General features: G+C 73.8%; 50 protein-coding genes and 1 pseudogene (1 of these 51 running past the window's edge). 31 read left to right on the top strand and 20 right to left on the bottom strand.

Features of this window, described 5'->3' with window-relative positions:
- The 3 genes from AC1VWI_RS38270 to AC1VWI_RS38260 form a co-directional block, all read left to right on the top strand.
- Positions 1 to 329, top strand: the 3' portion of a protein-coding gene (locus tag AC1VWI_RS38270; RefSeq protein ID WP_499515623.1) for a DUF427 domain-containing protein. The gene continues 28 nt to the left of window position 1, outside the view; 329 of the gene's 357 nt are visible here — the last part of the coding sequence; its start codon lies beyond the left edge, outside the window; the stop codon is at positions 327 to 329.
- 145 nt (positions 330 to 474) lie between these two features.
- A complete protein-coding gene (locus AC1VWI_RS38265; RefSeq protein WP_499515622.1) occupies positions 475 to 2,133 on the top strand; it encodes an NAD(P)/FAD-dependent oxidoreductase in 1,659 nt (552 codons plus the stop codon).
- On the top strand, positions 2,130 to 3,587 hold the full coding sequence (locus AC1VWI_RS38260; RefSeq protein ID WP_499515621.1) for an ATP-binding protein: 1,458 nt from the start codon (positions 2,130 to 2,132) through the stop codon (positions 3,585 to 3,587). The genes AC1VWI_RS38265 and AC1VWI_RS38260 overlap by 4 nt, the downstream gene beginning before the upstream one ends.
- 25 nt (positions 3,588 to 3,612) lie before the next feature.
- Here the strand turns inward: AC1VWI_RS38260 and AC1VWI_RS38255 are convergent, their stop codons facing one another.
- Positions 3,613 to 3,942 carry a YkvA family protein gene (locus AC1VWI_RS38255; protein ID WP_499515620.1) on the bottom strand — a complete coding sequence of 110 codons (330 nt, stop codon included), beginning with the start codon at positions 3,940 to 3,942 and terminating at the stop codon, positions 3,613 to 3,615.
- 82 nt (positions 3,943 to 4,024) lie between these two features.
- On the opposite strand from AC1VWI_RS38255, the gene AC1VWI_RS38250 reads away from it, so the two are divergent.
- Positions 4,025 to 5,524, top strand: coding sequence for a hypothetical protein (locus tag AC1VWI_RS38250; protein WP_499515619.1), 1,500 nt, complete (start codon positions 4,025 to 4,027; stop codon positions 5,522 to 5,524).
- On the opposite strand, the gene AC1VWI_RS38245 is transcribed toward AC1VWI_RS38250, so the two are convergent.
- Positions 5,472 to 5,924: a hypothetical protein gene (locus AC1VWI_RS38245; RefSeq protein WP_499515618.1), complete on the bottom strand. Its 453-nt coding sequence runs from the start codon at positions 5,922 to 5,924 to the stop codon at positions 5,472 to 5,474. The two genes, AC1VWI_RS38250 and AC1VWI_RS38245, sit on opposite strands and share 53 nt — an antisense overlap.
- Before the next feature lie 425 nt (positions 5,925 to 6,349).
- On the opposite strand from AC1VWI_RS38245, the gene AC1VWI_RS38240 reads away from it, so the two are divergent.
- Positions 6,350 to 8,527: a pectate lyase-like domain-containing protein gene (locus AC1VWI_RS38240; RefSeq protein ID WP_499515617.1), complete on the top strand. Its 2,178-nt coding sequence runs from the start codon at positions 6,350 to 6,352 to the stop codon at positions 8,525 to 8,527.
- A gap of 57 nt (positions 8,528 to 8,584) precedes the next feature.
- Here the strand turns inward: AC1VWI_RS38240 and AC1VWI_RS38235 are convergent, their stop codons facing one another.
- Together AC1VWI_RS38235 and AC1VWI_RS38230 are read right to left on the bottom strand one after the other, a co-directional pair.
- Positions 8,585 to 9,781: a low temperature requirement protein A gene (locus tag AC1VWI_RS38235; RefSeq protein ID WP_499515616.1), complete on the bottom strand. Its 1,197-nt coding sequence runs from the start codon at positions 9,779 to 9,781 to the stop codon at positions 8,585 to 8,587.
- A 78-nt stretch (positions 9,782 to 9,859) separates the two neighbouring features.
- A complete protein-coding gene (locus tag AC1VWI_RS38230; RefSeq protein WP_499515615.1) occupies positions 9,860 to 10,726 on the bottom strand; it encodes a SigB/SigF/SigG family RNA polymerase sigma factor in 867 nt (288 codons plus the stop codon).
- A gap of 222 nt (positions 10,727 to 10,948) precedes the next feature.
- On the opposite strand from AC1VWI_RS38230, the gene AC1VWI_RS38225 reads away from it, so the two are divergent.
- The 3 genes from AC1VWI_RS38225 (at position 10,949) to AC1VWI_RS38215 (ending at position 12,750) form a co-directional block, all read left to right on the top strand.
- On the top strand, positions 10,949 to 11,317 hold the full coding sequence (locus tag AC1VWI_RS38225; protein WP_499515614.1) for an ATP-binding protein: 369 nt from the start codon (positions 10,949 to 10,951) through the stop codon (positions 11,315 to 11,317).
- 132 nt (positions 11,318 to 11,449) lie between these two features.
- Positions 11,450 to 12,094 carry a hypothetical protein gene (locus AC1VWI_RS38220; RefSeq protein ID WP_499515613.1) on the top strand — a complete coding sequence of 215 codons (645 nt, stop codon included), beginning with the start codon at positions 11,450 to 11,452 and terminating at the stop codon, positions 12,092 to 12,094.
- Positions 12,091 to 12,750 carry a hypothetical protein gene (locus tag AC1VWI_RS38215; RefSeq protein WP_499515612.1) on the top strand — a complete coding sequence of 220 codons (660 nt, stop codon included), beginning with the start codon at positions 12,091 to 12,093 and terminating at the stop codon, positions 12,748 to 12,750. Before AC1VWI_RS38220 ends, AC1VWI_RS38215 begins: the two co-directional genes overlap by 4 nt.
- A gap of 94 nt (positions 12,751 to 12,844) precedes the next feature.
- Here the strand turns inward: AC1VWI_RS38215 and AC1VWI_RS38210 are convergent, their stop codons facing one another.
- Positions 12,845 to 13,348 (bottom strand): DUF6328 family protein, encoded by a 504-nt coding sequence (locus AC1VWI_RS38210; RefSeq protein ID WP_499515611.1) that lies wholly within the window; start codon positions 13,346 to 13,348, stop codon positions 12,845 to 12,847.
- Between the two features lie 88 nt (positions 13,349 to 13,436).
- Complete coding sequence (locus AC1VWI_RS38205) at positions 13,437 to 13,700, bottom strand: GlsB/YeaQ/YmgE family stress response membrane protein (protein ID WP_499517014.1); 264 nt, start codon at positions 13,698 to 13,700, stop codon at positions 13,437 to 13,439.
- Positions 13,701 to 13,869: 169 nt separating this feature from the next.
- Between AC1VWI_RS38205 and AC1VWI_RS38200 the strand changes: the two genes are divergently transcribed.
- Positions 13,870 to 14,697, top strand: a complete 828-nt coding sequence (locus AC1VWI_RS38200; RefSeq protein ID WP_499515610.1) for a DUF1206 domain-containing protein — start codon at positions 13,870 to 13,872, stop codon at positions 14,695 to 14,697.
- A gap of 31 nt (positions 14,698 to 14,728) precedes the next feature.
- Here the strand turns inward: AC1VWI_RS38200 and AC1VWI_RS38195 are convergent, their stop codons facing one another.
- From AC1VWI_RS38195 to AC1VWI_RS38185, 3 genes are all read right to left on the bottom strand, one after another.
- The gene (locus AC1VWI_RS38195; protein ID WP_499517013.1) at positions 14,729 to 15,166 is read right to left on the bottom strand and encodes a response regulator; all 438 of its coding nucleotides are present in this window, start codon (positions 15,164 to 15,166) and stop codon (positions 14,729 to 14,731) included.
- Positions 15,167 to 15,296: 130 nt separating this feature from the next.
- Positions 15,297 to 16,514 (bottom strand): PP2C family protein-serine/threonine phosphatase, encoded by a 1,218-nt coding sequence (locus AC1VWI_RS38190; protein ID WP_499515609.1) that lies wholly within the window; start codon positions 16,512 to 16,514, stop codon positions 15,297 to 15,299.
- Positions 16,515 to 16,722: 208 nt separating this feature from the next.
- Complete coding sequence (locus AC1VWI_RS38185; protein ID WP_499515608.1) at positions 16,723 to 17,217, bottom strand: MarR family winged helix-turn-helix transcriptional regulator; 495 nt, start codon at positions 17,215 to 17,217, stop codon at positions 16,723 to 16,725.
- 136 nt (positions 17,218 to 17,353) lie between these two features.
- Here AC1VWI_RS38185 and AC1VWI_RS38180 point away from each other — a divergent pair, with 136 nt between their 5' ends.
- From AC1VWI_RS38180 to AC1VWI_RS38170, 3 genes are all read left to right on the top strand, one after another.
- A complete protein-coding gene (locus AC1VWI_RS38180; RefSeq protein ID WP_499515607.1) occupies positions 17,354 to 18,511 on the top strand; it encodes a PP2C family protein-serine/threonine phosphatase in 1,158 nt (385 codons plus the stop codon).
- Between the two features lie 230 nt (positions 18,512 to 18,741).
- The gene (locus AC1VWI_RS38175) at positions 18,742 to 20,331 is read left to right on the top strand and encodes a PP2C family protein-serine/threonine phosphatase (RefSeq protein WP_499515606.1); all 1,590 of its coding nucleotides are present in this window, start codon (positions 18,742 to 18,744) and stop codon (positions 20,329 to 20,331) included.
- A 311-nt stretch (positions 20,332 to 20,642) separates the two neighbouring features.
- A complete protein-coding gene (locus tag AC1VWI_RS38170; protein ID WP_499515605.1) occupies positions 20,643 to 21,419 on the top strand; it encodes a MerR family transcriptional regulator in 777 nt (258 codons plus the stop codon).
- A gap of 80 nt (positions 21,420 to 21,499) precedes the next feature.
- Here the strand turns inward: AC1VWI_RS38170 and AC1VWI_RS38165 are convergent, their stop codons facing one another.
- The 4 genes from AC1VWI_RS38165 to AC1VWI_RS38150 form a co-directional block, all read right to left on the bottom strand.
- Positions 21,500 to 23,683: a 3-hydroxyacyl-CoA dehydrogenase NAD-binding domain-containing protein gene (locus AC1VWI_RS38165; protein ID WP_499515604.1), complete on the bottom strand. Its 2,184-nt coding sequence runs from the start codon at positions 23,681 to 23,683 to the stop codon at positions 21,500 to 21,502.
- A 37-nt stretch (positions 23,684 to 23,720) separates the two neighbouring features.
- On the bottom strand, positions 23,721 to 24,935 hold the full coding sequence (locus AC1VWI_RS38160; protein ID WP_499515603.1) for an acetyl-CoA C-acetyltransferase: 1,215 nt from the start codon (positions 24,933 to 24,935) through the stop codon (positions 23,721 to 23,723).
- Positions 24,936 to 25,018: 83 nt separating this feature from the next.
- Positions 25,019 to 26,161: an acyl-CoA dehydrogenase family protein gene (locus tag AC1VWI_RS38155; protein WP_499515602.1), complete on the bottom strand. Its 1,143-nt coding sequence runs from the start codon at positions 26,159 to 26,161 to the stop codon at positions 25,019 to 25,021.
- A gap of 30 nt (positions 26,162 to 26,191) precedes the next feature.
- Positions 26,192 to 27,391, bottom strand: a complete 1,200-nt coding sequence (locus AC1VWI_RS38150; protein ID WP_499515601.1) for a CaiB/BaiF CoA transferase family protein — start codon at positions 27,389 to 27,391, stop codon at positions 26,192 to 26,194.
- Between the two features lie 140 nt (positions 27,392 to 27,531).
- Between AC1VWI_RS38150 and AC1VWI_RS38145 the strand changes: the two genes are divergently transcribed.
- The 5 genes from AC1VWI_RS38145 (at position 27,532) to tgmB (ending at position 32,199) form a co-directional block, all read left to right on the top strand.
- A complete protein-coding gene (locus AC1VWI_RS38145) occupies positions 27,532 to 28,437 on the top strand; it encodes an amidohydrolase family protein (protein WP_499515600.1) in 906 nt (301 codons plus the stop codon).
- Positions 28,434 to 28,988 carry a GNAT family N-acetyltransferase gene (locus tag AC1VWI_RS38140; protein WP_499515599.1) on the top strand — a complete coding sequence of 185 codons (555 nt, stop codon included), beginning with the start codon at positions 28,434 to 28,436 and terminating at the stop codon, positions 28,986 to 28,988. Before AC1VWI_RS38145 ends, AC1VWI_RS38140 begins: the two co-directional genes overlap by 4 nt.
- Positions 28,989 to 29,305: 317 nt before the next feature.
- Positions 29,306 to 30,793, top strand: coding sequence for a cryptochrome/photolyase family protein (locus tag AC1VWI_RS38135; RefSeq protein WP_499515598.1), 1,488 nt, complete (start codon positions 29,306 to 29,308; stop codon positions 30,791 to 30,793).
- A 243-nt stretch (positions 30,794 to 31,036) separates the two neighbouring features.
- Positions 31,037 to 31,228, top strand: coding sequence for a putative ATP-grasp-modified RiPP (tgmA, locus tag AC1VWI_RS38130; RefSeq protein WP_018562451.1), 192 nt, complete (start codon positions 31,037 to 31,039; stop codon positions 31,226 to 31,228).
- Positions 31,229 to 31,242: 14 nt separating this feature from the next.
- Positions 31,243 to 32,199 carry an ATP-grasp ribosomal peptide maturase gene (gene tgmB, locus AC1VWI_RS38125; protein WP_499515597.1) on the top strand — a complete coding sequence of 319 codons (957 nt, stop codon included), beginning with the start codon at positions 31,243 to 31,245 and terminating at the stop codon, positions 32,197 to 32,199.
- Here the strand turns inward: tgmB and AC1VWI_RS38120 are convergent.
- A complete protein-coding gene (locus AC1VWI_RS38120; RefSeq protein WP_499515596.1) occupies positions 32,166 to 33,386 on the bottom strand; it encodes a saccharopine dehydrogenase family protein in 1,221 nt (406 codons plus the stop codon). The genes tgmB and AC1VWI_RS38120 overlap by 34 nt on opposite strands.
- A 118-nt stretch (positions 33,387 to 33,504) precedes the next feature.
- On the opposite strand from AC1VWI_RS38120, the gene AC1VWI_RS38115 reads away from it, so the two are divergent.
- From AC1VWI_RS38115 to AC1VWI_RS38090, 6 genes and pseudogenes are all read left to right on the top strand, one after another.
- Positions 33,505 to 34,215 carry a TetR/AcrR family transcriptional regulator gene (locus AC1VWI_RS38115; protein ID WP_499515595.1) on the top strand — a complete coding sequence of 237 codons (711 nt, stop codon included), beginning with the start codon at positions 33,505 to 33,507 and terminating at the stop codon, positions 34,213 to 34,215.
- Positions 34,216 to 34,652: 437 nt separating this feature from the next.
- The gene (locus tag AC1VWI_RS38110; protein ID WP_499515594.1) at positions 34,653 to 35,318 is read left to right on the top strand and encodes a DUF3152 domain-containing protein; all 666 of its coding nucleotides are present in this window, start codon (positions 34,653 to 34,655) and stop codon (positions 35,316 to 35,318) included.
- A pseudogene (locus tag AC1VWI_RS38105) lies at positions 35,201 to 35,563 on the top strand (spore photoproduct lyase family protein); the annotation flags it as partial. The gene AC1VWI_RS38110 and the pseudogene AC1VWI_RS38105, both read left to right, overlap by 118 nt.
- A 146-nt stretch (positions 35,564 to 35,709) precedes the next feature.
- Complete coding sequence (locus AC1VWI_RS38100; protein WP_499515593.1) at positions 35,710 to 36,333, top strand: TetR/AcrR family transcriptional regulator; 624 nt, start codon at positions 35,710 to 35,712, stop codon at positions 36,331 to 36,333.
- 49 nt (positions 36,334 to 36,382) lie between these two features.
- Entirely contained in the window at positions 36,383 to 38,629 is a 2,247-nt protein-coding gene (locus tag AC1VWI_RS38095) for an MMPL family transporter (RefSeq protein ID WP_499515592.1), read from the top strand.
- Positions 38,630 to 38,752: 123 nt separating this feature from the next.
- Entirely contained in the window at positions 38,753 to 39,514 is a 762-nt protein-coding gene (locus AC1VWI_RS38090) for a uracil-DNA glycosylase (protein ID WP_499515591.1), read from the top strand.
- A gap of 3 nt (positions 39,515 to 39,517) precedes the next feature.
- On the opposite strand, the gene AC1VWI_RS38085 is transcribed toward AC1VWI_RS38090, so the two are convergent.
- Positions 39,518 to 40,396, bottom strand: coding sequence for a DcsG N-terminal domain-containing protein (locus AC1VWI_RS38085; RefSeq protein ID WP_499515590.1), 879 nt, complete (start codon positions 40,394 to 40,396; stop codon positions 39,518 to 39,520).
- Between the two features lie 114 nt (positions 40,397 to 40,510).
- Between AC1VWI_RS38085 and AC1VWI_RS38080 the strand changes: the two genes are divergently transcribed.
- Positions 40,511 to 40,954: a YchJ family protein gene (locus AC1VWI_RS38080; RefSeq protein ID WP_499515589.1), complete on the top strand. Its 444-nt coding sequence runs from the start codon at positions 40,511 to 40,513 to the stop codon at positions 40,952 to 40,954.
- 1,471 nt (positions 40,955 to 42,425) lie between these two features.
- Here the strand turns inward: AC1VWI_RS38080 and AC1VWI_RS38075 are convergent.
- Positions 42,426 to 43,148 carry a response regulator gene (locus tag AC1VWI_RS38075; RefSeq protein ID WP_499515588.1) on the bottom strand — a complete coding sequence of 241 codons (723 nt, stop codon included), beginning with the start codon at positions 43,146 to 43,148 and terminating at the stop codon, positions 42,426 to 42,428.
- On the bottom strand, positions 43,145 to 44,047 hold the full coding sequence (locus AC1VWI_RS38070) for a sensor histidine kinase (protein WP_499515587.1): 903 nt from the start codon (positions 44,045 to 44,047) through the stop codon (positions 43,145 to 43,147). The genes AC1VWI_RS38075 and AC1VWI_RS38070 overlap by 4 nt, the downstream gene beginning before the upstream one ends.
- A gap of 139 nt (positions 44,048 to 44,186) precedes the next feature.
- Here AC1VWI_RS38070 and AC1VWI_RS38065 point away from each other — a divergent pair, with 139 nt between their 5' ends.
- From AC1VWI_RS38065 to AC1VWI_RS38055, 3 genes are all read left to right on the top strand, one after another.
- Positions 44,187 to 44,894 (top strand): ABC transporter ATP-binding protein, encoded by a 708-nt coding sequence (locus AC1VWI_RS38065; RefSeq protein WP_499515586.1) that lies wholly within the window; start codon positions 44,187 to 44,189, stop codon positions 44,892 to 44,894.
- Complete coding sequence (locus tag AC1VWI_RS38060) at positions 44,891 to 47,203, top strand: ABC transporter permease (protein WP_499515585.1); 2,313 nt, start codon at positions 44,891 to 44,893, stop codon at positions 47,201 to 47,203. Before AC1VWI_RS38065 ends, AC1VWI_RS38060 begins: the two co-directional genes overlap by 4 nt.
- A 287-nt stretch (positions 47,204 to 47,490) precedes the next feature.
- Positions 47,491 to 49,857, top strand: a complete 2,367-nt coding sequence (locus AC1VWI_RS38055) for an ATP-binding protein (protein WP_499515584.1) — start codon at positions 47,491 to 47,493, stop codon at positions 49,855 to 49,857.
- Between the two features lie 17 nt (positions 49,858 to 49,874).
- Here AC1VWI_RS38055 and AC1VWI_RS38050 read toward each other — a convergent pair whose 3' ends face one another.
- Positions 49,875 to 50,252 (bottom strand): RNA-binding S4 domain-containing protein, encoded by a 378-nt coding sequence (locus tag AC1VWI_RS38050; RefSeq protein WP_499515583.1) that lies wholly within the window; start codon positions 50,250 to 50,252, stop codon positions 49,875 to 49,877.
- Positions 50,253 to 50,419: 167 nt separating this feature from the next.
- Here AC1VWI_RS38050 and AC1VWI_RS38045 point away from each other — a divergent pair, with 167 nt between their 5' ends.
- Both AC1VWI_RS38045 and AC1VWI_RS38040 read left to right on the top strand, forming a co-directional pair.
- The gene (locus tag AC1VWI_RS38045; RefSeq protein WP_499515582.1) at positions 50,420 to 51,739 is read left to right on the top strand and encodes a M28 family metallopeptidase; all 1,320 of its coding nucleotides are present in this window, start codon (positions 50,420 to 50,422) and stop codon (positions 51,737 to 51,739) included.
- 203 nt (positions 51,740 to 51,942) lie between these two features.
- Entirely contained in the window at positions 51,943 to 52,329 is a 387-nt protein-coding gene (locus AC1VWI_RS38040) for a hypothetical protein (protein ID WP_499515581.1), read from the top strand.
- A gap of 97 nt (positions 52,330 to 52,426) precedes the next feature.
- Here the strand turns inward: AC1VWI_RS38040 and yczR are convergent, their stop codons facing one another.
- Complete coding sequence (gene yczR / locus AC1VWI_RS38035; protein WP_499515580.1) at positions 52,427 to 53,917, bottom strand: MocR-like transcription factor YczR; 1,491 nt, start codon at positions 53,915 to 53,917, stop codon at positions 52,427 to 52,429.
- Positions 53,918 to 54,015: 98 nt separating this feature from the next.
- On the opposite strand from yczR, the gene yczE reads away from it, so the two are divergent.
- Together yczE and AC1VWI_RS38025 are read left to right on the top strand one after the other, a co-directional pair.
- Positions 54,016 to 54,696: a membrane protein YczE gene (yczE, locus tag AC1VWI_RS38030; protein ID WP_499515579.1), complete on the top strand. Its 681-nt coding sequence runs from the start codon at positions 54,016 to 54,018 to the stop codon at positions 54,694 to 54,696.
- On the top strand, positions 54,693 to 55,481 hold the full coding sequence (locus tag AC1VWI_RS38025) for a glycerophosphodiester phosphodiesterase family protein (RefSeq protein WP_499515578.1): 789 nt from the start codon (positions 54,693 to 54,695) through the stop codon (positions 55,479 to 55,481). The genes yczE and AC1VWI_RS38025 overlap by 4 nt, the downstream gene beginning before the upstream one ends.
- Positions 55,482 to 55,511: 30 nt before the next feature.
- Here the strand turns inward: AC1VWI_RS38025 and AC1VWI_RS38020 are convergent, their stop codons facing one another.
- Complete coding sequence (locus tag AC1VWI_RS38020) at positions 55,512 to 56,153, bottom strand: class F sortase (RefSeq protein WP_499517012.1); 642 nt, start codon at positions 56,151 to 56,153, stop codon at positions 55,512 to 55,514.
- Between the last annotated feature and the right edge of the window lie 886 nt (positions 56,154 to 57,039).

Genomic DNA, 57,039 nt, shown 5'->3' with positions numbered 1-57,039 from the left:
ACCGCGTGGACGCGGTACCCGGCACCCAGCACGTGACCGTCACGATCGACGGCAAGGTCGTGGCCGAGACCCGGCGGCCGGTACTGGTCCACGAGACCGGTCTGCCGGTGCGCTACTACATCCCGCCGCAGGACGTGGACCTCGCGCTCTTCCGCGCGAGCGACACCAACACCACCTGCCCCTACAAGGGCGTCGCCTCCTACTGGTCGTACGCCGACCACAACGACGTCGCCTGGGTCTACGAGGAGCCGCTCGCGTCGGTGCCCGAGATCACGGGCCACGTCTCCTTCTACGACACCGTGGCCGCCGTCGCCGTCGAGGACGCCTGACCGGGCGGACGGTGCGCGGGGGCGCACCGTCCGTCACGACGTCCCGGAGCGCGCCCGCGGCCTGTGCCGGGTCCCCTGCCGCAGGTTCAAGCACGACTGTTCGGTTTACTGCGCACGACGGCCGCCGGGGAGCAATGATGGTCACATGGCGAATCCGACGATCCTGACCGTCGACGACGATCCGGCAGTGTCCCGCGCCGTGGCCCGGGACATCCGCCGCAGGTACGGGGACCGCTACCGGGTGGTGCGAGCCACCTCCGGGGACGAGGCCCTGAGCGCGCTGCGGGAGATCAAACTGCGAGGGGAACAACTCGCGGTGATGCTCGCCGACTACCGCATGCCCAAGATGAACGGGGTGGAGTTCCTCGAGGCGGCGATGGACCTCTTCCCGCTCGCCCGCCGTGTGCTGCTCACGGCGTACGCCGACACCAGCGCGGCCATCGACGCCATCAACATCGTGGACCTCGACCACTACCTGCTGAAGCCGTGGAGCCCGCCGGAGGACAACCTCTACCCGGTGATCGACACCCTGCTCGACGCGTGGATCACCACCCCGGACCCGACGGCGTCCGAGACCCGCGTGGTCGGCCACCGCTGGTCGGCGCCCTCGTTCAAGGTGCGTGACTTCCTCACCCGCAACCTGGTGCCCTACCGCTGGCTGCCCGCGGAGGAGCCCGAGGCCGAGCAGTTGCTGACCGCGGCCGGGCTGACGCCGGCCGACGTACCGCTGGTGGTCACCGCGGACGGGACGACGCTGGTGCGGCCCACGGAGGCCGAACTCGCCGCGCACGTGGGGCTGAGCACCGTCCCGGCCTCCGACTTCTACGACCTGGTGGTGGTCGGCGGCGGCCCCGCGGGGCTGGGTGCGGCGGTGTACGGCGCGTCCGAGGGTCTGCGCACGGTGCTGGTGGAGCGCCGGGCGACCGGCGGCCAGGCGGGGCAGAGCAGCCGCATCGAGAACTACCTCGGCTTCCCGGACGGCGTCTCCGGCGCCCAGCTGACCGACCGGGCCCGCCGGCAGGCGACGAAGTTCGGGGCGGAGATCCTCAGCACCCGGGAGGTGGTCGCCCTGGAGGCGGTGGGCACCGGAAGGGTGCTGTCCTTCGGCGACGGCTCGTCCATCGCGGCGCACACGGTGGTGCTGGCGACCGGGGTGTCCTACCGGCGGCTCGAAGCGCCGGGGCTGGCGGAGTTCACCGGTGCCGGGGTCTTCTACGGCTCGGCGATGACCGAGGCCATGAACTGCGCGGGCCAGGAGGTCTACATCGTCGGCGGGGCCAACTCGGCCGGGCAGGCGGCCGTCTACTTCTCCCGCAACGCGTGCCGGGTCCATCTGCTGATCCGCGGCGCGGACCTGCAGCGTTCGATGTCGCAGTACCTGATCGACCAGATCGCGGCCATCGACAACATCAAGGTCAGCCCCTGCACCGAGGTCGTCGGCGGCAAGGGCGGCGACCATCTGGAGCAACTGATGCTCCGCGACGCGAAGACGGGCACGGTGACCACCGTGGACGCCTCGTTCCTGTTCGTCTTCATCGGCGCCGAACCCCGTACCGACTGGCTGGAGGGTGTCGTGGAGCGGGACCGGCGCGGCTTCGTGGTCACCGGCCCGGACCTGATCGGCGGCGGCAAGCGGCCGGCGGGCTGGCCGCTCCCCCGTGACCCGTACCACCTGGAGGCCAGCGTGCCCGGTGTCTTCGCCGCCGGCGACGTGCGGGCGGAGTCGGTCAAGCGGGTGGCCTCCGCGGTCGGCGAGGGCGCGATGGCCGTATCCCTGGTGCACCGGTATCTGGAGGCGCAGTGACCACGACGGACCGGCTCGGGCCGGAGCAGCTGCGGACCCTGTTCCTGTTCGAGTCGCTCGGCGAGAAGGAACTGGACTGGCTGGCCGAACAGGGCCGGGTGGAGCGGGTCCCGGCGAACAACCCCGTCTACGCCGAGGGCGATCCGGCGACCTGCTTCTACGTGCTGCTCAGCGGCACGGTGTCGCTGGGCCGCCTGGTCCACGGCGACGTGGTGGAGGTCAACCGCACCGACCTGCGGGGCGTGTACGCCGGGGCGACGCAGGCGTACCTCGGGGACCGGGTGGAGCAGACGTACCCCAACTCGCTGAAGGCGGTCACCGACTGCGAGTTCTTCGTGATCCCGGCCGAGGAGTTCGCCGGGGCGATGCGCACGTGGTTCCCGATGGCGGTGCACCTGCTGGAGGGGGCGTTCTTCGGCTACCGCAAGCAGAACACCATCGTCGGGGAGCGCGAGCGGCTGCTGGCGCTGGGCTCGCTGTCCGCCGGGCTCACCCATGAGCTGAACAATCCGGCCGCCGCCGCGGTGCGCGCCACCTCGGCGCTGCGCGACCGGGTGGCCGGCATGCGGCACAAGCTCGCGATGATCGCGGACGGCCGGCTCGACACCCGGCAGCTGCACCAGCTGGTCGAGCTGCAGGACGCCGCGATCAAGCGCATGGCGTCGGCGCCCGAGCGGTCGGCGCTGGAGGCGGCCGACGCCGAGGACGAGCTGACGGACTGGCTCGAGGACCACGGCGTCAACGGCTCCTGGGAGCTGTCCTCGACGCTGGTCGCGGGCGGTGTGGACGCCGAGTGGCTGGACTCCGTGGTCGACGCGGTCGGCGAGGACCGGCTGGAGGCGGCGATCCGCTGGCTCACGTACACCCTCGACACCGAACTGCTCATGGGCGAGATCGACGACGCCGTCACCCGGATCTCCGGACTGGTCGGGGCCGCGAAGCAGTACTCGCAGCTCGACCGGGCCCCGCAGCAGACGGTGGACGTCCACGCGCTGCTCGACGCGACGCTCACGATGCTCCACGCGAAGATCCCCGGCGGGGTGCGGGTCGTGAAGGAGTACGACCGCAGCCTGCCGCAGATCCAGGCGTACGGAGCCGAGCTCAACCAGGTGTGGACCAACCTCATCGTCAACGCCCTGGACGCCATGGCCGGTTCGGGCACCCTGACGCTGCGCAGCTCGTGGGACGGCCCGGACCGCCTGGTGGTGGAGGTGGGCGACACCGGTCCCGGCATCTCCCCGGAGATCCGGCCGCGGATCTTCGAGCCGTTCTTCACCACCAAGCCGGTGGGCGAGGGCACCGGGCTGGGCCTGGACATCTCGTACCGCATCGTGGTCAACAAGCACCACGGCGACATCCGGGTCGAGTCGAGCCCCGGCGACACGCGCTTCACCGTGTGCCTGCCGGTCGCCCAGCCGGAGAGGCAGCCGGGGGACGCGGAGCGGACGGGCTGAGCCCTCCCCCGGACTGCGGGACGGCTCAGGCCACCGGGCTCTTGGGGAGCGTCCGGGCGCGGTCGCGGCCGACGGGCAGCTGTCCGTCGGCCGCGCTCTTGAGCGAGCGCAGGGCCAGCAGCAGCACACCGATGTCGTCGATGAGGATCGGATCCGGCAGCAGGTCCACCGGGCACACCAGGTAGACCACCGCGGCCCAGAAGGCCAGCTTGCCCGAGCGCGGCACGTCGGCGCTGCGCAGCAGGGCGCGGATCCGCGCCATCTTCACCACGAGCACCACGGCCACCACGAGCATCACCACGACCGCCGCCGCGACGATCACCAGCGCCGTGGTCGACCAGTCACCCAGGTCCATGTCTGCCTCCCTCGCTGCCGTGTACCCGTCCGCCGTGTGCGGAAACGGTACCGGAGCCCGACGGAAAGGAAGCACACAGCGCATGATCACACCCGAGGGAATCTGGGAGGCCGCCGGCCTGCCCGAGCGCCGGCTCGCCGGCCTGGCGCTCAATCCCGCGGCCCCCGAGGACGTCCTGCTGCGGCTGCTCGCCGACGGTCCGCCCGCGGCACGGATGGTCCTGTGCCGGGACCGGACGCTGCCGGACGCCGTGGTCGACGCCGTCGTACGCCACCCCGACAGGTACACACGCAGCTTCTTCGCCCGCAATCCGCACGCCGACCCGGCCCAGCGGGCACGGCTGCTGGACGACACCGAATGGTTCGTGCGGGCGCATCTGGCCGAGACCCCCCGGATGCCGTGGGGCGTGCGCCCCAGGCCGCTCCCGGACCGGGCCGTCGTCCACATGATCCTGACGTACGAGGGGGAGTTGCTGGGCACCCTCTACCGCCAGGCCTCCGCCGGGCTGACGGAGTCGATGCACGCCCACCCGGAGCCGAAGGTGCGACGCATGGGCGTCGCCTGGTGCGGCGTGCCGGACGAGATCCGCGACGTCCTCCTGGCGGACCCGGACGAGGAGGTACGGGACTTGGTGCGGCGCCATCTGCGGCACCAGGACCCGGCATGGGTGGAGCGGGAACTGCCCGACCGGCCGTGCCATGGGCGGACTCATGCGCTGATGCACTGCGCCCTGAGCCGAGGCGTCGTGGAGGGCGTGCTCAACGCCCCCGTGGGCGAGGGGGACCGGTGGATGATCGCGGGCAACCCCACCCTCCCCGCCGATGTGGTGGTCCTGCTGGCCGCCGACGCCGACCCCGAAGTGCGGGAGGGGATCGCGTACCGTTCCGACCTCGGGTCCACGGAGCGCCGGGCGCTCGCCGCGGACACCGATCCGCGGGTACGCCTCGCGCTCTCCGTGCATCCCGCGCTGAGCGAGGCGGAACGCGCGGCGATCGACTACGAGGTGCCGGTGGGCGGCACCTTCGGACCGGTACTGCAACGCCTGTGGCCCCGGGATCCCGCCGCGGCGCGGCGGGACGCCCTGTCCGGCCACCCGTTGCTGCGGCGGCGCGCCGCCGGCGATCACAGCCTGCCGTCCGACCTGGTGGCGCGGCTGGCCGCGGACGACGACCTCGGCGTGCGCGTACTGCTCGCGCAGAACCATCCGGAGGCGCCCGCCGAGCTGCTGCTGAGCGCCTTCCTGGAGTACACCGGGAACGAGCGCGAACTCCTCCTCACCCGGCCGCGGTTCCCGGCCGCCGGGCTCGCGCGGTACGCCCGGCACGAGGACCCGGCCGTCCGCGCCCTGGCCGGCCGGGATCCGGAGGCCGCGGCGGAGACGGTGGACCGGCTGACCCGCGACCCCGACCCCGGTGTGCGGGAGGCCGGGGCGCGCCATCCGAACCTCCCGCGGGCCCGGCTGGCGGAGTTGCTCGACGACGGGGAACTGGCGCACCGCGCGGCAGCCAACCCGGCGCTGGAGCCAACCGTCATGCGCAGGCTGGTGGCGCGTCTTCCCCTCCCGGACGGTGCCGCCGGATGAAGCCGGTCAGCCTGCGGTAGGCCTCGCGCATCTCGTGGCGGGCGAAGTCCTCGCGGACGTCGATGAGGGCGCCGTGGGAGGCGGTCGGGTCGACCGTGAAGCGGTCGTGCCAGCCACCTCCCGAGGCGATGATCACCGGGGCGTCGACCCCGTCGAACTGGTCGGCGGTGATGTCGATGCGCAGGCCGTTCTTCTCGATCCACGCGTGGGAGGCGCGGTTCTCCCAGGCGCTGACGTAGGTCCACACGCCCTGGCCGTTCTCGTACAGGTACTGGCCGAGGAGGATCGAGGCGTCCCCGCACGAGCCGTGCGGGAAACGCTCCAGGGAGACCAGGCCCGGGTCGGGGCAGTCGAGGATCGCCTGCCGGAACCCGAGGACCAGTGTGCGGAGTTCGGACACCCGCGGAGTCTAACCCGTGAAGATCATTTGTGGGACCCGTGGAACCGGCCCTTCTGCCGGACGCGAACCCGGATGACGGAAAGCGGGGGCGCGTGAGGAACGGGGGCATGGCGGTGGCAGCGGCCGGAACCGGTACCCGAGCCGGTTCCGGCTGCTGCGGCGGCAGTCAACCGAGCGGCATGGATGGCGTCAAGACTTCACGTCAAGATTGGTGCGGGGAGCTTCGGGTGGCCCGGATGAGGCTTCCCGCGTTCAAGTTCCGAACGCATGAGACTCCCTGCAGGTCACGGCGGCGTAGGGGTCCGCAACGGCAGCCGAGCTGTTAACCCGTCAGAAACACTTTCTGCGGGGAGTCTTGACCGCGACTTCTGTCACGTCTTAACTCACGCCCTAAATTAAGTCGTGAGGCTGACACAGGAGTTCCTATGAGACCCGAAGTCAATGCCGCCCACCGCAGACCCCTGGGGCTGATCGCCCTCCTGGCGGTGCTGCTCGCCCTGATCACCGTCCCGGCCGGACCGCTCACCACGGCCCACGCCGCCGCCTGCGGCACGGCCAACGCCGCACAGGGCAGGACCGCCACCGCCTCCTCCGCCGAGAACGGCTCCTTCACCGCCGCCAACGCCGTCGACGGCAACGCCGGAACCCGCTGGTCCAGCGCCTTCAGCGACCCCCAGTGGATCCAGGTGGACCTCGGCGGGTCCCAGAGCGTCTGCGAGGTCGTCCTCACCTGGGAGGCCGCCTACGCCAAGGCCTACCAGATCCAGCTCTCCGCCAACGGCACCGACTGGACCACGGTCGCCTCCACGACCACCGGCGCCGGCGGCACCGAGACCCGCGCCGTCAGCGGCACCGGCCGCTACCTGCGCGTGTACGGCACCACCCGCGCCACCGCATACGGCTACTCGCTGTGGGAGCTCGCCGTGCACACCACCGACGGCGGGACCGGCCCGGTGATCCCCGGCGGCGGCGACCTCGGCCCGAACGTCCTGGTATTCGACCCCACGACCGCGGGCATCCAGGCCAAACTGGACCAGGTCTTCCAGCAGCAGGAGTCCGCGCAGTTCGGCACCGGACGCTACGCGCTGCTGTTCAAGCCCGGCACCTACAACAACATCAACGCCAACATCGGCTTCTACACCTCGATCGCCGGGCTCGGCCTCTCCCCCGACGACACCACCTTCAACGGCGACGTGACCGTGGACGCCGGCTGGTTCAACGGCAACGCCACGCAGAACTTCTGGCGCTCCGCGGAGAACCTCGCCCTCAACCCGGTCTCCGGAACCGACCGCTGGGCCGTCGCCCAGGCCGCGCCCTTCCGCCGCATGCACGTCAAGGGCGGCCTCAACCTCGCGCCCAACGGCTACGGCTGGGCCAGCGGCGGCTACATCGCCGACAGCAAGATCGACGGCACCGTGGGCCCGTACTCGCAGCAGCAGTGGTACACCCGCGACAGCTCGGTAGGCGGCTGGACCAACGGCGTGTGGAACATGGTCTTCTCCGGCGTCCAGGGCGCTCCCGCGCAGAGCTTCCCCAACCCGCCGTACACCACGCTCGACACCACTCCCGTCTCCCGTGAGAAGCCCTTCCTCTACCTCGACGGCAACGACTACAAGGTCTTCGTGCCGGCCAAGCGCACCAACGCCCGCGGCACCAGCTGGGGCAACGGCGCGCCGCAGGGCTCCTCGCTCCCGCTGAGCCAGTTCTACGTGGTCAAGCCGGGCGCGACGGCCGCCACCATCAACGCCGCGCTCGCCCAGGGCCTCAACCTGCTGTTCACCCCGGGCATCTACCACGTCGACCAGACCATCAACGTCACCCGCGCCAACACCGTCGTGCTGGGCCTCGGCCTCGCGACGGTCATCCCCGACAACGGCGTGACCGCCATGAAGGTCGCCGACGTCGACGGCGTGAAGCTGGCCGGCTTCCTGATCGACGCCGGTGCGGTGAACTCCCAGGTGCTGCTCCAGGTCGGCCCGCAGGGCGCGGCCGCCGACCACGCCGCCAACCCGACGACCGTGCAGGACGTCTTCATCCGCATCGGCGGCGCCGGACCGGGCAAGGCGACCACCAGCATGGAGGTCAACAGCGACGACACCGTCATCGACCACACCTGGATCTGGCGCGCCGACCACGGTGCCGGAGTGGGCTGGAACACCAACCCGGCCGACTACGGCCTGCGCGTGAACGGCGACGACGTCCTGGCCACCGGCCTGTTCGTCGAGCACTTCAAGAAGTACGACGTCCAGTGGAGCGGCGAGCGGGGCAGGACGGTCTTCTTCCAGAACGAGATCGCCTACGACGCCCCCAACCAGGCCGCCATCCAGAACGGCGCGACGAAGGGCTGGGCCGCCTACAAGGTGGACGACTCGGTGAACACCCACGAGGCCTGGGGCCTGGGCAGCTACTGCAACTTCACCACCGATCCGACGATCCGCATGGACCACGGCTTCGAGGTCCCGGTGAAGTCCGGGATCAAGATGCACGACGTCCTGGTGGTCTCCCTGGGCGGCATGGGCCAGTACGACCACGTCATCAACGGCACCGGTGCCGCGACCTCCGGCACCTCGACCACGCCGTCCACGGTGGTCTCCTTCCCCTGACGACAGGGCCGAGCCAGGGGTGCCCCGTCCTCCGGCGGGGCACCCCGTCCGCCGTCCTCAGGCGGCAGGCCAGCGCCGGGAGTGCAGCACCTCGCCCACGGCGACCGCCGCCGCCATGGCGAGCCCCGCCACCGGCACCGCCACGCTCCCGCAGAAGGTGCTCGCGAGCACCACCAGGGCACAGACGGGCAGCACCGCGTGCTCGGCGAACCCGCGCTTGGCGCTGCGGGAGTGGATCAGCCAGACCGTCAGCAGGAACAGCGCGGTCGGCAGCGTGACGGCGGCCGCGGCGGCCGTCTGCGAGATGTGCGCCTTGTGCACGGCCTGCTCGACCACCACCTCCAGCCCCGCGCCGATGGCGGCGGCCGAGCCGAAGACGAGGTAGTGCCCGTAACCCCACAGGAACGCCCGCGTGCTGCTGGTGAGGTGCTGGTGGATGGGGATGGCGAAGTAGATCCAGTAGGCGCAGAAGACGATGAGCAGTCCCCCGACGGCGACGGGCAGCAGCTCGCCGAGCGCGGTGGACTCGTCGACGGCGGACTGCACGGCCACCGTCGCGGCGGCCACCGACTCACCGAGCACGATGATGGTGAACAGGCCGTAGCGCTCGGAGATGTGGTGCGGGTGCCAGGTGGTGCGCTGCGCCCGCTCGGCCCAGGCGGGCACCGCCAGTTCCGCGACGGCCAGGATCAGGAAGCCCCAGTTCCACAGCCCGCCGACGGGCTGGAGCAGCAGGAGGACCCATCCCACCTGGACGACGACCAGACCGGCGGCATAGCTCAGCGCCGTGGTCCGTGCCGGTCCGGTCGCGTTGCGTGCCGCGCGCAGCCACTGGAAGGCGAGTGCGACGCGCATGATGATGTAGCCGGCCACGGCGATCGAGAAGTCGTTGGCGTCGAAGGCCCGGGGAACGCCGGCCGCCAGGACCAGGACGCCGGTGATCTGGACGAAGGTGGCGATGCGGTAGGGCACGTCGTCGGTGTCGAAGGCCGAGGCGAACCAGGTGAAGTTCATCCAGGCCAGCCAGATCGCGAAGAAGACCAGGCAGTAGCCGAGGAGACCGCGCCCGGCATGGCCTTCGGCGACCGCGTGCACCAGCCGGGCGCCGGCCTGGGCGACCGCCACCACGAAACAGAGGTCGAAGAGCAGTTCCAGCGGGGTGGCGACCCGGTGCGGCTCGTGCGGGTCGCGGGCCGTCATCCGGACCAGCGGGCGGAAGCGGCGGTCCGGCGCCACGCGATCGTGATCGGTCATCCGCGCATCGTAGGCGGTGCGCACGTGCCCGCGCCCGAAGGGACCGGGCGCGGGCACGTGGCGGGGGACGGGGTGAGGTCAGGCGCAGCCGTCCTGGAGCAGTCCGGCCCGCAGCCGGGCCAGGGTGCGCGAGAGCAGCCGGGAGACGTGCATCTGCGTGCAGCCCATGATCTCGCCGATCTGGGCCTGCGTCAGTTCCTCCACGTAGCGCAGATGGAGCAGCTGCCGGTCGCGTTCACCGAGCTCCACGACGAGCGGTGCGAGGGAGCCGAGGTCCTCGACGAGTTCCATCGCGGGGTCGACCGCGCCGATGAAGTCGGCGAGCACGGTCTCGCCGTCGTCGCCGTCGTCGCCGTTCATGGCGGCGTCGAGGGAGGAGGCGGTGTAGCCGTTGGAGGCCACCTGAGCCTCGACGACCTCGGCCTCCGGGATGTCCATGAGCGCCGCGAGCTCGCTCACCTTGGGGGCGCGGCCCAGCCGGGAGGACAGCTCGTCCCGGGCGCGGGCCAGCTCGACCCGGCGCTCCTGGAGGCGGCGCGGCACGTGCACGGCCCAGGTGGTGTCGCGGAAGAACCGCTTGATCTCACCGACGATGTACGGCACCGCGAAGGTCGTGAACTCGACCTCGCGCGAGATGTCGAACCGGTCGATGGCCTTGATCAGCCCGATCGTGCCGACCTGGACGATGTCCTCCATCTCGTCGCTGCGGTCGCGGAAGCGCCTGGCCGCGAACCGCACGAGCGACATGTTCATCTCGATCAGGGTGTTACGGGCGTACTGGTGTTCATGGGTGCCCTCCTCGAGCACCGTCAGGCGCTCGAGGAAGAGCTTGGACAGCCGGCGCGCGCTCGTGGGGGCCACGCTGCTCGGGTCGGTGATCTGCGGCAGTACGTCGACCTCGGGGCTCTCGACCCCGGTGCTCGTCCCGCTCACGTGGGCGATCACGGCTCCTCCTCGCACCTCTGCACCTCTACGTCATGTTCCCGTACGTTGCCCCTCGGGTACCCCCTCCTCCGCGAAGCATTCCCCCCGATCCCGGAAGAACGTGAATCGCGCCAAAGGCAGCGTAGGACCGGCCAGTAGGGGCAGACCACAGAGGGACCGATGATGCCTACGGGGTGATCGTGCGTGTACAGCATTGACCTAGACGCGGAAGGCGGGGGGATCGTGCGGCCCGCCACTGCGGACCGGCCGCTGCCCACCACCATCGGCGAGGCGCGTGACTTCGCCCGCGCCCGGCTCAGAGGCGTGGATCCGGAGCGGGTCGAGGACTGCCTGCTGGTCGTCTCCGAACTGGTCACCAACGCCTTCCGGTACGGCGGCGGGCTGGCGGCCCTCGACGTGGTGGCGGTGCCGGACGCGATCCGCGTGTCCGTCCAGGACCACAACGACCGGCTGCCGGCCACGCCGCAGCCCTCCGACCGCTTCCTGCCCGGCGGCTACGGCCTGCGCCTGGTGCGCCGGCTGGCCCGGGACTTCCGGGTGACGCTCCTGCGCGCGGGCGGCAAGGTCATCCACGTGCACCTGCCGCGCTGACGCGCCGTCACCTCCCGACGTCGTACGTGTGGACGAACGGATTGCGGAAACACGCACCGTGAGCACACCAAGGACCCGCAGCAAGGTCAGTTCGAATGCCGGGGCCCGACGACGGCCCCCAGGAGGCACACCATGACCACGGGCATCATCATCGGGGCGGTCGTCCTCGTTGTCCTGATCGTCCTCGCCGCGGCCGTCGTGTCGCGGCGCGGCGGCGGCACGGGACAGCTCAGGCGCCGCTTCGGACCGGAGTACGAACGCACGGTCGCCCGGCACGACGGCGACACGGACGCGGCGCACCGGGAGTTGCAGGAGCGTGTCGACCGGCACGGCGGCCTGACCCCGGAGCCGCTGGGCGCACGTCAGGCCGAGGAGTACCGCGCCGAGTGGGCCGCCCTGCAGGAGCGGTTCGTCGACTCCCCCGCGCAGGCGGTGCAGGAGGCGTCGGAGCTGCTGGACCGGCTGGCGCACGACCGCGGCTTCCCGGAGCACACCTCGGGCGAGCAGATCGACGCCCTGTCGGTCCACCGCCCGCGGCACCTCCAGGCCTACCGCGACCTGCGCGGGGTCTCGCAACCCCGGAACGGCGGTGACCGCACCTCGGCGGACACCGAGGAACTGCGCGCTCGGTTGCTCCACGCCCGGGCGCTGTTCGACGACCTCATCGCGGTGGACAAGGAGCCCCGCACCACCTCGCGCGAGGACGGCGCAGGTGACACGGGCTCCGGCCGACGCGGCTCCCACCGCTTCCACATGCCGACCTGGAGCAGCCGATGAATCCCACGCACGAGCACCGCGACACCGACGGAACCAACGGAACCGGCGAGACCGACGGCACCGGCCGCGAGGTACGCAACGGCCCGGCCGGGGCCTCCGCCGAGCGGACCCCCGACGAGCGGACGTCCCCCACGGCCGGTGGCACCCGCGAACAGCGGTCCCCCCAGGCACCGCAGGCACCGCAGACCACGGGGAAGAAGGGCGAGGCGCCTGGCGCGCACCGGCCCGCCGGATGGTCGCGGCCCGAGGAAGCAGGCAAGCCCTCGGCGGCCGAGAACCCCGCGACGGTCGGCAAGCCCGCGTCAGCGGAGAAGTCCGGCGAGGCGGAGCGGCCCGCGGCGGCCCGGCGGCCGGCGCAGGACGGGCGGGTGCCCGCCCCCGGCGCGCCGCCGCGGGTGGACGGCGCGGTGGACAAGCTGCAGCAGCGCCTGCACCACGCGGTCGGCGGCTTCGTCGACGAGCCGCGCCACGCCGTCGAGGAGGCCGACGAGGTCCTCGGCGAGGCGACCGAACGACTGGTCGAGGAACTGCGCAGCCGGCGCGACGAACTGCGCTCGGGCTGGCGGGCCGGCGCGCAGGACGACGGCGACACCGAGCGGCTGCGCGTGGCCCTGCGGGGCTACCGCGACCTCGTCGACCGCGTCCTGCACGTCTGAGGACCGCACGACGCAGGACCGCACGACGCGAACGCCGTGGCCAGGAGACCCCCGGGTTTCCTGGCCACGGCGTTCGCATGTCCCGCGTCGCGGCTCAGTCGTCCGTGTGCCGGTACCGGGCCCAGAACGGCAGTCCGTACCAGCAGACCAGGTACCAGACCAGGACGCCGGCGACGAGCCACGGCACATAGGCGTCGTGCGTGGCGGCCCGCAGCACCAGGAGCAGCGCCGAGGTCATCGTCGCCAGCAGCAGCACGAGTCCGACGAAGGTGAGCCGCGAGGCCCAGCGCACGGCCTGCGGCTTGATGCGGCGGCCGGAGACGATCCGGTGGAAGGAGACCGGGCCGATCAGCGCCCCGGTCGCGCAGGCACCGAGCACGACCGTGACGATGTAGATCGTGTGGTCGGTGGAGCCGAGCCGCTGGTAGTGCGGCGTGAAGACGACCGTCAGCAGGAAGCCGAAGAGGATCTGCACGCCCGTCTGGGCGACCCGCACCTCCTGGATGAGCTCGCCCCACTTCCGGTCCGCGCGCTCGTCCTCGGTCTCGTCGCGCCCGTCTCCCGGGCCGGTCCGGCCGTCCGCGTCGTCCCTGGACATGGCACCCTCCCACTCCTCGGTCGTGCACGTCATAGGTGACTTACCATCAGGAACCCCCGCCGCGCGCGCCGTGCCCGGACCACGGTGCTCACCGCCGCGCCTTGCTCCGCGACAGCAGGCTCACTCCGACAGCCGCGAGGCCGATCTGTATCAGCCACTCGATCCAGTCGACGCCGTCGGTGTCGGCGACGCCGAACCCCTGGGCGATCGCACTGCCGATGAAGGCCGCCACGATGCCGACGACGATCGTCCACAGCACTCCGATCGGCTGCCGCCCCGGCGCCACCAGACGCCCCAGCACACCGACGACCAGACCGATCACGATGGCACTGATGATGCTCGAGATCTCCATCTCCACCTCAACCCCAACCTCGTCCGGCCCCTGGCCGGAAGTGTGTTCGCACCACGCGGATACCCCGGGCCGGGCGCTCCACGCAGCGGCGCACCCCGGTGTCGCCGGGTGTGTTCCGCCCGCGACGGGGCACCCGGTGGACCGGAGCACTTGGGGCAGGGAGGCCGGTGTGGGCACGACGGTGGGTACGGGCGCGGCACGGCCCGGGACACAGGGGAGGAAGGCGATCCGCGCCGGGGCGCGGGCGGGCCTCGTGGCGCGCGGGGTCGTCTACGCGCTGCTGGGCGTGCTGGCCCTGCAGGTCGCCTTCGACGGGTCCTCGGAACAGGCCGACCGGGGCGGCGCGGTCGCCCGGCTGGCGGCGCAGCCCTTTGGCGGGTTCCTGGTCTGGGCCCTGGCGGTGGGGTTCGCCGGGATGACGCTGTGGCGCTTGTCGGAGGCCGCGTTCGGCGCGGCGGGACCGGACGGGGACAAGACCGGCAAGCGGCTGATGTCCGCGGCCCGCGCGGTCTTCTACGCCTTCGTGACGTACTCCGTGGTGACCTTCGCGGTGGACGGCTCCGCCGCGGGCGGGTCGAGCGACGAGACCTCCAAGGACGTCACCGCGCACGCCCTGGACTGGCCCATGGGCCGCTGGCTGGTGGGGGCGGCGGGTCTGGTCCTGGCCGGGGCAGGCGGGTGGATCGCGGTGCGCGCCCTGCTGCGGAAGTTCCGCAAGCACCTGCGGACGGGGGCGATGTCGCCGCAGGTCCGCAGGGTGGTCGACTTCCTCGGGGTGGCCGGAGGGGCCAGCCGGGGCGTGGTGTTCGCCGCTGCGGGCTGCTTCGTCGTCGTCGCGGCGGTGCGCTTCGACCCGGACCGGGCGAAGGGGCTGGACGACACGCTGCGCACGTTCCGGGACACCCCCGCCGGCCCGTGGCTGCTGGCCGTGGTCGCGGTGGGCCTGGGGCTGTTCGGGGTGTTCTCCTGGGCGATGGCCCGCTGGCGGAGGGTCTGAGCGGCGGCGGGCCGCAGGCGCCGGGCGTGGTTCAGCGGCCCGGGAGCTTGACCACCGTCACGAAGAAGTCGTCGATCTGGCGGACCACCTCGATGAACCGGTCGAAGTCCACCGGCTTGGTCACGTACGCGTTGGCGTGCAGCGCGTAGCTGCGCAGGATGTCCTCCTCGGCCTCGGAGGTGGTGAGGACGACGACCGGGATGGTGCACAGGTCGGCGTCGGCCTTGATCTCGGCGAGCACCTGACGGCCGTCGAAGCGGGGCAGGTTGAGGTCGAGGAGGATCAGGCCGGGGCGCGGCGCGCCGGCGTGGGCGCCGCGCCGGTTCAGGAAGTCCAGGGCCTCCTCGCCGTCCCGTACGACGTGCAGGACGTTGCGGACCTTGTTCTCCTGGAACGCCTCGCGGGTCATCAGTTCGTCGCCGGGGTCGTCCTCGACGAGCAGCACGATGATCGGTTCCGGTTCCTGCAGGTTCACTCGGATCCTTCCTGCGGTGCGGGTTCCCGCTCGGCTGCTGCCGGCAGGGTGAAGCGGATGCGGGTGCCCTCCGGGTGCCGGGGTCGGGCCGGATCCGGCCCGGTCGGCCGCGCGCGGGCGGCGGTCACGGCGAGGGGTCCCAGGTGAGGTGGACCACGGCCAGGTCGTCGTCCAGGCCGCCGTGGTCGGCGGCCAGGGCCTCGGCGCGCGCGATCAGGGTGTCGACGAACTCCGAGGCGGGCAGGGTGGCGTGCTGTCTGGCCAGTGCGAGCAGGCCCTCCTCACCGAGCCGGCCCTGGTCGGTACGGCCCTCGAAGAGCCCGTCCGTGAAGAGCATCAGCGACTGGCCGGGGCGCAGTTCCAGGCGGCCCTCGGGCCACTCCCCCACGCCGGGCACCACGCCCAGCGCGGGCCCGCGGGGCGGCTCGGTGTACTCGACGGTGCCCTCCGGGGTCAGGTTGAGCAGTCCGTGGTGGCCGGCCCGCCACACCCGGGCGGTACGGCGGTCGGGGGCGAGGGTGAGGATGGTGGCGGTGGCGAAGATCTCGGGGGCGGCGCGTTCGGCCACCAGCACCTGTTCCAGCAGGGCGAGTTGCCGGGCGCCCTCGACCCCGGTCAGGACCAGGGTGCGCCAGGCGATGCGCAGTCCGACGCCGAGCGCGGCCTCGTCGGGCCCGTGCCCGGAGACGTCCCCGATGAGGGTGTGGACGACGCCCTCGGTGGTCTCCACGACGTCGTAGAAGTCCCCGCCGAGCAGGGAGTCGGCCCGGCCGGGGCGGTAACGGGGCGTGACGGTGACGTCCTTGGTGCGCAGCATGGGCAGCGGGAGCAGCCCGCGTTCCAGGCGGGCGTTCTCCTGGGCCCGCATCTGGCTGGCCCGCAGGGCGAGCGCCGCGCGTTCGGCCTGCTTGCGTTCGACGGCGTAGCGCAGCGCGCGGCCGAGGAGTTCGCCCTCGACGCGGCCCTTGACCAGGTAGTCCTGCGCCCCGGCGGAGAGCGCGGCGAGGCCGGTCCGCTCCTCGGCGAGACCGGTCAGCACGACGACGGCGGCGCGGTCGGTGAGCGACAGTGCCCGGCCGAGGGCGTCGAGACCCTGGCCGTCGGGCAGGTGCAGGTCGAGCAGGACGCAGTCGGCGGGGCGGGCGGCGAGTTCGGTGCCGGCCTCGGCCAGCGTACGCACCCAGCGCAGTTCGACGGGCACCCCGCTGTCGGCGACCAGTTCCTCGACGAGCAGCGCGTCCCCCGCGTCGTCCTCGACGAGGAGGACGGACAGCCGGCTGCGCCGGCCGTCGCCCTGTCTGGGGATGACGCCCTCGGGGGGCGTCAGCGTGTTGCCTTCCACATCGTCTCCCCACCCCTGTGGTGCCCCAGGTGGGGCGATGGGATCGTACGCGACCGGCACCCTGGCCGGATGCCCTTTGGGACAGTGCCGATCATCTTCGATCATTGCCGTTTGGCAACAGTAGTCGAACGCAACAATTGCACGGAGAGCACCCCGCCGGCCAACGTCCCCGGCGCCCGACGCACGGCGGGGAGCGCGGGCCGGACGGCTACGCCGTGTGGCTGCGGTCGCCGGGGAGCGGCCGTACGGCACCGAGGCCCGTCGCCTCGGCGGCGGAGCGGAACGCGGTCAGCCCCTCCAGCAGCGCGCGCCGGGCACGTTCGGGCATCGCCGCCACGACCGTCGCCAGTTCCTGCTCCCGGCGTTCCCGCAGCTGGGCGAGGAAGGCGGCCCCGCGCGGCGTCAGCCACAGGCACACCTCCCGGCGCGAGGTGGGGCTGGTGTCCCGGGTGAGGTACCCCACCGCCTGCAGCCGGTCGCAGAGCCGGCTCACCGCGGGCGGCGCGGCGCCAAGGACGTCGCACAGCGTCCTCAGGTTGATCCCCTCGTTGCCCTCCAGCGCGAACAACACGCGCAGTTGCGAGGGCGGTACGGGTGGGTCGCCCGCCTCCCGGCCGCGGCCCCACAGCACCTCCAGTGCCTCGACCACGGACGACGCCGCGGCCACGGCGGCGTCCCGCTGCGTTCCGGCGGTTGCGGGCAAGGGCACCTCCTCACGGCGCGCCGCCCACGGGGTACCGCGGGCGAGCGGGTAGACGAAGACAGGACAGGGCGCACCGAACGGCGCGCCACCACGCTAACCGACCCGCCCCCGGACCCAGAAGGACCGTCGCACCCCGGTGAACCGACACGCCCCGCTCGCCGCCGAACGCGCCCTGCGCGCGGCGCCGCCGCACGCCCTGCCCGCCGCCCTGGCGGAGGTCCTCCGCACGCACTGCGCCGCCCGCTCCGTGGAGATCCTGCTCGCCGACTACGGCCTGGCGGTGCTCCAGCCGGTCTCCGCGCCCGAACCCGCGGAGGCCGCCGTACCCGTCGCGGGAACGCCCGAAGGCCGGTGCTTCGGCGCCCAGGAACCGTTCGCCGAGCCGGCGGGCGACGACGGGGTGCGCCTCCACCTGCCGGTGAGCGTGCGCGGTGACCGGATCGGCGTGCTGAGCGTCGGCCTCCCCGGCGAACCCGCGCCGGAGGAGGTCCGGGACCTCGCGGAGATCGCGGAGGTCCTCGGCCACCACCTCCTCGTCGCCGACCGGGACACCGACCGCTACCTGCGCGCCCGCCGCCGGGAGCGGCTGACCCTCGCCGCGGAGGTGCAGTGGGAGCTGCTGCCCGGACGGGCGTGCGCCCGACCCGAGTACGCCCTGGGCGCCCAGCTGGAGCCCGCGTACGACATCCACGGCGACAACTTCGACTGGTCGGCCTCCGCGCGGGACCTCACGCTGACCGTCACCAACGGCATGGGAGAGGGCATCGAGGCCGCCCTGCTGACCAGCCTCACCGTGAACGCGCTGCGCAACGCCCGGCGCGCCGGCGTCCCCCTCGCCGACCAGGCGGCGCTCGCGGACCAGGCCGTCTACGCCCGGCACCGGGGGGAACGGTACGTGTCGGTCCTGCTGATGCGCTTCGACCTCGCGACCGGCGCGGCCGAGGTCGTCGAGGCCGGATCGCCACGCGTGTACCGGCTGCGCGGCTCGGCGGTGGAGACGATCGGCTTCGAGGCGCAGTTCCCCCTGGGCATGTTCGAGGACACCCCGTACGTGCCGCAGCCGTTCGAGGTGCGCTCCGGCGACCGGCTCCTGGTGGTGAGCGACGGCGTGTACGCGACCGCCTCCCCGGGCGGCGAGACGTACGGCGAACGGGCCCTGGCCCGCGCGGCCCTGGCCACCCGGCTGCTTCCGGCCGCGGACGTCCCACGGGCGATCCTGGGCGAACTGCCGGGTCACCGCGTCCTGCCGGAGGCCGAGGACGACGCGCTGATCGTGTGCCTGGACTGGCGGTGAACCGCTGGGCGGAGCTTGCCCGGTGACGGACGATGGGGAAGACTCTTGCCGAAGGGCAACTGTTTGCCCAGCCAACCTTCGTCCAGGTACGAGAGGGTGACCGGAGCGAGCCCGACGGTCCCAGACGGCCCCGGCCAAGCTCCTACCGCATCGTGACGTCTCTCCCGCCTCCGCGCTCACCAGTGGCTCGAGAGCAGGGGTCAGGCACCTCCGCTCGGATCGGGCAACGGGTGCTGCGCGCGCTGATCGAGTCCCTGACCGAGACCGCCGTCGTGGTGTGCGACCGCGCCGGGGTGATCCGTGCCGTGAACGCCGTGGTCACCTCCTGGGCCCCGCGCGCCGTGCCCGGCCGCCCGCTCGCCGGTACCGCGCCCGCGTGGCTGACGACGGCGGACGCCTCCGGGGCGTCCACCGCCCACGGCGGCGTGGGGAGCCGGCAGGTCACGGCACGCCGCGCCGACCTCCCGGGCGGGCACCACGCCTGGTACCTCACCGACGTGACGGACGCCCGCAGCGCCGACCGCGAACTGCGGCTGGCCCAGGAGAGGGCGGCGTTCCTGGCCGAGGCGTCCGCCCGGCTGCTCTCCTCGCTCAACCCGCGCGAGTGCGTGGCCGCCACGGCCGAACTGGCCGCCTCACGGCTGGCCGACGCCGCGGTGGTCGTCACCCCGCCCGACCGGCGGCGGCTGCGGCTGACCCGGGCCGTCACGGGCCGCCCCGGCGTGGAGGAGTGCGCGCCGTCCGCCGATCCCGCCGAGGTGCCGGGGCTGGCGGAGGCGCTGGCCGGGTTCCCCCCGGTGCCGTCCCGCTGGATCGACCCCGCGCAGACCCCGGACTGGGTGGTCCCCGAGGACTTCGGCGCCCCGGTGTCACTGCTGGTGACCCCGCTGCCGGGCAACGGGGTGCCGGCGGGTGCGCTCATCCTGATGCGGCGCCTCGGCGGGCCGTTCACGGTCGAGGAGGAGACCTTCGCCCGGGTCTTCGCCGCCCGGGCCGGCGCCGCGATCTGCGCGTCCGTCCTCTACACCGAACAGGCGCGCAGCGCCGCCCTGCTCCAGGAGGACCTGCTGCCGCCGCGGCTGAAGCCCATCAGGGGCACCGAGGTCGCGGGCTCCTACCGGCCGGCCCGCGAGGCGCTGCGCATCGGCGGGGACTTCTACGACGCCTACCCGGCGCTGGACTCCGACGGCGAGAGCACGGTGGTCCTGGGGGACGTGTGCGGCAAGGGCCTGGAGGCCGCCGTCCTCACCGGCAAGATCCGCAACACCCTCAGTGCCCTGCGCCTGGTCGAGACCGACCACGTGCGGCTGCTGACGCTGCTCAACCACGCGCTCCTCAACACCGCGCACGCGCGGTTCGCGACCATGGTGCTGGCGGGTGTCACCCCGCTCGGACACGGCCAGGTGCGGCTGCGGCTCACCGCGGGCGGCCACCCGGCCCCGCTCATCCTGCGGGCCTCCGGCGAGGTGGAGGAGGCCGACACGACGGGCACGCTGATCGGCGCGGTGCCCGACGTACGGGCCACGACCTTCACCACGGTGCTGCAGCCCGGGGAGAGCTGCCTGCTCTACTCGGACGGCGTCACCGAGGCCCGCGGCGGGGTGACGGGCCGTGAGTTCTTCGGCTCGGAACGCCTGAAGACGACCATGGCCGGGTGTGTCGGCATGCCCGTGGAGGCCCTGGTCGAGCACGTGGAGATGCGCACCACCGAATGGCTCGCCGACCGCCCCCACGACGACATCGCGCTGGTCGGCATGGCCGCCCCGCGCGACACCCATGGCGACGCGGACCCCGGCTCCCGCCGCCCCGCGGGGTCCTGAGTCCCACGGGACCAGCACCGCCGGCCGGATGCTGCACCCGCCGGTCGCTGCTGACGGTGGCCGTCGTCCCGGGCGTTCGGCGTCGGCCGGATTCCTCGACGGGCGCGGCGCGGGCCGTGAGTTCGGCGGCCCTCCCGGGCACGCGTGCCGCGAGGGCGCGGTCCGGCCCGCGTGATCCGCCGCGGGCCCCACGCGACGACGGGGACCGGTCCGGGCCCGCCGCGGACTCCGGCGCGGCCCCGGCCGCGCACCGTGACCGGTCATACTGGTGTCATGACCAGCGCGGCGAGGCAGAGAGCGAGATCCGGCGCATGACGCAGTCCCCCGCCCGGCAGACCGCGCCGGCGGCCGAGGAGCCGCGTCTGACGGTGGACGAGCTCGCGGCACGGTCCGGTACGACGGTCCGCACGATCCGCTTCTACAGCGCCAAGGGCCTGCTGCCGCCGCCGGAACTGGGCACCCGCCGCGTCGGTCTGTACGGGCCGGACCACCTCGCCCGTCTGGCGCTGATCGAGGAGCTGCAGCGGCAGGGGCTGACGCTGGCCGCGATCGGCCGCTACCTGGACCAGCTGCCCGCCGACATCACCCCCGAGGACCTCGCGCTGCACCGGGCGCTGGTGGCGACGTGGATGCCGGACGCCGCGGAGGAGCTGGCCCGCGACAGGCTGGAGCAGCGGGCGGGGCGGCCGCTGAGCGGTCATGACCTGGACCGGCTCGCGGCCATGGGCGTCCTGCACCCCACCGGGGACCCCGGTGTGCTGCTGGTGAACCCGGCCCTGCTGCACCTGGGCGTGCGCCTGCTGGACGTGCCGATCCCGCTGGAGACGCTGCTCGCCACCCGGGAGATCGTGCTGAAGCACGCCCGCGCGGTCGCCCACGAGCTGCACCGGCTCTTCCAGCAGGAGGTGTGGCAGCCGTACGTGGCCGGACGCCCGGCGCCGGAGGAGCGGGCCCGGATGCGCAGGCTCACCGACGACCTGCAGCCGATGGTCGTCCAGGCCCTGGTCACCGCCTTCCAGCGGTCGCTCGCCGAGGAACTGCGGGCCACAGCCGCCGGGCTCGGCGACCGGGGGCGCGGCGAGGACTGAGACGACGGTGCCGCGGTCCCCGGGAACGGGGGGCCGCGGCACCGTCGTACCGGCCGGTGCGTCCCGGCCCGCGGTACGGGTCAGCCGTCGGTGAAGGTCTCGCCCCGCGCGACCTTGCGCACCAGCAGCTCCGGCGCCGCGAAACGCTCGCCGTAGGCGGCCCTCAACTCCTCGGCGCGGGCGAGGAAGCCGGCCGGGCCGCCGGGGTAGCCGTTGACGTACTGCAGGACGCCACCGGTCCAGGCGGGGAAGCCGATGCCCAGGATGGAGCCGATGTTGGCGTCGGCGACGGAGGTGAGGACGCCCTCCTCCAGGCAGCGGACGGTGTCCAGCGCCTCGGCGAAGAGCATGCGCTCCTTGAGGTCCTCGAAGGGGACGGCCGCCGCCTCCGGCTTGGTGAAGTGCTCGCGCAGTCCGGGCCACAGGCCCGCCCGCCTGCCGTCCGCGTAGTCGTAGAAGCCGGCGCCCCCGCTGCGCCCGGGGCGGCCGAACTCCTCGACCATGCGGTCGATGACGGCGTCGGCCGGGTGCGGCTGCCAGGTGCCGCCGGCCTCCTCCACCGCGCGCCGCGACTCCTCGCGGATCTTGCGGGGCAGGGTGAGCGTCAGCTCGTCCATCAGGGAGAGCACCTTGGCCGGGTAGCCCGCCTGGGCGGCGGCCTGCTCCACGGTCGCGGGGTCGACGCCCTCGCCGACCATGGCGACGCCCTCGTTGATGAAGTGCCCGATGACGCGCGAGGTGAAGAAGCCGCGCGAGTCGTTGACGACGATCGGGGTCTTGCGGATCTGCCGCACCAGGTCGAAGGCGCGGGCGACGGCCTCGTCTCCGGAGCGGGCGCCCTTGATGATCTCGACCAGCGGCATCTTGTCGACCGGCGAGAAGAAGTGCAGGCCGATGAAGTCCTCACGGCGCTGCACGCCCTCGGCGAGCAGCGTGATGGGCAGGGTGGAGGTGTTGGAGCACAGCAGGGCGTCGGGGGCGACCACGCCCTCGATCTCCTGGAAGACCTTGTGCTTCAGGGCCGGGTCCTCGAAGACCGCCTCGATGACGGCGTCGCAGCCCGCCAGGTCCTGCGGGTCGGCGGTGGGGTGGATGCGGGCGAGCAGCTCGTCCCGCTTCTCCTGGGTGGTGCGGCCCCTGGCCAGGGCCTTGTCCAGGAGTCCCGCGGAGTACGCCTTGCCGCGCTCGGCGGCCTCGGCGGTGACGTCCTTCAGGACGACCTCGATGCCCGCCTTGGCGCAGGAGTAGGCGATGCCCGCGCCCATCATGCCGGCGCCGAGCACGGCCACCTTGGTGACCTGCCGGGCCGGGACGTCCTTGGGGCGGCTGGCACCGGAGTTGACGGCCTGCATGTCGAAGAAGAACGCCTGGATCATGTTCTTCGCGACCTGGCCGGTCACCAGCTCGGTGAAGTGGCGGGCCTCGATCGTGAAGGCGGTGTCGATGTCGACCTGGGCGCCCTCGACGGCGGCGGCGAGGATGTTGCGCTGCGCCGGGTAGGGGGCGCCGGCGAGCTGCTTCCTCAGGTTGGCCGGGAAGGCGGGCAGGTTGGCCGCGAACGCGGGGGTGCTGGGGGTGCCGCCGGGGATGCGGTAGCCCTTGACGTCCCACGGCTGCGCGGACTCGGGGTGGGCGTCGATGAAGGCGTGCGCCTTGGCGAGCATGTCGTCGTGGTCCGTGGCGACCTCGTGGACCAGCCCGTTCTCCAGCGCGCGCCGCGGGTCGTACTGGTTGCCCTGCAGCAGCACCTTCAGCAGCGCGTCGGTGATGCCCAGCAGCCGCACCGTGCGGACCACCCCGCCGCCGCCCGGGAGCAGGCCGAGGGTCGCCTCGGGCAGGCCGATCTTCGATCCGCGGGCGTCGAGCGCGACGCGGTGGTGGCAGGCCAGCGCGATCTCGTAACCGCCGCCGAGGGCAGCGCCGTTGACGGCGGCGACCACGGGCTTGCCGAGGGTCTCGATGCGGCGCAGGTCGCGCTTGATGCCCATGCCGGCCTCGAAGATCTGCGGGGCGTCCTCGGGACCCGCCTTGATCATGTCCTTGAGGTCGCCGCCCGCGAAGAAGGTCTTCTTGGCGGAGGTGACGATGACGCCGCGGACCGAGTCGCGTTCCGCCTCCAGGCGGTCGGCGACGGCCCGCAGGGACTCCCTGAAGGCCTGGTTCATGGTGTTGGCGGACTGGTTCGGGTCGTCGAGGACGAGGGTGACGACCCCGGTCCCGTCCTGTTCCCAGCGGATGGTGGTGTTCGTCGGAAGAGCGGTCATGTTCGGTCGGCTCCGTTGCGGGATGCGGGACAGGAGGTCAGAGACGCTCGACGACGGTGGCGATGCCCATCCCGCCGCCGACGCACAGCGTGGCGAGTCCGTACCGCTGGTCGCGGCGCTCCAGTTCGTCGATCAGGGTGCCCAGGATCATGGCGCCGGTGGCGCCGAGCGGGTGGCCGAGCGCGATGGCGCCGCCGTTGACGTTGACCTTGTCGTGGCTCAGGCCCATCTCGCGCATGAAGCGCAGGACGACGGCGGCGAAGGCCTCGTTGATCTCGACGAGGTCGATGTCGTCGACGGTCAGCCCGGCCTTGGCGAGCGCCTTGCGGCAGGCGGGGGCGGGGCCGGTGAGCATGATGGTGGGGTCGGAGCCCGAGACCGCAGCGGAGACGATGCGGGCGCGCGGGGTCAGGCCGAAGCGCTCGCCCGTCTCGCGGTTGCCGACGGCGACCAGGGCGGCCCCGTCCACGATGCCGGAGGAGTTGCCCGCGTGGTGGACGTGGTCGATCTTCTCGATCCAGTGGTACTTCTGCAGCGCGACGGCGTCGAAGCCGCCCGCCTCGCCGATCGTGGCGAAGGAGGGCTTCAGCCCGGCCAGGCTCTCCGCGGTGGTGCCGGGCCGGATGTGCTCGTCGCGGTCGAGGACGACCAGGCCGTTGCGGTCGACGACGGGGACGACGGAGCGGTCGAAGCGCCCTTCCTTCCACGCCTCGACGGCGCGCGCCTGCGACTCGGCGGCGTAGGAGTCGACGTCGTGACGGGTGAAGCCCTCGATGGTGGCGATGAGGTCGGCGCCGACGCCCTGGGGCACGAAGCCCGTGGTGTAGCTGGTCATCGGGTCCATGGCCCAGGCCCCGCCGTCGGAGCCCATGGGGACGCGGGACATCGACTCGACGCCGCCCGCGAGCACCAGGTCCTCCCAGCCGGAACGCACCTTGGCGGCGGCCATGTTGACGGCCTCCAGACCGGAGGCGCAGAAGCGGTTCTCCTGGACGCCCGCCACGGTCTCGGGCAGCCCGGCGGCGATGGCGGCGGTCTTGGCGATGTCGGAGCCCTGGTCGCCGATCGGTGTCACGACGCCGAGCACGATGTCGTCGATCGCGGCCGGGTCGAGGCCCGGCAGGCGGCGGCGCAGTTCGTCGATGAGCCCGGTGACCAGGTCGATGGGCTTGGTGCCGTGCAGGGAGCCGTTGGCCTTTCCGCGCCCGCGCGGGGTGCGGATGGCCTCGTAGACGTAGGCGTCGGTGCTCAACGTCGGATGCCTTTCGATGAGGGTGTCGGTGGGGATGTCGATGGCGATGCCGGTGGGGGGTGACGGGCGGGGATGGGGCCGGATCAGCCGAGCAGCGAACGGCCGATGATCTCCTTCATGATCTCCGTGGTGCCGCCGTAGATGGTCTGGATGCGTCCGTCGGTGAAGGCCTTGGCGATCGGGAACTCGCTCATGTAGCCGTAGCCGCCGTGCAGTTGCAGACAGCGGTCGGTGACCCGCTTCTGCAGTTCCGTCGCCCACCATTTGGCCATCGACGCGTGCACCGCGTCGAGGCGGCCCGCCGCGTGCTCGCCGACGCAGCGGTCGACGAAGGTGCGCGTGACCGCGCACTCGGTGGCCATCTCGGCGATCTCGAACCGTATGTGCTGGAGCCGGGCGAGCGGCCGGCCGAAGGCCTCGCGCTCCCTGACGTAGGTGGTGGTGAGGTCGAGCAGGTGCTCGGCGGCGGCCGCCGCGGCGACGGCGATGGTGAGCCGCTCCTGGGCGAGGTTGGCCATCAGGTGGAAGAAGGCCTGGTTCTCGGTGCCGAGCAGGTTCTCCTTGGGCACCCGTACGTCGTGGAAGAAGAGCTCGGCGGTGTCCTGGGCCTTCTGGCCGATCTTGTCGAGGTTGCGGCCGCGTTCGAAGCCGGGCATGCCTCGCTCCACGACGAGGAGGCTCAGCCCGCGCGCACCGCCCTCGGGGGTGGTGCGCGCGACGACCACGACGAGGTCGGCGAGGATCCCGTTGGAGATGAAGGTCTTGGAGCCGTTGAGGACGTAGGCGTCGCCCGCGTCTGTGGCCGTGGTGCGGATGCCCTGCAGGTCGGAACCCGCACCGGGCTCGGTCATGGCGATGGCCGTGATGGTCTCGCCGCTGCAGAAGCCGGGCAGCCAGCGCCGCTTCTGCTCCTCGGTGGCCAGTCCGGTCAGGTACGGGCCGATGATGTCGTTGTGCAGGCCGAGGGCGAGCCCGTGCGCGCCGGCGCGGGCGAACTCCTCGGCCAGCACGACCGCGTAGCGGAAGTCGTCGCTGCCCCCGCCGCCGTACTCCTCGGGGACGGCCGGGCCGAGCAGGCCCTGGCGGCCGGCGGCGAGCCAGGCCCCGCGGTCGACGATGCCGGCCTTCTCCCAGCGCTCGTGGTGCGGCAGCACCTCCTTGGCGAGGAAGGTCCGCACGGTCTCCCCGAACGCCTCGTGCTCGGCCGTGAAGAGGTCGCGCTGCATGCTTGTGCCTGCCTTCCGCCGGTGGCCCGGCTACGGGAGCCGGTCCCCGGCCTGCTCGACGAGGGTGGTGGTGGGCGGCGAGGCCCCGGGGGCGGGCGCCGGCAGGTCCCAGTCGCGGGCGACCTCGGCGGTGTGCGCGCCGGGCATCGCGGGCGGACGGCGCAGCGCGCCGGGGGTGGCGGAGAAGCGCGGGGCGGGAGCGGGCTGGGTGATGCCGCCGGTGCCGGCGAAGGTGCCGCGGGCGGCCAGGTGGGGGTGGGCCGCGGCCTCCGCCAGCGACAGCACCGGCGCCGTGCAGGCGTCGCTGCCCTCGAAGACCTCCGTCCACTCCTGACGGGTACGGGACTTGAAGCGGGCCGCGATCACGGCGCGAAGCTCGTCCCAGCGTCCGAGGTCGCCCCGGTCCGGCGCGTCCTGGGGGAGGTCGAGCAGCCGGGCGAACTCCGCGTAGAAGGCGGGTTCCAGGGCGCCGACGGCCATCCAGCCGCCGTCGGCGGTCTCGTAGACGGCGTAGTAGGGGCAGCCGCCGTCCAGCAGGTTGGCGCCGCGCCGGTCCTGCCAGCCGCCGGCGGCGACCATGCCGCGGATCATCGCGCCGAGGTGGGCGACGCCGTCGACGATGGCCGCGTCGACGACCTGTCCGGTGCCGGTGGCGCGGGCGTGGTGCAGGGCCGCGAGGACGCCGGTGACGAGGTAGAGGGAGCCGCCCGCGTAGTCGCCGAGCAGGTTGGCCGGGATGGCGGGCGGTCCGTCGCCGGAGCCGATCATCCCGAGGGCCCCGGCGACGGCGATGTAGCCGATGTCGTGCCCGGCGCGCGGGGCGAGCGGCCCGTCCTGGCCCCAGCCGGTCATCCGGCCGTAGACGAGGCGGGGGTTGCGGGCGTGACAGTCGGCGGGACCGACGCCGAGACGTTCGGCGACGCCGGGGCGGTTGCCCTCCAGCAGGATGTCGGCGCGCGCGACGAGGTCCAGGACCAGCCTGGCGCCCTCCTCGGTCTTGAGGTCGGCGACCACGGAGCGTTTGTTGCGGTTGGTGACGTCGTGCGCCGGGTCGATGCCGAGCCGTGGGCCGCCGGGCCGGTCGACGCGGACGACGTCGGCGCCGAGGTCGCCGAGCAGCATGGCGGCGAACGGGGCCGGCCCGATGCCGGCCAGCTCCACCACGCGCACACCGGCGAGCGGCCCGCCGGCGGAGGCCGCTTCCCCGGGTCGCGTTCCCGCCTCGGTCATCGGGGGCCTCCGGCTTCGCAACGAGCATGACAGTATTGCTGTAACACTGGCGATGCTATGGATGCGCGATGCCGTTGACAAGGGCCGCAGCCCCGGCGGGCCGCGGTTCGTGTGAGGATCACCGCCATGGAGGAGGCACAGTGGCGAAGGTGACGGACGTGGCGCCGCCGGACGACGCCGTACGGGTGAGGGAGCTCTGGCAGGGCCTTGGCCTGCCGGGGATCGTGGACGTGCACACGCACTTCATGCCGGACCGCGTGCTGGCCAAGGTCTGGGCGTACTTCGACTCCGCCGGCCCGCTCACGGGCCGGCCGTGGCCCATCGCATACCGCACCGACGAGGACGCACGGGTGGCCACGCTCCGGGCGTTCGGGGTGCGCGCCTTCACCTCGATGCTCTACCCGCACAAGCCCGCGATGGCCGCCTGGCTGAACTCCTGGGCCGCCGGCTTCGCCGCCCGGACGCCCGACTGCCTGCACACGGCGACCTTCTTCCCGGAGCCGCAGGCGCCCCGCTACGTCCGGCAGGCGCTGGAGGCGGGCGCCCGGGTCTTCAAGTGCCACGTCCAGGTCGGGGCCTTCGACCCCAACGACCCGCTGCTCGACCCCGTCTGGGGGCTGCTCGCGGACAGCGGCGTCCCCGTCGTCACCCACTGCGGGTCGGGGCCCGTCCCCGGCCGCCACACCGGTCCCGGCCCGATCGCGCGGCTGCTGGCCCGGCACCCCCGGCTGCGGCTGGTCGTCGCCCACATGGGGATGCCCGAGTACGGGGCGTTCCTGGACCTCGCCGGGCGATACGAGGGCGTGCACCTGGACACGACGATGGCCTTCACGGACTTCAGCGAGGCCACGGCGCCCTTCCCGCCCCCGGAGCGCAAGCGGCTCGCCGACCTCGGGGAGCGCGTCCTGTTCGGCAGCGACTTCCCCAACATCCCGTACGCGTACCCGCACGCCCTGGAGGCGCTGACGCGGCTGGAGCTGGGCGACGCGTGGACGCGGGGCGTCCTGCACGGCAACGCCGTCCGGCTGTTCGGGCTCGCCAGGTGACGCCGCCCCTGCGGCCCGGCGGCCCCGAGGCGCTCACCACGGCGCGGCTGGTCCTCGAACCGCTGCTGGTCGAGCACGCCGAGGAGATGGCCGCCGTGCTCGGCGACCCCCGGCTCCACGAGTTCACCGGTGGTACTCCGTACGACGCACCGGGCCTGCGCGCCCGCTACGCCCGCCTGGTCGCCGGCTCCGGGGACCCGGGCGTGTCCTGGTGGAACTGGGTGGTCCGGCTCCGCGCGGACGACCGCCTCGCGGGCACCGTGCAGGCGACGGTGGCGTGGGACACGCCGGACGGCACGGTCGCGGAGGTCGCCTGGGTGGTCGGCACCCCCTGGCAGGGCCGCGGCATCGCCACCGAGGCGACCGTCGCCCTCGTCGCCTGGCTCGCCGCGCTCCCCGTGGACCGCGTCGTCGCCCACGTCCACCCCGGGCACCGGGCGTCCGGAGCGGTCGCCGCCGCGGCGGGCCTGGCCGCCACGTCCCTGGTCGTGGACGACGAGATCCGCTGGCAGCGCGACGTCACCCCGCGATCCGACGCGACACGGGGCTGACCCGCTCGGCGGGCGCTGCGGCCGCCGGGCCCGTGCGGCGGCCCGTGCGGCGCTCCGACGGAAGGGGGCGCGGCGCCGGGACGGCCGAGGCAGCAGGGTGGCGGTCACGGCCGTACCGCACGCGAGGGCGCCCCAGGCGCCTCGGGCAGGCCCATCGGGAGCGGGCGAAGGGGCTCCCCGCCCACCGCAGTCCGAAACGACGACACCGGCGGGCGGCCACGGACGCCATTGCAGCCGTCGGCCGCCGGCGTGATGAAGGATGTCCCCGCCCGGAACATCCCGCTACGTCCCGCCGCACGCCACCGGAGGTACCCCGCATGGCGCCACGTCCGCACTGGCTCTTCGGCGACCAGCTGGGGCCGCACTTCCTCGACCCCGGCGTCCCCGTGGTGATGATCGAGGCGCGCTCGGCGTTCGCCCGGCGCCGCTCGCACCGGGCCAAGGCCCATCTGCTGCTGTCCGCGATGCGCCACCGGGCGGCGGAACTCGGCGACCGCGTGCGCTACGTGCAGGCCGGGACCTACCGCGAGGGGCTGCGCGAGGCGGTCGGCGACGCAGGCGTGACCGTGTGCCGGCCGAGTTCCCGGGCCGCGCTGCGGCTGGTGGAGTCGCTGGACCGGGTCGAGGTGCTGCCGGACCGCGCGTTCCTGGTGCCGCGTGAGGACTTCACCGGGTGGCTGGAGGGCCGCTCCGGCGGACGCCTGCTGCTGGAGGACTTCTACCGCTGGGTGCGCCGCTCCCACGACCTGCTGATGGACGGCGGCGAACCGGCCGGCGGCCGCTGGAACCTGGACCACGACAACCGCGAGCCGCCGCCGCGCGACCGGGACGACCTCGGGGTGCCGCCGCCCTGGCGGCCGCACGAGGACGAGATCGACGAGGAGGTCCGGCGCGACCTGGACCGCTGGGAGCGCGAGGGCCGGGTCCGCTTCGTGGGACGCGACGGACCCCGCATGTTCCCCGCGACCCGGCGCGAGGCCCTGTCGGCGCTGCGCGCCTTCGTCGCGCACCGGCTGCCGGAGTTCGGGCGGTACGAGGACGCCATGCTCGCCGGGGACCCGGTGATGAGCCACAGCCTGCTCTCCGCCCCCCTGAACCTGGGGCTGTTGCACCCCGCCGAGTGCGTCGAGCGGGCGGAGCGCGCCCTGCGGTCCGGTGAGGCGCCGCTGAACAGCGTGGAGGGCTTCATCCGGCAGGTCGCCGGATGGCGCGAGTACGTACAGCAGTTGTACTGGCACTTCGGCGCCGGCTACCGGCACCGCAACGAACTGCGTCACCACACGCGGCTGCCGCACTGGTTCCTGGAACTGGACGCGGAAGCGGTGCGGGCGCGCTGCCTGTCGACGGTGCTGGCCCAGGTCCGCGACACCGGGTGGACCCACCACATTCCCCGGCTGATGGTGCTGGGCAGTCACGCCCTCCAACACGGCTGGGACCCGGCGGAGTTGACCGACTGGTTCCACCGCTGCTTCGTCGACGGCCACGACTGGGTGATGGCGCCGAACGTGGTCGGGATGTCCCAGTACGCGGACGGCGGGCTGATGACCACCAAGCCGTACACCTCGGCCGGCGCCTACATCCACCGCATGAGCGACCTGTGCGACGGCTGTGCCTACCGGCCCGCCGAACGGACGGGCGAGCGCGCCTGCCCGTACACGACCGGCTACTGGTCCTTCGTGCACCGGCACCGGGACCTGCTCGCCGCCAACCACCGTACGGCGAGGGCGGTTCGGGGGCTGGAACGGCTGGGGAACCTGCCCGAGGTGCTGGCCCTGGAGGAGCAGCGCGGACGACGAGCTCCGTGACGGTGCGCAACCTCGGCCGTGCAGCGGGTACGCGAACACCGGTGCCCCTCGGCGATACCTACGAAAGAGAGTCGCTTCATCACTCTGCGTAGCGAACTCAATGCACTTCAGGCACGTATAGTTACCTGCGTCACACCAGTAACAGGGAACGGTTCGGGGGCCCACGTGAGTCTCATACGTAGGGCCGCAGTTGGGCACTGGAGCTGGTTGCTGCCCGACGCGCAGGAGTAGTGAGGAGAAGCCATGCGACCGTTCGCGCTGATTCATGCCCGGCCGGCCACACCCGAAACATTCGTAGCGCCGTACACCTACGATTCCGCCCTGCAGCTGAACGTGCTCCCCGACGGACGCCCCGTCATCACCGACCGCGCGCTGCTGCTCGCCACGGCCGCCACCGTCTCCACCGCAGGCTCCAAGACGCACTTCGACGACTGAGCACCCCGAACCCGATGACCGTCCTGATCCTCACCTCCCCCGAGGACGTGACAGCCGACCTGGTGGTGGCCGCGCTGCACGACCGCGGGACGCCGGTGGTCCGCCTGGACCCTGCGGACCTGCCCGGCGAGGTGTCCATGTCCGCCGAGTACGTACGCGGTGACGTACGCGGGTACCTGTCGGTCCAGGAGCGCATGGTGAGCATGGACAGCGTGCGCTCGATCTGGATCCGAAGACCCGGCACACCCGGCGCGGGCGCGGCGGAGCAGTCCGCGTGGCTGACCGCCGAGGCCGGCGCAGCACTGTACGGGGCGCTGCGCTGCGTGCGGGCCCGGTGGATGAACCACCCGGGCGCCGCGGCGCAGGCCCGTTACAAGCCGTGGCAGTTGTTCACCGCGCACCACTGCGGGTTCGCGGTCCCCGCCACGCTCATCACCACCTTCCCGCAGGCGGCACGGGAGTTCGCCGAGCAGCATCCGCAGCTGGTCGTCAAGTCGGTCTCCGGCACGCACCCGGGCGATCCGCCGATGGCGCTGCCGACCACGCTGGTCGCCCCGGACGCCGACTTCTCCGCGGTGGCCGCCGGGCCGACGCTGCTGCAGCAGTACATACCCAAGGCCGCCGACATCCGGCTGACCTGCGTGGGGACGGGGCTGTTCGCGGCCCGCAAGAAGTCCGGCCCCGACCAGGTCGACGGCCGGTTCGGCAGCCCCGAGGACGCCGACTGGGAGCCCGTCGAGCCGCCGGCGCGCATCGTGCGCTCGGTGCGGGAGTACATGGCCGCGGCCGGACTCGCCTACGGCGCCTTCGACTTCGCCGAGGACACCGACGGGACCTGGTGGTTCCTGGAGTGCAACCAGGGCGGGCAGTTCGGCTTCGTCGAGCTGGCGACGGGGCAGCCCATCACCGCGGCCATCGCCGACTGGCTGGCCGGCTGTCAGGACTCCCGCACGCCCCACGGGGCGCCGTAGGAGGTCAGCAGGTCGAGGAAGGGACGGGGTGCGAAGGCCTCCGGGCCGAGGACCCCGCTGCCCGCCCAGGTGCCCGCGGCCATCAGTTCCAGGGCCACGACGGGGTTGACGGCCGTCTGCCAGACGACGGCCTGCGAGCCGTACTCGCGCATCGACCACTGGTTGTCGACGACGTGGTACAGGTACACCTCGCGCGCCCGGCCGTCCTTCGTCCCCTTGACCCACGTCCCGGCGCAGGTCTTGCCGTGCATGCGCTCGCCCAGCGTCGCCGGGTCCGGCAGGCAGGCGGCGACCACGTCCCGCGGGCTGACCCGGGCCGCTCCCAGGTCGCTGCCCACCGCGACGGGTTCGGTGCGGTCCAGGCCGAGTTGGTGGAGGGTCCTGAGGGTGCCGATGAACTCCTCCCCCAGGCCGTACTTGAAGGTGACACGCCCCGCGTCGACCCAGCGCGGCATCAGCAGCACCTCCTCGTGCTCGACGTTCACGCAGCTGACGGGGCCGATGCCCGCGGGGAAGTCGAAGACCTCGGGCTCGCTGAAGGGCGGGGTCGTGAACCAGCCGCGTCCGGCCTCGTAGACCACCGGCGGGTTGAGGCACTCCTCGATGGTGGTCCAGATGCTGAACGACGGAGCGAAGTCGTAGCCGTCGACGGTGAGGTTCGCGCCGTCGCGCACCCCGATCTCCTCGATCGCGTCGAACAGCTCGTCGGCGGCGTAGCGGGCGAAGACGTCCGACAGGCCCGGCTCCACGCCCATCCCGACCAGGGCCAGCCGTCCGGCCTTCTCCCACTCGGCGGCCCGCTCGAACTGCTCGTCGCCGAGCTTGACCCCGCACTCCTGATGGGGGCGCTCCGGGTGCGGGCGGGACAGCGACATCGCCATGTCGAGGTAGTCGGCGCCGGCGGCGAGGGCGGCACCGAACAGGGGCATCACGAAGCGCGGGTCGGTGGCGTTGAGCAGGACGTCGCAGCGCCGCTCGGCGAGCAGCGCGGTGACCGCGGCCTCGTCGGAGGCGTCGACGCGGGCGGCGGAGAACCGGCCCGTCCCGTCGTCCGCGGCCGCGACGGCGGCCTCGGCGCGGGACAGGTCCCGGTCGGCGACGACCATGGCCTCGAAGAACGAGCGGCGGGCGGCGATCCGGGTGATGGCGGTGCCCACCCCGCCGGCTCCCACAAGCAGTACACGCATGGCTGACCAGTCTCCGTTTCCGAGGCGGAGGCGCCTCTGCCCAGGGATGAAACGCCGTCGCGCGACGTATGGTCAATGGTGTTGGCATAAGGTCTCCCCGAGCGGGAAGGAGGGGCGCGTGCCCAAGAAGGTCGTCCAGGAGGCGGCACGCCGGCGCCGCCGCCCCACCAGGAGCGGGGCCGTCCTCTCGCACCGGCTGATCGTCGACACCGCGCTGCGGATGCTGCGCGAGCACGGCTCCGCCGGGCTGACCGTGCGCCGGCTGGGCACCGCGCTCGGCGCCGACCCGAGCACGCTGTACCGCTACTTCCGCGGCATGGACGACCTCACCCTGGCCATCGCGGACGACCTGATGGGCCGGGCGGTGGAGGGCTGGCGGTCCACCGGCACCTGGCGCGCCGACCTGCGCGACCTGGGGCTGCGCATCCACACGGCGTACCTCGCCCATCCGCAGGCGGCGGTGCTCACCGCCAGCCGGGTCTCCGGCCGCGCCCACGAGACCGCGGCCGACGAGACCGTCCTGGGCATCCTGCGCACCGCCGGGTTCCCCGACCCCGCCGCGGTCGCGATCTACCAGGCCTTCATCGACCAGGCCCTGGCCTTCGCCGCGCTGGACGCGGCGACCCTGGCCCTCCCCGAGGCCGCCCGGTCCGCCGACCGGGACGTGTGGCAGGAGACGTACGCCCGCCTCCCGGCGCGGACCCACCCGCACATCGCGGCCACCGCCGGCCTGCTGGTCGACCGCATGAACCGCAGCGCCTACCCCACCGCCCTCGACATGCTCCTGGACAGCGCCGCGGCCCGGCTGGCGGCGTCGCGGGAAGCCTGAGGGCTCACCTCCCGTTCACCTCCCCTGCGCATACTTGAAGACCGGACCCGCCCGTGACCTGCGGGTCCGGGTTCGCCGGAGCACCCGTCGAGCCCTTCCCCCGGCGTCGCGCCGCCGACCCGGCATGACCGCACAACCGTGACAGGAGCGTGAGCTCCGGCGTTCACCGCCGGTTCGCACGCGGCCGTATGGAGTACGACGTATGAAGCACCGCCGGACGGACCGAGCCCCCGCGACGAAGCCCCGGTGGCGCGTGACGGTGCCGCGCCTCGCGGTCCTCGGGGTCTGCGCCGGCGCGCTGTGCGCGGTGCCGGCCGTGCAGAACGCCCACGAGCGGGCGGTCCCCGCGGCCGGCCGGCCGGCACGGCCCGGCCGCCTCCGCCCTGCCGCCCTCGGCGCCCCCACGGACGCCGACGGCAACGCCGACCCGGACCCGGGTGCCGGAGCACGGCGACGGCAGGTTCACCAAGGCCCCCGGCAGCCGGCGGACCATCGGGCACGGCACCCCACTGCGGTACGGCGTGGAGGTCGAGGACGGCACCGGGTTCTCCGCCGCCTCGGTGGCCGCGCAGGTCGACCGCATACTCGCCGACAAGCGCGGCTGGACGACGGCCGGCGCCGCCTTCCGGCGCGTCGCCACGCCGCCGTACGACTTCCTCGTGCGGCTGGCCACCCCGGACACCACGGACGCCCTGTGCGCGAAGTACGGCCTGGACACCGGCGGCGAGGTCAACTGCAGCGGCGGCAAGGACGTCGTGGTCAACCTCAAGCGCTGGGTACTGCTGAGCCCGTACTACAAGGGCCGTCCGGCCGAGTACCGCGCCCTGATCGTCAACCACGAGGTCGGCCACCGTCTCGGCCGCGGCCACCGCGGCTGCCCCGGTCCCGGGCGGCCCGCCCCGGCGATGATGCAGCAGATCAAAGGCCTGCACGGCTGCGTCGCCAACGCCTGGCCGTACGACCGGCACGGCCGGATGATTACCGGCTGGAGGCCGGGTACGAAGTGCACCTCAACCTGTCGCCGGTCGTCGTACGCCCCGGCTGGCAGGCCGCGTGGGCGGAGCTGTTCCGGCACCTGGACGACGTCCTTCCGGCGGCGGTGAAGGCCCAGGCCGCGGCCGAGGTGATCATGCTCACCCACAACGCCGGGCTGCACGAGGTCAACCTGGGCTGGCACCCCCGTGCCGAGGAGCTGCTGTGGCGCCCCGCGCTGCAGGAGCCGAAGCGCTCGCAGAACGGGGACCTGAACGTGCGCTACCGCGCCGCGGAGAAGGCCGCGTCCGTACGCCGGCTGCTGGCGCTCGCCGCGGAGCACGCGCCGTGGCTCCGCATCCGCTACGCCTTCTGAGGTCTCCGGGAGTTCTGCGGGAGTTACTGCGGGAGTTCCCGTCCGCGGCGTGACACAGGCCACGTACGAAACAGTTTCGTTTCGATGAACTCCGAGCCTATGCTCAGACGAGTACGAAACCGTTTCGTTTAGGAGGGAGAGGGCCCATGCCCGCACCGGTCACCGCCCGACGCGGCAGCCGCCTCACCCCGGAACGCGAGGCCGCGGTCTACGCGAGCACCCTCGACCTGCTCCGCGAGGTCGGCTACGAGGCCCTGACCATGGACGCCGTCGCCGCCCGCTGCCACTGCAGCAAGGCCACCCTGTACCGCCAGTGGGGCGGCAAGGCCGAGCTGGTCGCCATGGCACTGCGGCACGAGAAGCCCGTCAGCGCCGGGGACGTCGACACCGGGAGCCTCCGCGGCGACCTGCGCGCCCTGCTGACCCTCGAGGACGACCGGCGGCTGGAGCGCGACTGCGCGCTCATGCGCGGTCTGGCCATGGCCCTGCACGCCCACCCCGACCTGCTGCACGCCCTGCGCGAGGTCATGGTCCAGCCGGAGCGCTCGGGCCTGGACACCCTGCTGCGGCGCGCCGTCGACCGCGGGGAGATCAGCGCGGACAACCCGGCGATCCCCTACCTCGTGCCGATGCTGCTGGGCGCCTTCGCCACCCGGCACGTGCTCGAGGGCCTCCCGCCCACCCAGAAGTACCTGCTGGCCTTCCTCGACGCGGTGATCCTGCCCGCGCTCGGCGTCCGCCCCCGACCTGTCCCCGCGCCCGCTCCCTGACGGCGCCCCTCCTCCGCCGACCCACGAACCCGACAGGGAGTACGCCCCCGTGGCCACATTCCTCTACCGGACCGGCCGGTTCGCCTTCCGGCGACGGCACTTCGTCGTCCTGATCTGGGTGGCGCTGCTCGCCCTCGCCGGTGTCGGCGCCGCCAACGCGCCCACCGCGGGCAGTTCCTCCTTCTCCGTGCCCGGCACCGAGTCCCAGAAGGCCTTCGACCTCCTCGACCAGCGCTTCCCCGGCACCGGCTCCGACGGCGCGACCGCCCGCGTGGTCTTCAAGGCCCCCGCCGGCGGGAAGATGACGCAGAGCGCCAACAAGAAGGCCGTCCGGCAGGTCGTGGACGAACTGCGGCAGGGCGCCGAGGTCGCCTCCGTCGACGACCCGTACACGGCCAAGGCCGTGAGCGAGGACCGGACCGTCGCCTACGTCCGCGTGGCGTACGAGGTCCCCGGCATGGAGCTGCGGGACTCCTCCCGCGAAGAACTGGAGACCGCCGCCGCGCACGCCCGCGACAGGGGGCTGACCGTGGAGATCGGCGGTGACGCGCTCCAGACGAGCCCGGAGACCGGGTCCACCGAGGTGATCGGCATCGCGGTCGCCGCCGTCGTCCTGGTGATCACCTTCGGTTCGCTGGTCTCCGCCGGCCTGCCCCTGGTCACGGCGCTGATCGGCGTCGGGATCGGCGTCAGTTCCATCACCGCGCTCGCCAGCGCCCTCGACCTGGGGTCCACCACCTCGATCCTGGCGATGATGATCGGCCTGGCGGTGGGCATCGACTACGCCCTGTTCATCGTGTCCCGTTTCCGCGCCGAGCTCGCCGAGGGGCGGCAGGGCGAGGAGGCGGCCGGCCGCGCCGTCGGCACCGCGGGCTCCGCCGTGGTCTTCGCCGGGCTGACCGTCGTGATCGCGCTGGTGGGGCTGTCGGTCGTCAACATCCCGATGCTGACGAAGATGGGCGTGGCCGCCGCCGGCACGGTCGTCATCGCCGTCCTCATCGCCCTCACCCTGGTGCCCGCCCTCATCGGCTTCGCCGGCCGGCGCGTCCGGCCGGCGGACGCCGGGGGCCTGTTCCGCCGCCGCGACGGGAACACGCACCACGCCCACCGCAGGGCCCGCACGGAGCGTCCCAACATGGGCACCCGCTGGGCCCGGTTCGTCATCCGGCGGCCCGTCGCCGTCCTGCTCGTCTGCGTCGCGGCGCTCGGTGCGGTGGCCGTGCCGGCCGCGTCGATCGAACTCGGCCTCGGCGACGACGGCTCCCAGCCCGTCTCGACGACCCAGCGCCGGGCGTACGACCTGCTGTCGGAGGGCTTCGGCCCCGGTTTCAACGGGCCGCTCGTCGTGGTCGCCGACGTCAAGGACGCCGACGACCCCCGGGGCGCGGTCCGGGAGGCCACCGCGGACATCAAGGGCCTCGACGACGTGGCGGCCGTGACCCCGGCGACGTTCAACAAGGCCGGGGACACCGCGATCATCAACGTCGTGCCCGCGTCCAAGCCGAGCAGCGCCGAGACCGAGGACCTGGTCAAGGCGATCCGCACCACGGGTGACGGGATCACCGAGCGCACCGGTGCCAAGGTCTCCGTCACCGGCACCACGGCGCTGAACATCGACACCTCGCAGAAGCTCACCGACGCGCTGCTGCCCTACCTGGCGCTCGTCGTCGGCCTCGCCTTCGTGCTGCTGATCGTCGTGTTCCGCTCGGTGCTCGTGCCGCTGAAGGCCGCCCTCGGCTTCCTGCTCTCGGTCGCCGCGGCCCTCGGCGCGGTCGTCGCGGTCTTCCAGTGGGGCTGGCTCGCCTCGCTCCTGGGCGTCGAGCAGACCGGTCCGATCATGTCGATGATGCCGATCTTCCTGGTGGGGGTGGTCTTCGGCCTCGCCATGGACTACGAGGTCTTCCTGGTCACCCGCATCCGCGAGGCCCACGTCCACGGCGAGCGGCCCGGTCAGGCCATCGTCACCGGGTTCCGGCACGGTGCCCGGGTGGTCACCGCCGCCGCGATCATCATGATCGCCGTCTTCGCCGGGTTCATCGGCTCCGGCGAGGCGATGATCAAGTCGATCGGGTTCGGCCTGGCGACCGCCGTCTTCTTCGACGCGTTCGTCGTGCGGATGGCCATCGTCCCCGCGGTGCTCGCGCTGCTGGGCCGCCGGGCCTGGTGGCTCCCGTCCTGGCTCGACCGGATCCTGCCGAACGTCGACGTCGAGGGCGAGGGGCTGCGCCCCGTGCCCGCCGCGGACGGGGCGGAACCGTCCGGTGGGGCAGCGGAACCGGAGCCGGCCCGCGCCTGACCCCACGCCCGACCCGCGCTCCCCCGGCCCCGCCGCGCCCCTGCGGCGGGGCCGGGGGCCTGGTGGGTAGCGTGGGACGCGGGCCCTGCGACCGCCGCAGGTGCCGTGAAGGGACGGCGCACGGTGCAGCAGGAATCGGCGGACTTCCCCGCCCTGGCCGCGCCCGGTGCAGGGGACCTGGCCGCGCTCGACGAACGGCTGACCGGCTGCCGGGCCTGCCCGCGGCTGGTCGCCTGGCGCGAGGAGACCGCCCGGGTCCGGCGCCGCGCCTACGCCGGATGGGAGTACTGGGCCCGTCCCGTGCCGGGCTTCGGCCCGCCGGACGCCGCGCTGGCCCTGGTCGGTCTGGCCCCCGCCGCGCACGGCGGCAACCGTACCGGCCGGATGTTCACCGGCGACCGATCGGGCGACGTGCTGTTCGAGGCGCTGCACGCCGTCGGCCTGGCCTCCCAGCCCACCTCCACGCAACGCGGCGACGGCCTGGAGCTGTACGGGGTACGGGTGACCTCGCCCGTCCACTGCGCGCCGCCCGCCAACAAGCCCACCACGCAGGAGCGGCTGACCTGCCGCCCGTGGCTGGTGCGCGAACTGGAACTGCTGCGGCCCACGCTGCGCGCGATCGTCGTCCTCGGCGCGTTCGGCTGGCAGGCGCTGCTGCCCGTGCTCGGCGGCGCCGGGTACCGGCTGCCGCGGCCGCTGCCCCGGTTCGGGCACGGCGCGCACGTGGAACTGGCGGCCCCCGCGGAAGGGGAGCCGCCGCTGCACCTGTTCGGCTGCTACCACGTCAGCCAGCAGAACACCTTCACCGGACGGCTCACCCCCGCCATGCTGCGCGAGGTCCTCGCGACGGCCGCCGCGCGTGCCGGGCTGCCCGTGACCCGCTGAGACTCAGCCCGCGGCGCGCACGATCGCGCCGGCGACCACGGGCAGCGAGTCCGGGTGGTCCGTCAGGAACAGGTTGGGCTCGATGAGCTCCAGCTCCATCACGCACGGGGTGCCGTCCTCGGCGTCGACGAGGTCCACCCGGGCGTAGAACAGCTCCGGCGTGCCCGGTACGGCGGCCAGCGCCCGCTCCGCGGCGGCCAGTTCGGCCTCGGTCGGGGTCCAGGGGCGCACCCCGGGGTGCGCGACCTTGCGCTGGTCGTAGCGCGTGTCCGGGGACAGCACGGCGTTCTTGGCGATGGCGTGCAGGAAGCGGCCGCCGAGGAAGACCAGCGCGCGCTCGCCGGTGGTGTCGATCCGCGGCATGTAGGGCTGGACCATCGCGGTGAGGCCCTCCTCGTGCATCCGCGCCACGTGCGCCCGCGCCTCCTCGTGCTGCCCGGAACGGTAGCGCGCGGCGTAGCGGGCGCCCGCGCCCGCCGCGGGTTTGACCACGAAATCCCGGTCGCCGGGCAGCCCGCCGGTGCCGCCGCCCGGCGGGAGGTAGCGGGTGGTGACCGCGGGCACGCCGAGCGAGGCCAGCTCGCCGAGGTAGCGCTTGTCGGAGTTCCAGCGCACGACCGCGGGCGGGTTGAACAGGGTGGTGGCGGCGCCGCAGCGGTCGGCCCAGGTCAGGAACTCCTCGGTGCGCACGGTGTAGTCCCACGTCGACCGTATGACCGCCAGGTCGAACCCGGCCCAGTCCACGTCCGGGTCGTCCCAGTGCACGATCACGGCCTCGGCGCCCGCCGCCGCGACGGCGTCCCGCAGCAGGGGCAGGTCGCGGTCGACGGTGCCCTCCGGAAGGTGCGCGGTGGTCACCAGGGCGATCCTCGGCTGCGGCACGGGGGCTCCTCGGGGTCGGGCGGAGATCTTGCCGTCCCGCAGGCTACCCGGGAGGAATCGCCGGTGGTCACGGGGCCTGCGGGCACGCCCGCGGCGGCCGTGCACAATGGCGGCATGCCCAAGTCCCGCCCCGGCCGCCGTTCCGCCCCGCGCCCCCACTCCCGTCCCGTGCCGCACTCCCCCGGCACGCCCTGCCCCTGCGGGCTGCCCGCCACGTACGGCGACTGCTGCGGCCGCTACCACTCCGGCCACGCCGCCGCCCCCACCGCCGAGGCCCTGATGCGCTCCCGCTACAGCGCCTACGCGGTACACGACGCGGCGTACGTATTGCGCACCTGGCACCCGGAGACCCGGCCCGCGGAGCTGGACCTCGACCACCACCTGCGCTGGGAGCGGCTGGAGATCCTCGCCACGACCGACGGCAGCGCCTTCCACAGCGAGGGCACCGTCGCCTTCCGCGCGCACTACAGCCTGCGCGGCGAGCACGACGCGATGCAGGAGAACAGCCGCTTCGTCCGCCACGACGGCGCCTGGGTCTACGTGGCGCCCCTGCCCTGAGCGCGTCGCGGCGAGGACGCACCGCGCGGGGAACCCCCGGTACCGAGGACCCCGGGCCTGACCGGACCCGTCCGCAGGCCCGAACCCTGGTTCGCGCACGCGCCGTCACCGCGGCAGCCCGCGGCCGACCGCCGGGGCTCATCGCCCGGGAGCCCCGGCGGCGTCCCCATCGCCTGCTTCCGTTCGGCGGTACCCGGCACCGAGGCCGCCCGCGCCGTCCCATCGGCCGGTACGCGATCGCACAAGCCGACGGGGCAAGCAGGCGGTCGACGTGCGGCATCACCGTCGCCGCCGCCGCGCCTCGCCGTGCCGGAACCCGTCCGTGCGATGGACTGCGGCTGACGCCGCGGAGGTTCACCGCTCCGGCGACGCAGCACCGTCACCGGTCCCGGCCACCCCTCGGCGTCGCTCCGGGAGACCCCGGTCGCCGCGACACCTCGCCGCGGCCGGACGCCTGGGCACGGTCCTGAAGCGCCGACCCACGCACGGACTTCGGGACGGCACCCGTGCCTCGCGCACCGGGCTCCTCAACGGCCCCCCAAAGGCCGCGGTTCACCGCTCCGGCGACGCAGCACCGTCACCGGCCCCGGCCACCCCTCGGCGTCGCTCCGGGAGACCCCGGTCGCCGCGACACCTCGCCGCGGCCGGACGCCTGGGCACGGTCCTGAAGCGCCGACCCACGCACGGACTTCGGGACGGCACCCGTGCCTCGCGCACCGGGCTCCTCAACGGCCCCCCAAAGGCCGCGGTTCACCGCTCCGGCGACGCAGCACCGTCACCGGTCCCGGGCACCCCTCGGCGTCGCTCCGGGAGACCCCGGTCGCCGCGACACCTCGCCGCGGCCGGGCGCCTGGGCACGGTCCTGGAGCGCCGACCCACGCACGGACTTCGGGACGGCACCCGTGCCTCGCGCACCGGGCGCCTCAACGGCCCCCCAAGGCCGCGGTTCACCGCTCCGGCGACGCAGCACCGTCACCGGCCCCGGGCACCCCTCGGCGTCGCTCCGCGCGCCATCGCCACGGCACGCATCCCGCCCGGCGACCACGGCCCGCAGTCTGGCGGTTCAGCACTCCGGGGGACCCTCGGCGCCGAGGGTCCCGCGCCCGCGGCAGCCCTGGCGGCGTCGCCATCGACTGCGGCCCACCGTCCGGCGGTTCCCCGCGCCGAGGCCGTCCTGCCGCCCCATGGGGCGGCACCATTGCCGGGGAACGGTCGCACACACCAAGCGGGGCAAGAAGGTGGTCGACGTGCGACGTCACTGCCACCGCCGCGGCACCTCGCCGTGCGAGAACGCCTCCGCGCGGCAGACTGCGGCCGACCCATCGCCTGAGCGCGGTCCCGGAGCGGCAACCCGGCGAGGGTCCACGTGACTTGCGACCACGCCGTCGCAGCACCGGCCGGCGGGAGGGTGGGGAGCGAGCGACCCGCACACGGGCTACGGTGGGGCGCCCGTGCCTCGCGGGCGGCGGGGTCACCGCTGCGGGGAACCTCCGGCACCCGGGCCGCGCGGCCGCACCAGGCCCGTCTCGTAGGCCAGCACCACCGCCTGGGCCCGGTCCCGCAGCGCGAGCTTCGCGAAGATGCGGGCGACGTGCGACTTCACCGTCGCCTCGCTCAGCGTCAGTTCCGCGGCCAGTTCGAGGTTGGACAGGCCACGGCCCAGCAGCGTGAGGACCTCCAGCTCACGGGGGGTCAGGACGGCGAGGTCGGTGTGGACCGAAGGCCCGTCCTGCGCGGCCGCGGCCCCGGAGGCGAAGCGTTCCACCAGCCTCCGTGTGATCGACGGCGCCAGCAGGGCGTCCCCCGTGTCGACCAGCCGTACGGCCGCCGCCAGGTGCTCCGGCGTGACGTCCTTGAGCAGGAAGCCGCTCGCCCCCAACGACAGCGCCGTGTAGACGTAGCGGTCCAGGTCGAAGGTGGTCAGGATGAGCACCCGGCACTGCGGGGTCCGCTCCAGGATGCGGCGGGTGGCCTCCAGGCCGTCCATGGCCGGCATGCGGATGTCCATCAGCACGACGTCCGGCCGCAGCCGGTGTGCCTCGGCGACCGCCTCCGCGCCGTCCGCGGCCTCGCCGACCACCGTAATGCCGCGCGCGGTGAGGATGAGCCGGAAGCCCGTCCTGATGAGGGTCTGGTCGTCGGCGATGAGCACGCGGGGGGCCGCGGGGGCCGCCCCGTCCGCGGCCGCCGTCACGGCCGGTCCAGCGGGATGCGTGCCCTGACCCGGTAACCGCCGCCGAGGCGGCGCCGGGCGTCCAGGTCTCCGCCGTACACCGCGACCCGTTCGCGCAGGCCCAGCAGACCGCGTCCGGTGCCCTCACGGCGGCGCGCCACGGTGCGGGCCGTCACGGACTGCGCGGACTGCGCGCTCCCGGCTCCGTTCAGCACGCTGGGGCCGGTGTTGAGCACCTCGACGCGCAGCGCGCGCTCCGCGTACCGCACCGTCACCTCCGCCTTCCCGCCGTCGCCGTGCCGCAGCGCGTTGGTCAGCGCCTCCTGGACGATGCGGTACGCCGTCACGTCGATGCCCTGCGGCAGGGGGCGCGGTTCGCCGGAGACGCGCACCTCGACGGGCAGCCCGGCGAAGGAGACCCGGTCGACGAGCGCCCCCAGCCGGTCCAGGCCGGGCTGCGGGGCCAGCGCCTCGACGCCCTCGTCGCCGGGCCCACCCGGAGCAGGCTCCCCACCCCCGGCGTCCTCGCCGTCCACTCCGTCCGCGGACGGCGCCAGCAGTCCCAGCAGGTGCCGGAGGTCGGTCATGGCGCCGCGCCCCGCGTCCTCGACCGCCCGGAGCGCCGCCGCGGCCTCGTCCGGCATGGTGCCCAGCACCTCACGCGCCGCCCCGGCCTGGACCACCATGAGGCTGACGTTGTGACTGACGATGTCGTGCAACTCCCGTGCGATCCGGTCCCGTTCGGCCGCCACCGCGGCGCGCGCCGCGCTCTCCCGCTCCCGCTCCAGTAGCCAGCCGCGTTCCCCCACGGCCGCCTGCCAGCGGCGCCGCGTGCGCACCAGGGCCACCGCCAGGCACACGGCGGCGAAGCACGCCACCCCCAGCGCCACGACCAGCACGTCCGGTTCCCCTCTCGCCACCGGATCACCTTCGCAGACGACCACCCCGGACGCATCAGCCCCTGGATGCAGGGTTCCTGCATCCCCAGGATGAGATCCCCGGCAATGTGCCATCCGGGGAGGGATGTCCGGGCCGCGCCGCGCCCCTAGCGTCCTGTGCATGGTCACTGAGGACAGCAGCGGGAAGACCGTCGTACGGCTCGACGGCGTACGCAAGGAATACGGCGAGACGACGGCCCTGAACGGCGTCACGCTGGAGATCCGCGCCGGGGAGGCGGTGGCGGTGATGGGCCCCTCGGGGTGCGGCAAGTCCACCCTGCTCAACATGATCGCCGGCCTGGACCGGCCCACGTCCGGCACGGTGCTGGTGCACGGCGAGGACGTGGGGAGGTTGAGCGAGCGGGGCCTCGCCCTGTACCGGCGGCGCCGCATCGGCATGATCTTCCAGTTCTTCAACCTCGTCGACGACCTGTCCGCGCTGGACAACGTCGCGCTCGCCGCCCAGTTGACCGGCACCCCCGCCCGGCCGGCCCGCCGCCGCGCCCTGGAACTCTTCGAGGAACTCGGCATCGCGGACCGCGCGAACGCCTATCCGGCCGTGCTGAGCGGCGGCGAACGGCAACGCGTCGCCGTGGCACGCGCCTTGATGAACCGGCCCGCCCTCCTGCTCGCCGACGAGCCGACCGGCGCCCTGGACAGCCGCGCGGGCGAGCAGGTGATGGACCTGCTCCTCGACCTCAACCAGATCGGGCAGACGCTCGTCCTGGTCACGCACGACGAGCACCTCGCGCGCCGCTGCGCCAGCCGCCTGGTCACCCTCGCCGACGGCCGGGTGACCGGGCAGCACACCCTGGAGCCGTCCGCATGAGGGCGGTGTGGCGGGCCGCGCGGGCGGCCGTACGGCGGCGCAGGCTCCAGACCCTCGTCATCGCGCTGGTCACCCTGACCTCGACGGGGGCGATCGTCGTCGCGCTCGGACTGGTCGACGCGGCCTCCGCACCCTTCGACAAGGCCTTCGGCAAGCAGCACGGACCCCATGTCGTCGCCGCGTTCGACCGGTCCAGGACCTCGGACGCCCAACTGGCGCAGGCGGCGCGGGAACCCGGCGTCGAGGCCGTCGGCGGACCGTTCCCGCAGGCCACGGTCGAGCTGCCGCGGGACACCGCCAAGTACGGGGTCTTCGGCGAGGTCACCGTCGTAGGCCGGGCGGAGCCGGGCGGGGCGGTGGACCGGCTGGACCTCTGGGCGGGCCGCTGGGCGACGGCGCCCGGCGAGGTGGTCCTCAACCGGCAGCCGGACTGGACCGACGACGACCTGGGCAAACGCATCCCGGTCCCCTCCGGTCCCACGCTCACCATCGTGGGCTTCGCCTTCGACCTGAGCCGCACCGCGGACGCCTGGGTGGCGCCCGCCCAGATCGACGCGCTGCACCCGGCCACCACGCAGCTGCTCCTCCGCTTCTCCGACGCCTCGTCGGACGCCCGGCTCCGCGAACAGCTCGGGACGGTGACCGCACGGCTCCCGCAGGGCGCGCTCGCCGGTTCCGAGTCGTACCTCACGCTCAAGCACCGGATCGGCGGGGCGGCGCGAGCGTACGCGCCCTACCTGATGGCCTTCGGCATCCTCGGCATCGTCGTGTCCGTGCTGATCGTGGCCAACGTGGTGAGCGGCGCGGTCATCTCCGGCTTCCGGCACATCGGCATTCTCAAGGCCCTGGGGTTCACACCGGGACAGGTGCTCGCCGTGTACCTGGTGATGGTGACCGCGCCCGCGGTCCTGGGCTGCGCCGCCGGCGTGGTCGCCGGGAACCTGCTGGCGGGGCCCTTCTTCGAGTTCACGTTCACCGGGCCCGACGCGGGCGTGTTCCACGACAGCGTCGGCATCGCGCCCTGGGTGAACGTGCTCGCCCTGCTCGGCATGCCGGCCGTCTGCGTCCTCGCCGCGCTGGCCCCCTCGCTGCGCGCGCACCGGCTCTCCGCGGCGCGGGCGATCAGCGCGGGTACCGCCCCGCGGACGGGGCGCGCCCTGGGCGTCCAGCGACGCCTGGCCGGCAGCCGGCTGCCGCGTTCGGTGAGCCTCGGCATGGGGCTGCCGTTCGCCCGGCCCGGCCGCAGCGCCCTCACGGTGGCCGCGGTGGTCCTGGGCGTGACCACGGTGACGTTCGCGTCCGGCCTGGCCACGACGATGACCCGGTTCGGCAACGCGGGCCGGGACGCGTACCAGGTCACCGTGTACGCGAGCAACGTGCGGCACGGCGAGGTCGTCGACCCGGAACACACGGACCCCGAACTCGACTCCCTGCTCCGCTCGTTGCCCGGAGTCGCCGGGATCACCGCCCGGGGGGACGTGGACGTGACGGTCGCCGGTTCCACGCGCAAGGCCATGCTCGAGGGCCGCCGCGGCGACGGGCCCGAACTGGGCGGCGTGCTCACCGAGGGCCGCTGGATGCGGCGGGCCGGAGAAGTCGTCGCGGGAACGGCCTGGCTCCGGCAGTCCGGACTGCGCGTCGGCGACGCCGTGCGGCTGCGGAAGGGCGACCGGAGCGAGGAGGTGACCGTCGTCGGCGCGTTCATGGAGAGCGACGGCCAACTGCTTGTCGCCGACTGGCCGACGTTCACGGCGCTCGCTCCCGGGGAAAAGCCCATCGCCTACCACGTCAAGCTCCGCGACGGCACCGACCCGGCCGCCTACGCCCGCGCGGCCGCGGCCGCCGACCCGGGCGTCAGCCCGGCCGTCACGGGCCCGAACGCCATCACCCAGACCGTCGTCGGCTCCGCCTCGGTGCTCACCGCGATGCTGGCCGTCGTCGCGTCGCTCGGCGTCTTCAACACGGTCGTCCTCAACACCCGCGACCGGCGCCGCGACCTGGGCATGCTCAAGTCCATCGGGATGACCCCGCGGCAGGTCACGGTGATGATGACGACCTCCATGGCCGCCCTCGGTGCCCTCGGCTCCGCACTCGGCGTCCCCCTGGGCATCTGGGGTTACCGGCAGGTCGTCCCGCGCATGGTGGACGCGGTCGACCTGACCCTCCCCCCGTACATGACGGACGTCTGGCACCCCCCGGCCCTGACCGCCCTCGCCGTGACGGGCATCGCCATCGCGGTCCTCGGCGCCTACCTCCCCGCCCGCCGCGCGGCCCGCCTGACCATCGCGCAGGTCCTCCACAACGAGTGACGGCGCGCCCGCGCCGTGCCCCACGCCCACCCGGCGACCGCACAAGGTGCCCCGGCGACGGCGGTTCCTGACGCCGCCCCGGGGCGCGAGCCCAGGGACCAGGCGTTGGCGGATCCGAGGCATACCCCAAGCCGAGGCCGTGGCCCGCCCGGCGATGCCGGCCACCGGTACCGTGCGGGCGCCGACGGGCACTTCCGCGAGGGGCGGGGTTCGCGGGATCCTGCGCGGGACCGGGCGACGGTGGTCTTGGGGGTGGGGCGGTGCGGCGAGGCTGGGTGCTCGCGCTTATGGCACTGGCGTCGGGCGTGGTGTCGGTGGCCCTGGCCGTCGCGGTGAACGTCGCCACGGGAGGCGTCCTGCCGCCCGCGCTCCGCCCCTTGGCCGTCTGGGCCTGGCCCGCGGTCGGCGCGGGTGCGGTCGCCGCGGCCGGGCTGGCCCTGTGGCAGCAGCATCTGCAACTCCCCGCGGCGCCGTCCACGGCGGTCGCAACGGATCCGGCCCCGCGCCTCAACCCCGCGCAACTGCCGCCCGAGGTGGCCGACTTCACCGGGAGGGAGGCCGACGAGGCGGCGCTGCGATCCGCGATCGCGGGCGGCGCCCGGGTGGTGGCGATCGCCGGCCCGCCGGGAGTCGGCAAGTCGACATTGGCCAACCGGCTGGCGCACCTGCTGCGCGCGGCGTACCCGGACGGCCAGCTGTACGTGAACCTCGGTGCGGGGCGCGGCGATCCGATGAGCCCGGACGAGGCGCTCGCCCGGTTCCTGGCCGCCCTCGGCGACGCCGAACCGGCCCCGTACGGCGATACCGAAGCCCTGACGGCGCGCTACCGCACCCTGGCGGCGGACCGCGGGCTGCTGGTCGTCCTGGACGACGCCCAGGACGCCGCCCAGGTACGGCCGTTGCTGCCCGCGGGCCCGCGGTGTGCGGCGATCGTGACCAGCCGCCCGCTGCCGGCCGATCTGCCCGAGGCGGTCGCGTTCGAGCTCGCGCCACTCGGCACCGCCGAGGCCCTGGTACTGCTGGCGCGCGTCAGCGGATCGGACGGCGGCGCGGCCGACGCGGAGGCCGCCACGGCGGTGGTCCGGGCCTGCGGGGGGCTGCCGCTGGCGATCCGGGTGGCGGGCGCGCGCGCCGCCCGGTCCCGGCTGGCGGTGGCCGAACTCGCCCGGCGGCTGGAGGACGAACGGACCCGGCTGGACGAACTCCACTTCCGCGCCTGGGCCGTCCGCGCCACGCTCGGCACCGCCTACGAGGACCTGGCCCCGCGGGACCGCCGCCTGCTGCGGCGGCTCGGCGCCTTCCCGGGCGGGGAGTTCCCCGTGGGGGCGGCGGCCGCGCTGGCCGGGACGGGCGGGTCCGAGGCGCGTGACGGGGTCGACCGCCTGGTGGACGCCCAACTCGTGGAGGGCTCGGGCGGGGAGCGGTACCGCCTGCACGACCTGATCCGGCTCTTCGCCCGCGAACGGCTCGCGGCGGAGGAACCACCGGGCTCCGCGGACCGCATCACCGAACGCCTCCTGGACTGGTACGCGGCCGCAGCCGGGGACCACCCGCCCCGCTGGATCGCGGACGAGGCGGCCAACCTCGCCGCGGTCGCCCGGCAGGGCGCGGCGGCCGGCGCCCACGAGCGCGTGTTCCGGCTGGCCGAGGCCGCCGAGCACGGCTGGCACCTGCAGCACTACCACGCGCAGCGGCTGCGGGTCTGGCGGGCGGCCGAGGATGCCGGACGGGCGGCCGGCGACGCGCGCATCACCGCGCGCGCCGCCTTGGTCATCGGCTCCATCCACGGTGCGGACGGCAACCTGGAGCAGGCGGCGCCCCTGCTGCGGGAGGCGGCGGAGCTGGCGGGCCGGACCGGCGACACCAAGTGGGAGGCGGACGCGCACCGCCACCTCGGGGACGTACTGCGGCAGACGGGCGGAACCGCCGGGGCCCTGCACCACCTGCGCCGTGCGCGGGATCTGTACCGCGGGCTCGGCATGCCCCCCGAGGAGTCCGACGCACTCGGGAAACTGGCCACGGTGCACCTGGTGCGGTGGGAGTTCGACGCGGCCGCGCGGGAAGCGGAGCGGGCGCTGTCGCTGCTGGCGGACGGCGTGGGCTCCTCACCCGCGTACGCCCAGCTGCGCGGGCTGGCCGCGGCCGCGTACCTGCGGCAGGGCCGGGTCGCCGAGGCCCGGGCCGCGGCGGAGGAGGCTGTGGCGGTCCACCGTCGCGCCGGCAACCGGCTGGGCGAAGCGTACGGTCTGGGCGGCCTGGGCCTGGTGGCCCGCGAGGAGGGGGACACGGCGACCGCGCTGGCCTGCCACCGTACGGCCTTGCGCCTGTTCGAGGAGCTGGGCAACGCGCCGGGGACCGCCTACGCCCGCGGGGACCTCGGCGGCCTGCTCGTCCTGCTGGGCGATCCCGCCGCGGCGGTCCGGGAGTTCGAGGCCGCCCTCACGGTGCTGAGCGGTCTGCGCCATCCCGTGGCGGAGGGGCTGTGCCGGCTGCACCTGGCCGAGGCGCTGGCCCTCGCGGGTGACCGCGTGGCCGCCGCCCGGGAGCAGCGTTCCGGCGAGGCGCTGCTCGCCGGAACGGACGGCTGGCCGCAGCTCGACGAGGCACGCGCGCGCCTCACCGCCCTCGGCCTCCCGGCCACCGCCACGGGCTGACCACCCACCGCCCCGTCTCAGCGCGTGCCGCGCAGCCGCTCCATGTCCCGCCGGTCCCGCTTGGTCGGCCGGCCCGTGCCACGGTCACGGAGGACGGGGGCCGGCACCTGTTCTGGGGTGGGCGGCGGAGGGCTGTTGTCGACGAAGCACTCCGCGGCGACGGCCGCGCCGACCCGCTTCCGCACCAGGCGTGTGACGACGACGATCCGCTCGTGCCCCGCACCGCGCAGCCGCACCTCGTCACCGGGGCGGACCGCGTGCGCGGGCTTGACGCGCTCGCCGTTGACCCGCACGTGCCCGGCACGGCACGCGGTGGCGGCCATGGAGCGCGTCTTGGTGAGCCGTACGGACCAGATCCAGGCGTCGACCCGCACGGGGCCTTCGTCGTCAGCCATGTCACGACCCTAGCGCGCCCGGTTCCCGGAACGCGGCGTCCGGTATGCGCTCTTGACGGAAGGCCCCGCGACCCACAGGATGCGCCCAGGCATGCACACGTCAAGTATGCCTCCGTACCGCCCGCACAGTCCCGCGCAACTCCATCCCCCACACACCGGAGTGACCTGTGCCCGCATTCAAGATCGTCGCGGCCGGGGCCGCCACCGCGCTCGCCGCGGCCCTGCTCACCGCCTCCGCGACACCCGCGTCGGCGACACCCGCCTCCGCACGGCCCGCCGCCCTCGCGGCAGCCCCCGACATCCCGGTGGCGAACGTCAAGGCGCACCTGAGCCAGCTGCAGTCGATCGCCACCGCCAACGGCGGCAACCGTGCCCACGGCAGAGCCGGGTACCGGGCCTCGATCGACTACGTGAAGGCCAAGCTGGACGCCGCCGGCTACACCACCACGCTCCAGCAGTTCACCTCCAGCGGCGCCACCGGCTGGAACCTGGTCGCCGACTGGCCCGGCGGCGACACCAACCACGTGATCATGGCGGGGGCGCACCTCGACTCGGTCACCGCGGGGCCCGGCATCAACGACAACGGCTCGGGTTCCGCCGCGGTCCTGGAGACCGCCCTGGCCGTCGCACGCGAGAACCTGCAGCCCACGAAGCACCTGCGGTTCGGCTGGTGGGGCGCCGAGGAGCTGGGCATGATCGGCTCCAAGGCGTACGTCAACGGCCTGGCCACCACCGACCGGGCCAAGATCGACGGCTACCTGAACTTCGACATGATCGGCTCGCCCAACCCCGGCTACTTCGTCTACGACGACAACGCCGCACTGGAGAAGGTCTTCAAGGACTTCTTCACCGCCAAGGGGATCGCGACCGAGATCGAGACCGAGGGCGACGGCCGCTCCGACCACGCGCCCTTCAAGAACGCGGGCATCCCGGTCGGCGGGCTGTTCTCCGGCGCCGACTACACCAAGACCTCGGCACAGGCGCAGAAGTGGGGCGGCACGGCCGGGCAGGCCTTCGACCGCTGCTACCACTCCTCCTGCGACACGGCGTCGAACATCAACGACACCGCGCTGGACAACAACAGCGACGCGATCGCCAACGCGATCTGGACCCTGGGCACCGCCACCGTTCCCCCGCCCGGCACGGTCTTCGAGAACACCGCGGACGTCAGCGTCCCCGACAACGGCGCGGCCGTGACGTCCTCGATCACCGTCAGCGGCGTCAGCGGCAACGCCCCGGCGGCCCTCGCGGTCGGCGTGGACATCCGGCACACCTGGCGCGGCGATCTCGTCGTGGACCTGGTCGCCCCGGACGGGAGCAGCTACCGGCTGAAGAACTCCAGCAGCAGCGACTCCGCGGACAACGTCATCGCCACGTACACGGTCAACGCGTCGAGCGAGGTCGCAGGCGGCACGTGGAAGCTGCGCGTGCAGGACGTGGCCTCCCAGGACACCGGCTACATCAACAGCTGGAAGCTGACGTTCTAGCCGCCCGCGCCCGTGGTGGCCCCCGCCCTCGCGCGGGGGCCGACCACGCCGGCCGCGACGGAACGTGACCCAGCCCTCGCTCTACGCGCCGGGCGCGCAGGGCGCCCGCTGCGGGTACCCGGTCGCCGTCCTACGCTGAAGGGGGGCGCGGCTTGCGGTGCCGGACGCACCGTGCCGGGCCTCCTGCGAGAGGAGAACCGCTGATGAGCAGTCATCACACCAATTCCCACGTCGACGTCCTCCTCACCGGCTGCGAGCGCCAGGACGCCGGAGCCGTGCTCGGCGCGTTGGAGGCCGCCTTCCCGACACGTCCCGGCGAGTCGCTCACCGAGGCCGTGGAGCCCCGCCCCGGGTCCTCCCACCCGACCGTGTGGGCCGCCTCCGTCGACACCCGCAGCCACGGCCACGAACTCGGCCCCGTCCACCTCGACGGCTCCCTGACCGCGGACCTCTCCGGCGGGCCCCGTCACGTACGCGAGGTCAAGAAGGTGCTCGGCGACTCCTTCCGCCTCGAGGAGCAGGGATCGGTCTCCGGCGACCAGGAGGTCGAGCTCCGTCTCCGCCTCACGGAGCTCCCCGACGGCCGCTGAGCCGGACGGCGTCCCCGACCGGGACGGCTCGCCAGGCGAGCCGTCCCGGCTCCTGTCCGGGGGTCCATCAGGCCACGGCAGGCCACGGCAGGCCACCTCAGGCCACGAAGAGCCCAGCGCCCTCGCCCTCGGAGCCGCCTCCGTCGCGGACGGTCTGCGCGGCCGCCGCCAGGCGCTCGACGGCGTCACGCGCGACGGGCCCCCCGACGGTGAAGGGCAGCCGGACGTAGCCCTCGAAGGCGCCGTCGACGCCGAAGCGCGGACCCGAGGGGACGCGGACGCCGAGGCGCTCGCCCGCGACGGCGAGGCGTGAGCCGGAGACGTCGCCGGTCCGCACCCACATGGTCATGCCGCCGGACGGGACGGCGAACTCCCAGTCCGGCAGCCGCTCGCGCAGCGCCGCCACGAGGTCGTCGCGGTGGGCACGGGCCCGTTCACGACGGGCCGCGACCGCGTCGTCCCACGCCCCGGTGCGCAGCAGCCAGGCCACGGCGAGCTGGTCGACGACGGGCGAGCCGAGGTCGAGGTAGGCGCGGGCGCTGACGAGGCGGCGTACGACGTCGGGCGCGGCGCGGACCCAGCCGATGCGCAGCCCGGCCCAGATGGCCTTGCTCGCGGAGCCGACGGTGATGACGCTGCCGCCGCGGTCGAAGGCGGCCATCGGGCGCGGCGCGGGTGCCGCGGCGTCGAGCGGCAGCTCGGCCATGGTCTCGTCGGCGACGAGGACGGTCCCGGCGGCGCGGGCGGCCTCGACGAGGGCGCGGCGCTGGTCGTCGGGGACGAGGGTGCCGGTGGGGTTGTGGAAGTCGGGCATGACGTAGGCCATGCGGGGAGCCGCGTCGCGCAGGACGCGCTTCCAGGCGTCGAGGTCCCAGCCGCCGAGCCCTTCGCGCATGGCGACCGGGACGAGCCGGGCACCGTTCTCCCGCAGCAGTTCCAGGACGTTGGCGTAGCTCGGCGACTCGACGGCGACACGCTCGCCGGGGGCGCCCAGGCGGCGCACGGCGGCCGCGATGGCGCCCATGGCGCCGGTGGTCACCATGATCTGCTCGGGGAGGGTGGGGATGCCGCGCGCGGTGTAGCGGGCCGCGATGGCCTCGCGCAGCACGGGCAGCCCCGCGGGGAAGTCGCCGTGGGTGGCCGAGTAGGACGGCAGGTCGGCCAGGGCGCCCTCGACCGCACGCGTCAGCCACGGCTCGGGTGCCGGCAGCGCCGCGCAGCCGAGGTCGATGACGGTGCCCGCGGCGTCCGGGGGCAGCGGCTCCAGACCGCGGGTCGGCAGGGCGTGGCCCTCCGGGACGGCGGTCCACGTGCCGGCGCCGCGCCGTGACCGGGCGAAGCCCTCGGCGCGCAGCGCCTCGTACGCGGCGGCGACGGTGGTACGGCTGACGGCCAGGGCGAGTGCCAGCTCGCGTTCCGCGGGGAGCCGTGCGGCCACGGGCACGCGTCCCTCCAGGACCAGGACCCGGATGCCGTCGGCGAGCCCCCGGTAGGCGGGGACACGGCGGCCGGTGGCGCGCTGCGCCGGACGGGGCTCGAGCAGACGCGCGAGATGAGTGACCCCTACCGTTGCGGTCCACTGCGACATGGTTTCCGGTCCACCTTCCGCATATTGGCCATGGATTTCTCCCAGGACCATGCCACATAGTGTCGCGCATCCACTCGTCATGGCCATAGGGGGGTCCCGTGGAGGGCCAATCCAGAACCGCACGCCGCCTATTGCACCTGTACGCAGGACTGGCCCTCTACGGCGCGAGCGCGGCCCTGCAGGTGCGCGCTGCGCTGGGTCTCGACCCGTGGGACGTCCTCCACCAGGGCATCTCGCGGCACACCGGGGTCAGCATCGGCCTGGTCTCGGTGGCGGTGGGCGCGCTCGTCCTGCTGCTGTGGTGGCCGTTGCGGCAGCGGCCGGGCCTCGGCACCGTCTCCAACGTCTTCGTCGTCGGCCTGTCGATGGACGCGACCCTCGCCCTGCTGCCCCAGCCGCACGGTCTGGGCGTGCGGATCCCGCTGCTGGTGGCGGGCGTGGTGCTCAACGGCGTGGCGACCGGCCTCTACATCACCGCCCGGTACGGCCCCGGCCCCCGCGACGGCCTGATGACGGGCCTGCACCGCCGCACGGGCCGCTCGATCCGCCTGGTGCGCACCGCGATCGAGGTGACCGTGCTGGCGGTCGGCTTCGTGCTCGGCGGCAGCGTCGGGATCGGCACGGTCGTGTACGCGGTGTCGATCGGGCCGCTGGCCCAGTTCTTCCTGCGGCTGTTCGAGCTGCCGCCGTCGCGGCCGGAGGACGAATCGGTGGTCGTCGCCCGTGGGGGGCGGCCGGTGGCGGACACCCCGGAGGGGCGCGCCATACTGCCGGAGTGAGCGCCATACGCCATCCGTACCTGGACAGCCCGGCCCCGATCGCCTTCGCCCACCGCGGAGGCACGGCGGACGGCCTGGAGAACACCGCCTGGGCCTTCCGGCGGGCCGTCGACCTCGGCTACCGCTACCTGGAGACCGACGTCCACCTGACCTCGGACGGCGTCCTGGTCGCCTTCCACGACGCGTCCCTGGACCGGGTCACCGACACCGGCGGGCGGATCGCGGACCTGCCCTGGAGCCAGGTGGGCCGGGCCCGCGTGGCGGGCCGCGAGCCGGTGCCGCTGTTCGAGGAACTGCTGGAGGAGTTCCCGGAGGCCCGCTGGAACGTGGACACCAAGTCGGACGCCGCGGTCGAGCCCCTGGTGGAGGCGGTGCGCCGCGCGGACGCCTGGGACCGGGTGTGCGTGGGCTCGTTCTCCGAGGCCCGGCTGGTCCGGGCCCGCGCGCTGGGCGGCCCGCGGCTGGCGAGTTCGCTGGGCACCCGGGGCGTGGCGGAGCTACGGCTGCTCTCGCGCGGCGGCCGTGCCGCCGAACGGCTGCTCCTCGCCGCGGCGCGGCGGCGCGGCGCGGTGTGCGTGCAGGTGCCCGAGCAGGCGTACGGCATCCGGGTCGTCGACCCCGCGTTCCTCGCGGCGGCGCACGGACTGGACCTGCAGGTGCACGTGTGGACGATCAACGACGAAGCCCGGATGCGCACCCTGCTGGACCTGGGCGTGGACGGGATCATGACGGACCGGCTGGAGGCCCTGCGCGCGGTGTACACCGAACGCGGGGCCTGGACCTGACGACCGGTCCCCGCCGCCCGCCCGCACCCGTCACACCTTGGCCTGCTTCGTCTTGGACATGCGGGCGAAGACCACGACGTTGCCCGAGTACCCCGAGTCCTTGCTGTAGGTGCCGCCGCAGGTGATCACGCGCAGCTCGGGGTCCTTGGTGTCCCCGTAGACGCGCTTGGCGGGGAACTCGGCCTTGGTGAACACCTCGATGCCGTAGATGGTGAAGATCGCGGTGGTGCCGTCGTCCCGCACGACGTCGATGGTCGAACCCTTCTTCAGCGCCCCCAGGCTGTAGAAGACCGCGGGCCCGCTCTCGTTGTCGACGTGCCCCACGATGACGGAGGAGCCCCGGGCCCCCGGGCTGACCGAGTCCTTGAACCAGGCGGCCTCGCCCGCCTTCTCCAGCGGCGGGGCCGCGATCACGCCGCGGCTGTCCAGCCCCACGTTCATGATCGGCGCGTCGATGCTCACGGAGCGGATGCGGATGCGTGTCGGCTGGGCGGGCGGGAGCGGCGGCGGCGCCTTGATCGCCGCCGCGTCGGACTGCGCCGCCGATGCGGCCGACGGCTGGGGCGGGCCGTCCATCCCGGCGAAGCCCTCGAAGGTCAGCACCACGCCCGCGACGAGGACCGAGCACACGAGCACCCCGACCGCGCCGCGGCCGCGCCGCGTGAGCTTCAGCTGCCCGGGGCGCCCGCTCCCGCTCCGACCGGCGGTGCCGCCGCGCGGAGGACCGGGACGGCGCACGAGCCGACGCCGGGTCCGCGCCGGGGCGGCGCCGGCGGCCGGGCGGGCGTCCTTGGCCGCGGGCCGGGCCGGAGGCTTCCCCGCGACCGGCGCCGGCGGCTTCGCGGGCTCCGGAGCCGGGTTCTTCGCGGGGCCCTTCGCCGGAGGCTGTGCCTTCGCGGTGGACGTGTCCTTCGCCTTCCGCTTCTTCGCGGGCGGCTGTCCCGCCTGCGCGGCGGGCGGGGTGGGCCGGGCCCGGGCCGGGGGCTGCGGCGCGCGGCCCGGCCGGCCGGGCGCCTGTGTCCCGTCCGCCGTGTGCCCGGGCACGAACGGCTGGCCGAACCAGGGGTCGGGCTGCCCGTACCAGGCGTCGGGCTGTCCGTACCAGGGCACGGGGGTGGTGTGATCCCCGGAGTTTCGCAGCATCGCAGTCCTTCAGCTCCGACCGGTCGGTCATGAGTGACAGTCCGTCATAAATGATGTTAAACCGAAGTATGCGTCAAACGCGGATGGATCAGCGCCAACCGGGCAATGTGCTCCCCACCCGATCGGGTGGCGGCGCTGCGGCAGCGGGGGCAATCCGGTGCCGCGCCGCCAGGACGAGCGCCGATGATGCCGACCGTGTCCTGATGGGCCCTCACCATCCGCACGCGCCGGGGCTCTACGGCTCGCGCTCGCTGGCCGTCGCCACGGGCGTCGTGTACCACGCGCGCGCCACTTGGGTGGCGGGCGGTTTCCTGGTCGCGGACCGCTCTCCGCGGCCCGGCCGCTGCCGTGGCCGGTGCTCGCGGCTCGTGCGGGGTCTGCCGGTGGTGCCGGCCCGTGCTCGCCCGCCCTGGCC

The sequence above is a fragment of the Streptomyces sp. TOM-9 genome (assembly GCF_056858595.1).
The sequence above is the reverse complement of the archived record's forward strand: the minus strand, read 5'-3'. Positions and strand labels throughout refer to the sequence as shown.

Bases quoted from the DNA above. Each gene is read 5' to 3' on its own strand.
- AC1VWI_RS38255 (WP_499515620.1), bottom strand. From the start codon at position 3,942: ATGGACCTGGGTGACTGGTCGACCACGGCGCTGGTGATCGTCGCGGCG.
- tgmB (WP_499515597.1), top strand. From the start codon at position 31,243: ATGACCGTCCTGATCCTCACCTCCCCCGAGGACGTGACAGCCGACCTG.
- AC1VWI_RS38215 (WP_499515612.1), top strand. From the start codon at position 12,091: ATGAATCCCACGCACGAGCACCGCGACACCGACGGAACCAACGGAACC.
- AC1VWI_RS38120 (WP_499515596.1), bottom strand. From the start codon at position 33,386: ATGCGTGTACTGCTTGTGGGAGCCGGCGGGGTGGGCACCGCCATCACC.
- AC1VWI_RS38165 (WP_499515604.1), bottom strand. From the start codon at position 23,683: ATGACCGCTCTTCCGACGAACACCACCATCCGCTGGGAACAGGACGGG.
- AC1VWI_RS38040 (WP_499515581.1), top strand. From the start codon at position 51,943: ATGAGCAGTCATCACACCAATTCCCACGTCGACGTCCTCCTCACCGGC.
- AC1VWI_RS38065 (WP_499515586.1), top strand. From the start codon at position 44,187: ATGGTCACTGAGGACAGCAGCGGGAAGACCGTCGTACGGCTCGACGGC.
- AC1VWI_RS38080 (WP_499515589.1), top strand. From the start codon at position 40,511: ATGCCCAAGTCCCGCCCCGGCCGCCGTTCCGCCCCGCGCCCCCACTCC.
- AC1VWI_RS38170 (WP_499515605.1), top strand. From the start codon at position 20,643: ATGACGCAGTCCCCCGCCCGGCAGACCGCGCCGGCGGCCGAGGAGCCG.
- AC1VWI_RS38240 (WP_499515617.1), top strand. From the start codon at position 6,350: ATGAGACCCGAAGTCAATGCCGCCCACCGCAGACCCCTGGGGCTGATC.
- AC1VWI_RS38155 (WP_499515602.1), bottom strand. From the start codon at position 26,161: ATGCAGCGCGACCTCTTCACGGCCGAGCACGAGGCGTTCGGGGAGACC.
- AC1VWI_RS38100 (WP_499515593.1), top strand. From the start codon at position 35,710: ATGCCCGCACCGGTCACCGCCCGACGCGGCAGCCGCCTCACCCCGGAA.
- yczR (WP_499515580.1), bottom strand. From the start codon at position 53,917: ATGTCGCAGTGGACCGCAACGGTAGGGGTCACTCATCTCGCGCGTCTG.
- AC1VWI_RS38050 (WP_499515583.1), bottom strand. From the start codon at position 50,252: ATGGCTGACGACGAAGGCCCCGTGCGGGTCGACGCCTGGATCTGGTCC.
- AC1VWI_RS38055 (WP_499515584.1), top strand. From the start codon at position 47,491: ATGGCACTGGCGTCGGGCGTGGTGTCGGTGGCCCTGGCCGTCGCGGTG.
- tgmA (WP_018562451.1), top strand. From the start codon at position 31,037: ATGCGACCGTTCGCGCTGATTCATGCCCGGCCGGCCACACCCGAAACA.
- AC1VWI_RS38205 (WP_499517014.1), bottom strand. From the start codon at position 13,700: ATGGAGATCTCGAGCATCATCAGTGCCATCGTGATCGGTCTGGTCGTC.
- AC1VWI_RS38060 (WP_499515585.1), top strand. From the start codon at position 44,891: ATGAGGGCGGTGTGGCGGGCCGCGCGGGCGGCCGTACGGCGGCGCAGG.
- AC1VWI_RS38265 (WP_499515622.1), top strand. From the start codon at position 475: ATGGCGAATCCGACGATCCTGACCGTCGACGACGATCCGGCAGTGTCC.
- AC1VWI_RS38250 (WP_499515619.1), top strand. From the start codon at position 4,025: ATGATCACACCCGAGGGAATCTGGGAGGCCGCCGGCCTGCCCGAGCGC.
- AC1VWI_RS38135 (WP_499515598.1), top strand. From the start codon at position 29,306: ATGGCGCCACGTCCGCACTGGCTCTTCGGCGACCAGCTGGGGCCGCAC.
- AC1VWI_RS38210 (WP_499515611.1), bottom strand. From the start codon at position 13,348: ATGTCCAGGGACGACGCGGACGGCCGGACCGGCCCGGGAGACGGGCGC.
- AC1VWI_RS38235 (WP_499515616.1), bottom strand. From the start codon at position 9,781: ATGACCGATCACGATCGCGTGGCGCCGGACCGCCGCTTCCGCCCGCTG.
- AC1VWI_RS38150 (WP_499515601.1), bottom strand. From the start codon at position 27,391: ATGACCGAGGCGGGAACGCGACCCGGGGAAGCGGCCTCCGCCGGCGGG.
- AC1VWI_RS38220 (WP_499515613.1), top strand. From the start codon at position 11,450: ATGACCACGGGCATCATCATCGGGGCGGTCGTCCTCGTTGTCCTGATC.